Origin of the sequence: Planktothrix mougeotii LEGE 06226, from assembly GCF_015207485.1 — a bacterium.
Classification (GTDB): domain Bacteria; phylum Cyanobacteriota; class Cyanobacteriia; order Cyanobacteriales; family Microcoleaceae; genus Planktothrix.
The window spans coordinates 1-57,671 of sequence record NZ_JADEWU010000016.1; the positions used below are offsets into that span (position 1 = coordinate 1).

General features: G+C 39.2%; 54 protein-coding genes. 28 read left to right on the forward strand and 26 right to left on the reverse strand.

Annotated features, from left to right (window positions below; all coding sequences use genetic code 11):
- Positions 1-1,221 precede the first annotated feature (1,221 nt).
- Positions 1,222-1,644, forward strand: a complete 423-nt coding sequence (locus IQ236_RS09200) for a response regulator (RefSeq protein WP_228041508.1) — start codon at positions 1,222-1,224, stop codon at positions 1,642-1,644.
- 21 nt (positions 1,645-1,665) lie between these two features.
- Here the strand turns inward: IQ236_RS09200 and IQ236_RS09205 are convergent, their stop codons facing one another.
- Both IQ236_RS09205 and IQ236_RS09210 read right to left on the reverse strand, forming a co-directional pair.
- Complete coding sequence (locus IQ236_RS09205; RefSeq protein ID WP_193868990.1) at positions 1,666-4,557, reverse strand: response regulator; 2,892 nt, start codon at positions 4,555-4,557, stop codon at positions 1,666-1,668.
- Positions 4,558-5,005: 448 nt separating this feature from the next.
- Complete coding sequence (locus IQ236_RS09210) at positions 5,006-5,194, reverse strand: CsbD family protein (protein ID WP_190517813.1); 189 nt, start codon at positions 5,192-5,194, stop codon at positions 5,006-5,008.
- Positions 5,195-5,576: 382 nt separating this feature from the next.
- On the opposite strand from IQ236_RS09210, the gene IQ236_RS09215 reads away from it, so the two are divergent.
- The 4 genes from IQ236_RS09215 (at position 5,577) to IQ236_RS09230 (ending at position 9,457) form a co-directional block, all read left to right on the forward strand.
- Positions 5,577-6,122, forward strand: coding sequence for a Dps family protein (locus tag IQ236_RS09215; RefSeq protein WP_193868991.1), 546 nt, complete (start codon positions 5,577-5,579; stop codon positions 6,120-6,122).
- A gap of 179 nt (positions 6,123-6,301) precedes the next feature.
- The gene (locus IQ236_RS09220) at positions 6,302-7,027 is read left to right on the forward strand and encodes a rhomboid family intramembrane serine protease (RefSeq protein ID WP_193868992.1); all 726 of its coding nucleotides are present in this window, start codon (positions 6,302-6,304) and stop codon (positions 7,025-7,027) included.
- A gap of 186 nt (positions 7,028-7,213) precedes the next feature.
- Complete coding sequence (locus IQ236_RS09225; protein ID WP_193868993.1) at positions 7,214-8,386, forward strand: DUF262 domain-containing protein; 1,173 nt, start codon at positions 7,214-7,216, stop codon at positions 8,384-8,386.
- 6 nt (positions 8,387-8,392) lie between these two features.
- Positions 8,393-9,457, forward strand: a complete 1,065-nt coding sequence (locus IQ236_RS09230) for an MAE_28990/MAE_18760 family HEPN-like nuclease (protein WP_193868994.1) — start codon at positions 8,393-8,395, stop codon at positions 9,455-9,457.
- Here the strand turns inward: IQ236_RS09230 and IQ236_RS09235 are convergent.
- A complete protein-coding gene (locus tag IQ236_RS09235; RefSeq protein WP_193868995.1) occupies positions 9,450-11,423 on the reverse strand; it encodes an ABC transporter ATP-binding protein in 1,974 nt (657 codons plus the stop codon). The genes IQ236_RS09230 and IQ236_RS09235 overlap by 8 nt on opposite strands.
- Positions 11,424-11,571: 148 nt before the next feature.
- On the opposite strand from IQ236_RS09235, the gene IQ236_RS09240 reads away from it, so the two are divergent.
- The 3 genes from IQ236_RS09240 to IQ236_RS09250 are packed head-to-tail and all read left to right on the forward strand — an operon-like array spanning position 11,572 to position 12,272.
- Entirely contained in the window at positions 11,572-11,775 is a 204-nt protein-coding gene (locus IQ236_RS09240) for a type II toxin-antitoxin system HicB family antitoxin (RefSeq protein ID WP_193868996.1), read from the forward strand.
- A complete protein-coding gene (locus tag IQ236_RS09245) occupies positions 11,772-11,990 on the forward strand; it encodes a type II toxin-antitoxin system HicA family toxin (protein WP_193868997.1) in 219 nt (72 codons plus the stop codon). Before IQ236_RS09240 ends, IQ236_RS09245 begins: the two co-directional genes overlap by 4 nt.
- Positions 11,991-12,047: 57 nt before the next feature.
- Positions 12,048-12,272, forward strand: a complete 225-nt coding sequence (locus IQ236_RS09250) for a type II toxin-antitoxin system HicB family antitoxin (RefSeq protein ID WP_228041510.1) — start codon at positions 12,048-12,050, stop codon at positions 12,270-12,272.
- Positions 12,273-12,312: 40 nt separating this feature from the next.
- On the opposite strand, the gene IQ236_RS09255 is transcribed toward IQ236_RS09250, so the two are convergent.
- The gene (locus IQ236_RS09255) at positions 12,313-16,095 is read right to left on the reverse strand and encodes a class I SAM-dependent DNA methyltransferase (RefSeq protein WP_193868998.1); all 3,783 of its coding nucleotides are present in this window, start codon (positions 16,093-16,095) and stop codon (positions 12,313-12,315) included.
- A 262-nt stretch (positions 16,096-16,357) separates the two neighbouring features.
- Here IQ236_RS09255 and IQ236_RS09260 point away from each other — a divergent pair, with 262 nt between their 5' ends.
- From IQ236_RS09260 to IQ236_RS09290, 7 genes are all read left to right on the forward strand, one after another.
- Positions 16,358-16,708 carry a hypothetical protein gene (locus tag IQ236_RS09260; protein ID WP_193868999.1) on the forward strand — a complete coding sequence of 117 codons (351 nt, stop codon included), beginning with the start codon at positions 16,358-16,360 and terminating at the stop codon, positions 16,706-16,708.
- Between the two features lie 98 nt (positions 16,709-16,806).
- A complete protein-coding gene (ycf46, locus tag IQ236_RS09265; protein WP_193869000.1) occupies positions 16,807-18,327 on the forward strand; it encodes a stress-responsive protein Ycf46 in 1,521 nt (506 codons plus the stop codon).
- Between the two features lie 149 nt (positions 18,328-18,476).
- Positions 18,477-18,830 carry a DUF1257 domain-containing protein gene (locus tag IQ236_RS09270; protein ID WP_072718976.1) on the forward strand — a complete coding sequence of 118 codons (354 nt, stop codon included), beginning with the start codon at positions 18,477-18,479 and terminating at the stop codon, positions 18,828-18,830.
- A 152-nt stretch (positions 18,831-18,982) separates the two neighbouring features.
- The gene (locus IQ236_RS09275; protein WP_072718977.1) at positions 18,983-19,663 is read left to right on the forward strand and encodes a Crp/Fnr family transcriptional regulator; all 681 of its coding nucleotides are present in this window, start codon (positions 18,983-18,985) and stop codon (positions 19,661-19,663) included.
- Positions 19,664-19,911: 248 nt separating this feature from the next.
- Entirely contained in the window at positions 19,912-21,699 is a 1,788-nt protein-coding gene (locus IQ236_RS09280; RefSeq protein ID WP_193869001.1) for a M61 family metallopeptidase, read from the forward strand.
- Between the two features lie 33 nt (positions 21,700-21,732).
- The gene (locus tag IQ236_RS09285; RefSeq protein ID WP_193869002.1) at positions 21,733-22,212 is read left to right on the forward strand and encodes a tellurite resistance TerB family protein; all 480 of its coding nucleotides are present in this window, start codon (positions 21,733-21,735) and stop codon (positions 22,210-22,212) included.
- A gap of 213 nt (positions 22,213-22,425) precedes the next feature.
- Positions 22,426-23,265 carry a hypothetical protein gene (locus IQ236_RS09290; protein ID WP_228041512.1) on the forward strand — a complete coding sequence of 280 codons (840 nt, stop codon included), beginning with the start codon at positions 22,426-22,428 and terminating at the stop codon, positions 23,263-23,265.
- Between the two features lie 14 nt (positions 23,266-23,279).
- Here IQ236_RS09290 and IQ236_RS09295 read toward each other — a convergent pair whose 3' ends face one another.
- Together IQ236_RS09295 and IQ236_RS09300 are read right to left on the reverse strand one after the other, a co-directional pair.
- Positions 23,280-24,068 (reverse strand): metal ABC transporter ATP-binding protein, encoded by a 789-nt coding sequence (locus IQ236_RS09295; protein ID WP_193869003.1) that lies wholly within the window; start codon positions 24,066-24,068, stop codon positions 23,280-23,282.
- A gap of 17 nt (positions 24,069-24,085) precedes the next feature.
- Positions 24,086-25,036, reverse strand: coding sequence for a metal ABC transporter solute-binding protein, Zn/Mn family (locus IQ236_RS09300; protein WP_193869004.1), 951 nt, complete (start codon positions 25,034-25,036; stop codon positions 24,086-24,088).
- A 220-nt stretch (positions 25,037-25,256) separates the two neighbouring features.
- Here IQ236_RS09300 and IQ236_RS09305 point away from each other — a divergent pair, with 220 nt between their 5' ends.
- The gene (locus IQ236_RS09305; protein WP_193869005.1) at positions 25,257-27,185 is read left to right on the forward strand and encodes a heavy metal translocating P-type ATPase; all 1,929 of its coding nucleotides are present in this window, start codon (positions 25,257-25,259) and stop codon (positions 27,183-27,185) included.
- Positions 27,186-27,218: 33 nt separating this feature from the next.
- On the opposite strand, the gene IQ236_RS09310 is transcribed toward IQ236_RS09305, so the two are convergent.
- The 6 genes from IQ236_RS09310 to sufB all read right to left on the reverse strand — a co-directional run bounded on the left by IQ236_RS09310 (position 27,219) and on the right by sufB (position 34,028).
- On the reverse strand, positions 27,219-27,893 hold the full coding sequence (locus tag IQ236_RS09310) for a Uma2 family endonuclease (RefSeq protein WP_193869006.1): 675 nt from the start codon (positions 27,891-27,893) through the stop codon (positions 27,219-27,221).
- Between the two features lie 90 nt (positions 27,894-27,983).
- Positions 27,984-28,847, reverse strand: a complete 864-nt coding sequence (locus IQ236_RS09315; RefSeq protein ID WP_193869007.1) for a Tab2/Atab2 family RNA-binding protein — start codon at positions 28,845-28,847, stop codon at positions 27,984-27,986.
- Between the two features lie 136 nt (positions 28,848-28,983).
- Positions 28,984-30,246, reverse strand: coding sequence for a SufS family cysteine desulfurase (locus tag IQ236_RS09320; protein ID WP_322744108.1), 1,263 nt, complete (start codon positions 30,244-30,246; stop codon positions 28,984-28,986).
- 87 nt (positions 30,247-30,333) lie between these two features.
- On the reverse strand, positions 30,334-31,713 hold the full coding sequence (gene sufD / locus IQ236_RS09325) for a Fe-S cluster assembly protein SufD (RefSeq protein ID WP_193869009.1): 1,380 nt from the start codon (positions 31,711-31,713) through the stop codon (positions 30,334-30,336).
- On the reverse strand, positions 31,713-32,495 hold the full coding sequence (sufC, locus tag IQ236_RS09330; RefSeq protein WP_193869010.1) for a Fe-S cluster assembly ATPase SufC: 783 nt from the start codon (positions 32,493-32,495) through the stop codon (positions 31,713-31,715). The genes sufD and sufC overlap by 1 nt, the downstream gene beginning before the upstream one ends.
- 96 nt (positions 32,496-32,591) lie before the next feature.
- Positions 32,592-34,028, reverse strand: coding sequence for a Fe-S cluster assembly protein SufB (gene sufB, locus IQ236_RS09335; RefSeq protein WP_193869011.1), 1,437 nt, complete (start codon positions 34,026-34,028; stop codon positions 32,592-32,594).
- 154 nt (positions 34,029-34,182) lie between these two features.
- Here sufB and sufR point away from each other — a divergent pair, with 154 nt between their 5' ends.
- The 5 genes from sufR (at position 34,183) to IQ236_RS09360 (ending at position 36,834) form a co-directional block, all read left to right on the forward strand.
- The gene (sufR, locus tag IQ236_RS09340) at positions 34,183-34,896 is read left to right on the forward strand and encodes an iron-sulfur cluster biosynthesis transcriptional regulator SufR (protein WP_193869012.1); all 714 of its coding nucleotides are present in this window, start codon (positions 34,183-34,185) and stop codon (positions 34,894-34,896) included.
- 39 nt (positions 34,897-34,935) lie between these two features.
- Positions 34,936-35,307, forward strand: coding sequence for a hypothetical protein (locus IQ236_RS09345; protein WP_228041513.1), 372 nt, complete (start codon positions 34,936-34,938; stop codon positions 35,305-35,307).
- Between the two features lie 42 nt (positions 35,308-35,349).
- Entirely contained in the window at positions 35,350-35,592 is a 243-nt protein-coding gene (locus IQ236_RS09350) for a hypothetical protein (RefSeq protein WP_193869013.1), read from the forward strand.
- Positions 35,579-35,998, forward strand: coding sequence for a type II toxin-antitoxin system VapC family toxin (locus tag IQ236_RS09355; protein ID WP_193869014.1), 420 nt, complete (start codon positions 35,579-35,581; stop codon positions 35,996-35,998). The genes IQ236_RS09350 and IQ236_RS09355 overlap by 14 nt, the downstream gene beginning before the upstream one ends.
- A gap of 452 nt (positions 35,999-36,450) precedes the next feature.
- Positions 36,451-36,834: a Rossmann-fold NAD(P)-binding domain-containing protein gene (locus IQ236_RS09360; protein WP_193869015.1), complete on the forward strand. Its 384-nt coding sequence runs from the start codon at positions 36,451-36,453 to the stop codon at positions 36,832-36,834.
- Here IQ236_RS09360 and IQ236_RS09365 read toward each other — a convergent pair.
- Positions 36,831-37,034 carry a hypothetical protein gene (locus IQ236_RS09365; protein WP_193869016.1) on the reverse strand — a complete coding sequence of 68 codons (204 nt, stop codon included), beginning with the start codon at positions 37,032-37,034 and terminating at the stop codon, positions 36,831-36,833. The two genes, IQ236_RS09360 and IQ236_RS09365, sit on opposite strands and share 4 nt — an antisense overlap.
- A gap of 459 nt (positions 37,035-37,493) precedes the next feature.
- On the opposite strand from IQ236_RS09365, the gene IQ236_RS09370 reads away from it, so the two are divergent.
- Complete coding sequence (locus IQ236_RS09370) at positions 37,494-37,736, forward strand: hypothetical protein (RefSeq protein WP_193869017.1); 243 nt, start codon at positions 37,494-37,496, stop codon at positions 37,734-37,736.
- On the forward strand, positions 37,729-38,112 hold the full coding sequence (locus IQ236_RS09375; RefSeq protein ID WP_193869018.1) for a PIN domain-containing protein: 384 nt from the start codon (positions 37,729-37,731) through the stop codon (positions 38,110-38,112). The genes IQ236_RS09370 and IQ236_RS09375 overlap by 8 nt, the downstream gene beginning before the upstream one ends.
- A gap of 84 nt (positions 38,113-38,196) precedes the next feature.
- On the opposite strand, the gene IQ236_RS09380 is transcribed toward IQ236_RS09375, so the two are convergent.
- The 7 genes from IQ236_RS09380 to IQ236_RS09410 form a co-directional block, all read right to left on the reverse strand.
- The gene (locus IQ236_RS09380) at positions 38,197-40,056 is read right to left on the reverse strand and encodes an alpha-amylase family glycosyl hydrolase (RefSeq protein WP_193869019.1); all 1,860 of its coding nucleotides are present in this window, start codon (positions 40,054-40,056) and stop codon (positions 38,197-38,199) included.
- Between the two features lie 243 nt (positions 40,057-40,299).
- Complete coding sequence (locus tag IQ236_RS09385) at positions 40,300-41,631, reverse strand: ribulose bisphosphate carboxylase small subunit (RefSeq protein WP_193869020.1); 1,332 nt, start codon at positions 41,629-41,631, stop codon at positions 40,300-40,302.
- A gap of 239 nt (positions 41,632-41,870) precedes the next feature.
- Positions 41,871-42,020, reverse strand: coding sequence for a hypothetical protein (locus IQ236_RS09390; RefSeq protein ID WP_193869021.1), 150 nt, complete (start codon positions 42,018-42,020; stop codon positions 41,871-41,873).
- Positions 42,021-42,178: 158 nt separating this feature from the next.
- Positions 42,179-42,853 carry a MarC family protein gene (locus IQ236_RS09395; protein WP_193869022.1) on the reverse strand — a complete coding sequence of 225 codons (675 nt, stop codon included), beginning with the start codon at positions 42,851-42,853 and terminating at the stop codon, positions 42,179-42,181.
- A gap of 162 nt (positions 42,854-43,015) precedes the next feature.
- Positions 43,016-44,413: a sugar porter family MFS transporter gene (locus tag IQ236_RS09400; protein WP_193869023.1), complete on the reverse strand. Its 1,398-nt coding sequence runs from the start codon at positions 44,411-44,413 to the stop codon at positions 43,016-43,018.
- Positions 44,414-44,466: 53 nt separating this feature from the next.
- Positions 44,467-47,136 carry an MGH1-like glycoside hydrolase domain-containing protein gene (locus IQ236_RS09405; protein ID WP_193869024.1) on the reverse strand — a complete coding sequence of 890 codons (2,670 nt, stop codon included), beginning with the start codon at positions 47,134-47,136 and terminating at the stop codon, positions 44,467-44,469.
- Between the two features lie 116 nt (positions 47,137-47,252).
- Complete coding sequence (locus IQ236_RS09410) at positions 47,253-47,747, reverse strand: DUF1269 domain-containing protein (protein WP_193869025.1); 495 nt, start codon at positions 47,745-47,747, stop codon at positions 47,253-47,255.
- A gap of 340 nt (positions 47,748-48,087) precedes the next feature.
- Between IQ236_RS09410 and clcA the strand changes: the two genes are divergently transcribed.
- A complete protein-coding gene (gene clcA / locus IQ236_RS09415) occupies positions 48,088-49,434 on the forward strand; it encodes a H(+)/Cl(-) exchange transporter ClcA (protein ID WP_193869026.1) in 1,347 nt (448 codons plus the stop codon).
- Positions 49,435-49,521: 87 nt separating this feature from the next.
- Here clcA and IQ236_RS09420 read toward each other — a convergent pair whose 3' ends face one another.
- The 4 genes from IQ236_RS09420 to IQ236_RS09435 all read right to left on the reverse strand — a co-directional run bounded on the left by IQ236_RS09420 (position 49,522) and on the right by IQ236_RS09435 (position 52,251).
- A complete protein-coding gene (locus tag IQ236_RS09420; protein WP_228041515.1) occupies positions 49,522-49,920 on the reverse strand; it encodes a hypothetical protein in 399 nt (132 codons plus the stop codon).
- Between the two features lie 100 nt (positions 49,921-50,020).
- On the reverse strand, positions 50,021-50,350 hold the full coding sequence (locus IQ236_RS09425; protein WP_193869027.1) for a chaperone modulator CbpM: 330 nt from the start codon (positions 50,348-50,350) through the stop codon (positions 50,021-50,023).
- A complete protein-coding gene (locus IQ236_RS09430) occupies positions 50,347-51,357 on the reverse strand; it encodes a DnaJ C-terminal domain-containing protein (RefSeq protein WP_193869028.1) in 1,011 nt (336 codons plus the stop codon). The genes IQ236_RS09425 and IQ236_RS09430 overlap by 4 nt, the downstream gene beginning before the upstream one ends.
- Positions 51,358-51,504: 147 nt before the next feature.
- Positions 51,505-52,251 (reverse strand): hypothetical protein, encoded by a 747-nt coding sequence (locus IQ236_RS09435; protein ID WP_193869029.1) that lies wholly within the window; start codon positions 52,249-52,251, stop codon positions 51,505-51,507.
- A gap of 267 nt (positions 52,252-52,518) precedes the next feature.
- On the opposite strand from IQ236_RS09435, the gene IQ236_RS09440 reads away from it, so the two are divergent.
- Both IQ236_RS09440 and IQ236_RS09445 read left to right on the forward strand, forming a co-directional pair.
- Complete coding sequence (locus tag IQ236_RS09440; protein WP_193869030.1) at positions 52,519-52,737, forward strand: hypothetical protein; 219 nt, start codon at positions 52,519-52,521, stop codon at positions 52,735-52,737.
- A gap of 48 nt (positions 52,738-52,785) precedes the next feature.
- A complete protein-coding gene (locus IQ236_RS09445; RefSeq protein ID WP_193869031.1) occupies positions 52,786-54,264 on the forward strand; it encodes a response regulator in 1,479 nt (492 codons plus the stop codon).
- Positions 54,265-54,366: 102 nt separating this feature from the next.
- Here the strand turns inward: IQ236_RS09445 and IQ236_RS09450 are convergent, their stop codons facing one another.
- Positions 54,367-54,768, reverse strand: coding sequence for a type II toxin-antitoxin system VapC family toxin (locus IQ236_RS09450; protein ID WP_193869032.1), 402 nt, complete (start codon positions 54,766-54,768; stop codon positions 54,367-54,369).
- Positions 54,768-54,998, reverse strand: a complete 231-nt coding sequence (locus tag IQ236_RS09455) for a hypothetical protein (RefSeq protein WP_072719010.1) — start codon at positions 54,996-54,998, stop codon at positions 54,768-54,770. Before IQ236_RS09455 ends, IQ236_RS09450 begins: the two co-directional genes overlap by 1 nt.
- 211 nt (positions 54,999-55,209) lie before the next feature.
- Between IQ236_RS09455 and IQ236_RS09460 the strand changes: the two genes are divergently transcribed.
- Complete coding sequence (locus tag IQ236_RS09460; protein ID WP_193869033.1) at positions 55,210-57,267, forward strand: PAS domain S-box protein; 2,058 nt, start codon at positions 55,210-55,212, stop codon at positions 57,265-57,267.
- A complete protein-coding gene (locus IQ236_RS09465; RefSeq protein WP_193869034.1) occupies positions 57,239-57,619 on the forward strand; it encodes a response regulator in 381 nt (126 codons plus the stop codon). Before IQ236_RS09460 ends, IQ236_RS09465 begins: the two co-directional genes overlap by 29 nt.
- Positions 57,620-57,671 lie beyond the last annotated feature (52 nt).

Consider the following 57,671-nt stretch of genomic DNA (forward strand, 5'->3'; position numbering starts at 1 on the left):
TAAAATTACAGTAAAAAATAGAGACTGTATATTCGCCAAACCTTATAAAATTAACAGGGTGTAAATCCAGTCTAAAGTATTAGAAATATTTTTATTTTATGCCGATATTTAAAGACAAGATTAAAATCATCAAAAGCAGTAAAAATATTATTTAAATTATCCCTATTAAAAATTTATTGTTATCAATAAATTTGTGATTTTAACGAGTATAATTTTAAATTATAAAAAATTATGTAGATTAAATTAATTTAACTAATGCCATAAAAAGTATCAGCTTTAACAGGATTATATTGAGTATAATAATTGGGATTACAGGCAATAATTCTATAGAATAGAGTTTTCTAGTTGGGGGAGATATAAAAATAAAATTTTTATCCTTTGTTGAAAACAACCTTAAAATTTAAAAGCTTTAATATCAGTTAATTTTTACAAAAGTTAACTAATCAATGAACCTTAAATTTTGAGTTTAAATTCTAATATTCATAACAAAACTTACAACCTCCAACCTGTAAAACAGCAAGGTTGCTTAATTTAGATAGGTTAAGCCAATCAGCACTTCAACCCCAGATTTAAACCGAATGAAACTAAAATCCTGTTCCCTGTGTTCCGTATTTCCTGTTTCCGATTCCCTGAAGCTAAACAGAGAATTGGAAATATTGTTTAAATTTGGAGAGGGGGATTCTATCTTTCACTACAATTGAGGCAAGGGTATGCTCCCGCCTGCTTAATTCACCAGAGGTTAAAACGCAGTTAAACTTACAATTTCCAGGGTTAATCCAGAGAATAAGCGATCACGCTTTGTAGCTACCTCTACCGCAAGATACATTTAAGGGGAATGGCGGGGTAAACCGTTGACGACCTTGCGGGTAGCTATGTTACAATTGTTACAAAATAAATCCAGACTCAAAAGTAAAGTTGTTGACGTTAGCGAACTTAGGAATAAAGGATTAAATTCTATAAAAAATAGAAAAAACTGCACGTTGAAGTTTTTAAGGTTTAGTTTGTTAATCGTTTAAAAAACAACGTAGGATTTACATCATCAGACAGATAACGGTTATTCTGACTGGGGTTTACGATGTAACTTACAAGGGGGTTAACTTCCCCACGTTCTTAAAATGTACTAGAAATAGTATGTAAAAACAATCAATTCTGATCAGTCAAAACTTATTCAATTCATTAAAAAAATTTTTCATGTGTACATCGTGGTCAAATTTTAATTCATTGCCCGCAACAACAATTTTAGTCGTTGATGATTCCCCTGATATTTTATTTTTAGTAGAAGCTATTCTACAAGGGGCGGGCTATCATGTTAAATGTGCTGAAAATGGTTATATTGCTTTAGATCAAGTAAAAGACTCTCCTCCAGACCTGATTATTGTCGATGTGATGATGCCCGGTTTAAGTGGCTATGATGTCATTCAAGGAATTCGCCAAAATTCGGAGTTACCTTTTATTCCAATTTTAGTCATGACGGCTTGTAGTTTTTTTGAAGTTAAACAGGAATCGAAAGGAGAAGCTAATGGTGTGATTTATAAACCCATTGATATTGATGAACTACTGAATCAAGTCAATATGATGCTCAAAATCAAACAAAAAAAGACTGAACATCAAAGGTGTTCGACGTTCAGAGAAAAGTCTGCTTAATTAATTGAATCTAAATCAATGTTAGCTGGATCGGAATGAAATTTCCTCTTGCACAAACACTTGAACTCGACTTAAACACTGCTGCAATTTTTCAACTAATTCCGTTGCACCCTCTAAAGTTTGTTCTTGAGCGAGATCTTCAAGTTGTTTCGCGATTTCTGGCATTTCTAAGACTGCTGCACTCGCGCTTGAACCCTTCAACGCATGAGCCTGTTGTTTTATGCCGCTATAATCTTGATTCAGGATAGCTTGATGCAAATTCTGAATTCGGATTTGAGCTTGTTCGATGAACAAATTCAGCAGCCGGTGTTGCAGTTGAAGATTTCCTTTGAGTAAACGATTGAGACGTTCTAAATTGACAGGACTTTCGGCAAATGTCAAGGCACTCATAGGATTTGATTCTAAGGTAGAGGTTTCAAATGCAAAAGCAGGGTGTCGATCAGATGAATTCACCGACTGTAAAACCGAAAGGCTTTGATCTGGGTCTGAGAGTTTGCAAGAACTCCAGCGCTGTAAGATTTTTCCCAGAGCATTCAATTCTACAGGTTTACTAACATAATCATCCATTCCCGCTTCTATGCAACGTTCTCGATCCGAAGACATGGCACTCGCCGTGAGAGCGATTACGATAGGCTGTCGATGAATCAGGTCAGGATGCTGGCGTAAGCGTTGAGTGGCTTCATAGCCATCAATAATAGGCATCTGACAATCCATCAGAATCAGATCGTAATCTTTATAGGTTAATCGCTCTAAAACACTTTGTCCATTATTGACTAAATCGGCATCATAACCCAAAAGTTTTAGTTGACTCAAAATCACTTTTTGGTTAATCGGATCATCTTCTGCTAACAGAATTTTCAGAGTATGAGCTTGTAGGTTAAACCGTTGATCGCGATTTTGAAACGATTCTATACGATGGGTTTGATGTTGCCATTGATGTAGACGAGTTAAAATAGTTGGAGATTTAAGATTTAGGGTCAGAACCAAGGTTTGTAAAAAACGTAAAGGCGCGACGGGTTTTAATAAATAGCTATAATCTCCTAAATTAACGACTTGTTCGGCGCGATCGCGTTGATTGAGTTTACTCATTAAAATCATTTTGGTCGGGGATTTTTCATCGGAATGATGTAAAGCCCGAACTAATTTAACCCCTTCTCGATTTAATAAAGGTAAATCAATTAAAATAATGTCATAAGGATTACCTTGTTCCAGGGCTGTTTTCCAAACGGTTAAAGCCGTGTTTCCATCCTCGACTTCATCGATCTGAATTCCCCAAGTTTGAGCAAAGGAACAGATGGAATTACGAACTAAAGGATTACTATCTACAACTAATAATTTCACCTGTTCCAACTCTGGAAATCGTTTTGAAGCGATGGTTTCAGCCTTCGATAATTCTACATTAAACCAGAAGTTAGACCCTTCACCTAAAGCACTTTCAAACCCAATTTCACCCCCCATCAGATCGACTAAATGTCGGCAGATGGATAGTCCCAAACCTGTGCCTCCATATTGACGGTTGGTGTTAGAACTTGCCAAAGAAAAGGGTTGAAAAATTTGAGCTTGTAACTCTTGAGCAATTCCAATTCCTGTATCTTTAATCGCGAACTCAACTTTGATTTTATCAGAATAATCTGCCAATATTTTAATATTTAATATAATGTTACCTTTTTCTGTAAATTTAATCGCATTACTAATTAAATTGAGTAGAATTTGATGCAAACGTAAAGCATCACCCGTCAGTTGGCGAGGTAAATCGCTATCAATTTGGACAATTAACTCTAAGTTTTTTTCTTCGGCTTTGACCGTTAATAAATCAATCACCGTTTCCAGACAGCTATCTAAATCAAAATTGACCGTTTCTAAACGAGCTTCTCCCGCTTCTAGTTTAGAAAAATCCAAAATTTCATTAATAACCGTCAATAAATGTTGAGCGCTACAATAAATCGTTGAGGTATAGTCTCGTTGTTGGGGAGTTAGTTGAGTTTCTAAGAGTAATTCAACCATCCCTAAAACCCCATTCATGGGGGTACGAATTTCATGACTCATTTGAGCCAGAAAGTGAGATTTATGCCTAGCTGATTCTAAGGCAGCTTCCCTTTCTTCAATCAGTTGACTAATGGGTGTTGTTGCTAAAATTAAACCTCCGATTTTACTCGGCTTTTTATACCAAGGTTGAATCACCCAACTCTGTTGAAGCTGGGTTCCATCCTCTCGTTCCCAAGTATCTTCTCCTTGAGAAATTGTTTCCCCTTTGAGTGCTTGTTGATGAACTATTTTCCAGTCTAATTTGATATCGGGAAAGACTTCATAATGGCTTTTTCCAAGCAAGTTTTGATCTTCTAAGTTATATTGGGACAGCCAAATTTTAGAATAGGCTAAATAGCGCATTTGGGTATCAAAAATGGCGATGGCAATGGGAAATTGGAAAATCAGATCTCTAATCTCTACTATCCTCTGTTCCCAAACAAAGTTGGCATTTTCTACATAGCCATGCAGAAGTAAACCCTTAATTTTGCCTTGGGGGTTTAACGAAGGATTAATATTCCAGTGAATTAACCCTTCTTCTGCATTCGCCAGTGAAACTAACTGTTGAAACTGAACGGATTTTTTTGTAGTTAAAACATATTCATAATGAGTTATCACTTCTGTTCCCATCGAGGGCGGAACAAATAGCTTTAAGTAATTTTTACCCCAAACTTCATGACGTTGATACCCATAATGTTTTGCGGCACTAAGGTTCCATTCTTGAATGCAGTAATCAACAGATAAACCGATTACCATACAGTCAAGGTGTTCAATCATTGACTGTAATTCAGTTAAGCTCGCTTTCCAGCCCAAGGCTAGTTGTCTTTGTTGCCAAGCCCATCCTAAAGCAACTAAAACTAAACTGGTGAAAAAGAAGTATAAAATCACAACTGTAGGCTCACCGAATGAGTAAAAAAGGGGAAACAGGAGCTAACATACAGTTCAAGTCAATTGGGTATTTTTTGACCAAAGCTCCTCAAGTCTAGCCCAGGAAATTGTAGAATTGTTTGCCCGATTCAATTGGCTTCATAGACTGACTAAGATTAGGATTCTTAGAAATCTAAAAAATACCTTAACACAAATCAATAGAGTTTGGATGTACACGGTGTAACACGACTCAACTTCCAAAAACCTCGGATGGGAAATCCAGTTGAAATCAAACTAAACTCATGGATAGAGAGATTAAGAGTTGAAATCTGAGGGATGCTCTGCAATTCATGGAAATTCGTTTAAAGGAATTTAATCTATACACAACAGATCTAGGCAACTGAGTCAGTTACCTAGACAAAATTTATCAATTCGATTGTATAGGGCTTAACACCAATACAAAACCAAATTAATGTTTATCGATCTCTTCTTTGACCGAATCTTTAACATTTTCTACTGTATGTTGTGCAGCAGCTTCTGTTTGCTTCATTTTTCCTTCTGCTTTATCTTCAGGATCGCCCGTAATGTTTCCAGCCGCTTCTTGGACTTTTCCTTCTACGTTTTTTAAGGTGGCTTTTCCTTTTTGTTCAGTGCTCATGATTATTGGTTTCTCCAAAATTAAATTGCTTAACTGTCTTGAGAATAAAAATCCGATTCAAAACAGCATTTATTAACCTTCTAAACAGTAATCAATTTTTATTGTTGTTTCCATCTATCCTCGGAGGGATTAGTCCATTTCCTGGGCTTTATTTAGTGCTGTAGGGTTTAACGCTGGAGGTCGCTTAGATTGAAGTTTCCCGATTCTAATTTAGGATTAACTTGTTTTTGCAGTCTATCTTTCTTTAGGAAGATTTAAACCCAAAACAAGCAGATTCATAAGTTATAAATTCTCAGAGTTCTCTCACAAGGTAGATGTTTGGAATAAATAGACTCGTTTGAATAGGAAAGAGATGTGCAAATTCAAAAGGAGGTTTGAAAGTATGCCGAAGTTAAATATTGGTTTAACTGAAGAGCAAATGCAAGGGGTTATAGAATTATTAAATGCAGATATATCCAATATGTATCTGCTTTTAATCAAAACTAAAAAATACCATTGGGATGTGGTTGGGCCGCAATTCCGTACCCTACATCAACTCTGGGAAGAACATTATGAAGCCTTAACTGAAAATATTGATGCGACGGCGGAACGTGTTCGGACATTAGGGGGTTATCCGGTTGGGACGGCGGAAGGATTTTTAAAACTGGCTTCCATTGAAGAACACGCTGGGGATCTTCCCAACACAACCGAAATGGTTCAACGATTAGTGAATGATCATGAGCAAATTATTCGTAATCTTCGTGAACATATTGATCAATGTGCCGAAGACTTTCATGATGCAGGAACAGCCGATTTCCTAACCGGATTAATGGAACAACATGAACAAATGGCATGGATGTTGCGTTCCTTTATTGAAGGGGAAGGTGTAGAGTCTAATGGTAGACGCTCTAATGTGAGTAAAAAAGCGGTTGCTGCCAGTGTAATGTAAAAAAACTTGAATTCAAAGCGGTCTTTAAATAGTTGTCAGTCCGCAATAAATCGCAATTTATTATCAAATTTTGAGTGAATTATTGTCGCTCATTTAATACAATATAACATGAATTGTTAATTGTTGACTGATAACTATTTATCCTCAATCTTGCTCATTCAATCTCTAGGAAAAAATCAATGGTTCCTTTAAATGATGAAAATCCGATCCGAATTACACCGATTATTACTTATATATTAATCATCATTAATGTTCTGGTTTTTTTCTATGAACTGAGTTTAACTCCCCCTGAATTAGAAAAATTCTTTCAGTTGTATGCCGTCGTTCCTAACCAACTCAGCGCCAGTTTTGATGGGGTTTCTGTTGGTCAATCCGTCCCCGAACCTTTTACTTTAATTTCCTCTCAATTCCTTCATGCTGGAATTATGCACGTTGGTTTTAATCTGTTATTTTTATGGATTTTTGGAAACAATATTGAGCAGGAATTAGGACATATTAAATTTTTAATTTTTTATCTCGTTTGTGGAGTCTTAGCCGTCTTAACTCAGTGGTTTTTCTCTCCTGACTCTTCCGTTCCTTCTTTAGGTGCAAGTGGAGCGATCGCCGGAGTGATGGGAGCTTATATTCTTAAGTTTCCCCAAGCTAAAATATTAACCTTAATTCCATTAGGATTCTTTTTCTATACGATTCGAGTTCCTGCTATTTTCTTTCTAGGTTTTTGGTTTGTACAACAAGCCTTTAATGGTTTAATTTCATTAGGAGTTCCTGCTAATGTGGGAATGCAGCAAGGCGGTGTTGCCTATTGGGCACACGCTGGAGGATTCATTTTTGGGGCTATTCTGGGGCCGTTATTAGGCCTATTTTCCCGTCCTTCCCCTGGAAGATATAATGAATATTGGCAGTAAGGTTAAATGATTTACAGATTTTATAAAGTTTTTTCTATATTTTTTAAGATCTTTATTCAGCGAGTCTGGGTTGAGGTCTTTTATTGTATTCAAAATAAGTTTAACCCTCGAATGTGGTAATTTGTCATGTGAGCTTAGGAATGCTAAAATCACTCACAAGAATACTGTTGACGGAGAATAGAGAAAATGCTCTTTGCGCCAGTTGAAGAAAAAATGTGGGAGAAATCTTCCTCAAAACGTCAAAAAAAAATGTCGGATGGAGAAATTAATGATAAATACTCCTCCCAAGAAAACCGCATCCTAACTGAAATTAATCGTGAAAAGCTGCCTAGCTTTGCTGAGGCTTTAAAAAAAAACGGATATATGAATGTACAACCCGTTTACCAAAGAAGACCTCGATGGGATGACAAGATGAAGTCACGATTAATTGAGTCATTCCTAATTAATATCCCTGTTCCACCCATTATTCTGTTTGAAATAGATTACAACTCTTATGAAGTCATGGATGGTCAACAGAGAATTACAGCAATTAAAGAGTTCTATGAAAACAAACTTAAACTAACAGGACTCGAACTTTGGCCAGAAATCAATGGACGTACTTATGATCAACTTCCAATTAAAGTTAAAGCAGGAATTGATCGTCGATCCATCTCATCTATTGTTATTATTGCAGAATCAACTTCTGATCCTGAAACAGCTTTGTTCCTCAAACAGAAAAGTTTTGAACGTTTTAATACTGGAGGCGTAGATTTAAGTCAGCAGGAAGTACGGAATTGTTTGTATCATGGGAAGTTTAATTCATTATTACTAGAATTATCTCGTAATCCTATCTTTACTCAATCTTGGGGAATTCCTATCGATGAAAATGACCCTAATTTATTAAACAATAATCTTTATAAAAAAATGGAGGATGCAGAATTAGTGCTTCGTTTCTTTGCTTTAAGGAATGTAGACCATTTTCAACGAGGAATGGAAGGATTTCTTGATCTTTATATGATAAAAAGTTCAAATTTTTCAGATGAGGATATTTTAGTTCTAAAGGAAGTTTTTTTAGAAACAATTAGTCTAGCTTACGAAATTTATAACGATAATTTATTCAAACCTTTTGATCCAAAATCTAGAACTTGGAAGAAAGATTCCTATAAAGCTTATTATGATGCGGTCATGGTTGGATTTAATCGACATTTGGATAAAACTAAAATTTTAATTGATCAAAAAACAAAAATTATTGAAGAAACCCAGAAACTTTTTGAGCGGGAAGAATCACGTCTTTTAACAGGAGGTGGAAAAAGTAAAGCAGAAATTCAACAACGAATCCAAATCTTTGATGATATGCTATCGCAGGTTATTGGAGAATAGCTTGCAATGTTTGAGAATCTTTTAGAAACATCCAGTATAAAAATTGCAACTGTTCGTGCAATGCTCCAGACTAATGATAAACTTAGGGCAATTGTTTTTGGAAAACCAAGTTTAAATAAAGATCCATTGCCGGAAAATAATGATTTTCTGGAATTGGCTCAAGAATTTCCTGGAGAAATTGAATGGAAAATCTATGACCACTGTGCTACTGTAATGCGATTGTACGCCATTTATGAACGATTTGTTGAAGATTTAATCTCCGAATGGTTACAACTTTTACCTGAGTTAATTTCCAGTTATTCCGATTTAGATGAAACAATTCAAAATACCCATCGAGAGGGAATTGGACGATTATTAATATACCCGAAAAAGATACGATTTGAAGACCCTGAAAACCAAAATCTATCTATTTATTATAAAAAAGTGGTTCAAGGGTTTTTGGCTGCCATTAGTGATCATGAAAAATACGAGTTACTTCCTGAAATTTTTATATTCCATGAACAAAATTTAAGAAAGGATGCGTTAGTGGAATTATTCACTAAAGCGGGAATTGAAAAGGCTTGGGAATGGATTATTCACTATCGACAGATTAAATATTTTATAGAGCAAGTCCGAGGAAATCAAAATACCGCCGAAGCAGAACTTAAACAATTTATTCACTATCGGAATAAAGCAGCACATGGATCAATTAATGAAATTTTAGGAATTCAAGAATTGCTATATTTAGCAGATTTTGTCGAAGCATTATGCCAAGCTTTAGCTGAATTAGTAACTTATCAAATCCTTTTAAAAAAAGTATCCATTGGACAAGCTCAAAAAGTTGGACGAGTTACGGAGTGGTTTAAAAAGCAAAAAGCAGCCATCGTAATAGTAGAGAATATAACTTTATCTGTAGGAGATAAGTTATTTCTAGTAAATGAAGAATCCTCTTATTGTTCTTTGACGAGAATTGAGAGTATTCAAATAGACAGTCAACCTAGAAATGAAGTTAAAATATCTTCTCCTACAGAAGTGGGATTAAAGTTTAATATTGATACTCGAAAAGGATTTAGCCTGTATCTAATCAATTAAAGTTACTACTTCTAATATTTCCTGAAGGAATAGAAGCAATTAATTGACGAGTATAAGCTTGTTTGGGATGGCGATAAATTTCCTCGGCGGTTCCCATTTCTTCAATTTTTCCTTGATTCATTACAATCATGCGATCGCTCATAAATTTAACTACACTTAAATCATGGGAAATAAAAATATAAGTCAGATTAAATTCCCCTTGTAACTCTTTCAATAGGTTCAATACTTGCGCCTGTACCGACACATCTAACGCTGAAACAGATTCATCACAAATAATAAATTTAGGGTTCAATGCTAAGGCTCTGGCGATACAAATTCGTTGGCGTTGTCCCCCGGAAAATTCATGGGGATAACGTCGCATTAAATCAGGATTTAACCCAACTCTTTCTAATAAATAAGCCACGCGATCGCGTTTTTCTTGAAACGTTTGTCCGACTGAATGAATAATTAACGGTTCCATGACCGCATCCCCAATGCTGATTCTAGGGTCAAGGGAACTAAAAGGATCTTGAAAAATAATTTGCAGATTCCGTCTGACCCAACGCATTTTTTGATTAAATTGTTGTTGATTTTGGTAATTTTTAAACCCACTAAATATCGAGGTTTCTAACGGAGGAGCCGTAATATCCTGACCTTCAAAAAAGACTTGACCACTCAAGGGTCTAATCAGTTGTAAAATCGCTCTGGATAAGGTACTTTTTCCGCAGCCTGACTCTCCTACTAATCCTAATGTTTCCCCTGAATAAACATCAAAGGAAACATCATTAACCGCCATTAATAATCGTTTAGTTTTTCCTAATATTCCTGGAATTTTAAACGCAACTCTTAAATTTTTAACCGATAAAAGAGGTTGATCTGAGGGTAAACTAGATAAAAATGCCTTAGATTTTAAAGCAATATTATTATAAGTTTTAACAGGTTCTACTAAAGTTTTTTCTCGGATTTCTACCTCTCCATTATCCAGCGTAATAATTTCCATAAAATCAGCCACCGTTGGTAAACGTTCAGCCGGAGTATCTAACGTTGGACGACAAGCTAATAATCCTTTTGTATAGGGATTTTGAGGAGTTGTAAAAATTTGCTGAATTGTTCCAGATTCAACTATTTTCCCTTGGAACATCACCGCCACTTGATCGGCAATTTGAGCCACAATTCCTAAATCATGGGTAATAAAAATCATCGCCATTCCTCGGCGTTCTTGTAATTCTTGAAGTAAATCTAAAATAGTTGCTTGAACGGTAACATCTAACGCCGTTGTCGGTTCATCCGCAATTAATAACGTCGGGTTACAAGAAATCGCCATTGCAATCATCACCCGTTGCAATTGTCCCCCCGATAATTCATGGGGATATCGATCTAACATGGCTCGTTTTTGAGCATTAATTTGTTGAATCACTTCTCGTTTTCGACTGCGTTTATCTTGTAATTCCTGCGGAGAACGAGAGATTGATTGATGTTTTTGTGCTTCTAACGCTTGCTGCATTAATTCATCATCACTGGGGAGTAATTTCACTTCTTGTAATAATGATGCAGCTTTCCACATCGCCTGTTTTGGGGATAATTGTTCATGCTGCATAATGGCTTCTGTTAATTGAAACCCAATGGTAAAAACGGGGTTCAAAGAGGTCATGGGTTCCTGAAAAATCATGGAAATTTGACCGCCTCGATAGGTTTGTTTTTGAGTCGGTGAAAGTTGCAATAAATTAACGGGTTGAGAATAGGGACTATAATCTTCAGATTCAGGAATTTGAAACCCAATTTCTCCCTCTACTTTCGCGGTGGCGCTGGAAAGTAACCCCATAATAGCCAAGGCGGTCACGGATTTTCCTGAACCGGACTCTCCCACAATTCCCAAGGTTTCTCCCCGTCCAATCTGAAAGGAAATTCCATCAACGGCGGTAACAGTCCGTTCATCGGTGTCAAACTCAACCCGCAGATTATTTACATTCAGAACAACATATTGCATGGAAGTTACCGCCTCTATACATTTCTATATCTTGAATCAATTTAACAGATGATGGGGAAATAGGGGATACAATAGCGTCGCACGAACCGTAAAGGATTGCATTAATGTTAAAATGGGGAAATAGAAAAAATAGCCGCTTTACTTAATTATGAATATTAAAGCTATTATTCACGAGGCAGAAGAGGGAGGGTATTGGGCAGAAGTTCCTGCACTCCCTGGATGTGTTACCCAAGGAGAAACTTGGGAAGAAGTGATGGAAAATCTGCAAGAAGCGATACAAGGTTGGTTAGAGGTGGCAAATGAAAGTTTAAAGGAAAAAGAAACTGATCGGATTGTAGAAATTGCAGTATGAAATCCATTTCTGGGAAAAATTTTTGTAAAATATTGGACAGAAAAGGCTGGATTTTGAAAAGAATTAAAGGCAGTCATCATATTTATCAAAATCCTGAAAATAACAGGATTGTTTCTGTTCCAGTTCATCGGAATCAAGATTTAAAGCTCGGAACATTAAGTGTTCTGATGAAAACTGCAAATATATCTGAAGATGAGCTAAAAGGTTATATGTGATTTTGGATCGGTAATTATCCTGAAGTTGAGTTCAAGTCATTGTTAGGGGAAGTTTAAATGATGTTAACAGATTATATTTATGTAGCCATGAATCGAGCAAAATATGAGATGTTAGAGGATGGGATATTTTATGGAGAAATACCCGACTGTCAGGGTGTTTGGAGTAGTGGAAAAACCTTAGAAGAATGTCGAGAAAATTTACAAGATGCGTTAGAAGGATGGATTATTTTAGGGTTACGTTTGGGTCATCGATTACCGATTTTAGAAAATATCAAGATATGATTAAACGTTAAGCGATCGCTTTCTATTATATCTTAATTCCCTAATCTGTTATCCTCTCAACTATTTTGATTTCTTCTTCTGTTAATCCATATAATTGATAAACCAGTTGATCAATTTTTGTTTCAAAATTCTGAACATCTTCCTCTTGAGGATTAAGACATTTTTCAACAAGGTTTGTTATGGCTTGACACTCTGATTGGCTGGAGGTGGGAATAGGGAAATCTTTCATAAATATTGAGCTTGGTTCGTAGAAATCCCCCTGTAATTTTGATAGTAAATGCTGAAACAAAAACCCCACTACCCTAGAGTTAAGAACTGCGAGTAGAAATTTATCAGGGGTAGGAATAATAAATGCCTTCTGATTTGTGTAATAGCCTAATTCATCCCAAGCAAATTCATTAATCTTACAAATATTTGGATAAATAATTTTAGATTCTTCAAATTCTTTCCAGTAAATACAAGATCGCAATTCCCAAAAGAATTTACCTTTATCACATCTTTTAATTAAGGCTTCCTTAAATTGATTAAAATATTGAAAAATCCCAGGATATGTGTTATAAAAAATATTTTCTGCTTCTTTTTCTGGTTGATCAGACCAAGGATGTTTTTTATTTTCAGAAGACTCAATTTTGATCAAATATTGATCAGCAAAATCTACTCGCCATTTTTTAACATCACGACCACGCAGCAAAGGTTTAATAACTTCCGCAGACGAAGAATGTTCAGCGATTAATTTATCTCTTGTTTGGCGATCAATGATAAAAGCCTCGTTAAATCCTGTTTTAATACCATAATAAAATCTACCATTTACATATTCTCCTAACGGTGTACCAGTATTTCGCAGTTTCGCCAGCAAGTCCAAGACCTGAGAAGATTCTAGTCGCCAACCATCAGATTTTAAGTTTCTCTGAGGAATTATCAAACTATCCTGCTCTAAAACTGTCACAAATTGTGAAATATTTTGTTTTTTTGTTAGATCCCATGATAAAGCCTTTAATTCATTCGCGTCAGATTTAAATTTACTTAAAGAGATAATGCTAGGATAAGCGATCGCTTCTTCAAAAACCGGAAAATCACCGAAATCGATTAAATTATAAATCGTTGTTTTATCTGTCAAAAGTTGACGTAACTTTTCACCATAACCTGCTCTCAAATATTTATTAGAAGAGATATAAATTAAATTACCTTTTGGTTTTAATATGTGCAACCCTAGCTCATAAAAGTAAACAAATATATCACTAATACCTGTATAACATTGATAATTTTTATGTAAAATTGCCTTAAATTCCTTAATCTCTTCTTGTCTAATATAAGGCGGATTACCTATCACAACATCAAACCCAATAAACTTTCCTGTATCATCCAACACTTCAGGAAACTCAAACCGCCATTCAAACGCATTTTCATAAATTTTACCGCTTTCAATTTCCTCAATTTCCACCCTTAACTTATCAATCTCATTATTTAACTTAGCAATTTTCCTTTCCCTGGCTTTTTGTTCTGCTTTCGTTTCCTCAAATAATAAAAGTTGATTTTCTAAACTATAAACTTCTCCCTCTAACTGTCTTAACTTGGTTTTCTTGGGGTCAGTTCCTTGAAGTGTGGTTTTAAAATTACCTTTAATGGTATTCATTAACTTTTCCATCTCTCGCTTTTGCTGTTTATTCTCAGCATGACGATAGGTTTCAACCGCCTTTTGATAAGTTTCAATCTCAATTTTATTTTTCTTTAACGCTGGTTTTAAATCTGCATCCAAAGGAAAACGACTAATTAAAGAATTCCCGCACTTGATATTAATATCAATATTCGGTAAAGTTTCCAATTCCGTATAATTCGTATCCGCTTTATAATAGGCATTTTTTAACAATTCTATCCATAACCGTAACCGACAAATTTTAACCGAATTCGGGTTAATATCCACCCCAAACAAACAATTTTCAATAATCGTTTGCTTTTCATGAAATAAAGTTTCTTGGATGCGTTGACTTTCTCGGTTTTGAGGAGTATAGATAAACGGTTGATTTTCTTCATCGGTGATGATTAATTCATCATTTTCTACCATTATTTGATATTCTTTTAATCGTCTCCCATTAGAATCTTGTAAAATCTTCAGATCATGTTTAATAGCGATTATTTCATTTAACGCCGATACTAAAAAATGTCCTGAACCCACCGCCGGATCACAAATTTTCAGACGGTTAATAATTTGATTCGCTTCTGTTCTATCTTCAATTTTATCATACAAATCATCTAAGGTTTCACAATTCCAACCCTTAATTTCATTAAATTTATGAACAACGGCTTTCCGCAAAGTTTCTCGACACATATACATCGTAATAAACCCTGGGGTAAAATATGACCCATCTTTATAACCGTTGATTTTCTCGAAAATTAATCCTAAAACCGAAGCATTAATTAAGGTTTTTTGTTCCTCTTGAATTCCTTCTAACCCTTCGCTACTAAAATCATAAGCATCCAGAAACTCAAATAAATAGTGTAGGGTGTTGAGTTCTCCCGTGCGTTTATTTCCGTTAGCATCTTTTAAAACCGTTGACGGAAAAATAGGAAGTTTTTCTTCTCTAAGGTTACTAATGACAATAGTTTGATGTTCAAGTTCAGTGGGTTCAAAGAGGGAACTATTCAAATAAGGAACCTGAGCAAATATTCCTTTTAAATCCGGTTTACGTTCACTGGATTTAACCGCTAAGACTTGGAAAAATAACCGATCTAAATCACCCAAATCATGAATTTTATTTGTATTTAAAAAAGCAAAATCAGAATTTCCTTTATGATAAGTGATTAATTGTGATTCTAATAATTTTAAGAATAAAATCCGGTTGACCCAAGTAATCGATAATTCTAACGCAATATTAAAAAGTTGTTCCGGTTCCGTTTCGCCAAATTGTTCGGGGTTTTCTAGTCGAGAAATTTTATCTAAACTATCGAGTTGTAAAATAGCATTTTCAATCAATGAACCTGGATTTTGTTTATCTTTGGGTAGACGTTGGATTAGTTTTTTATTCTTTTCTTTGGTTTCCGTTAAACCAATAATATACAGTAATTCACTATAAAACCCTTTATCTAAAGTATTACTATCATTCGCAATGGGTAATTTTAATAAATGTTGAGGAGACAGTAACTTAAATAAAGCGATTAGTTTTTCATCATCTTCAGGGTTATTATTTCTAACCAATTGTTCATAATCTCGAATATCAAAATAAGTAAATATTATTTCATCTTTAATAGCTTCAATGGCAGGTTTAGCAATTTCCTTATAGAAAAAATCCGTTGTTTTACCTGTTAAGCGTCCGGCTTCAAACTCTTCAAATTGTTTGATTAAGTTCCTATTTTCAAAAAAACATTTTTCAAAAGTCTGAGCATCAAAAATAAACCATTCATAAATATTAGTAACAATTAAATATTTGATTTCTAGGTTTTTATTGTTAATCCGTTCTCTTAAAAAATATAAAACCAACTCTTGTAAAGCTTTAACATTAAGGTTTTCACGCTTAACCATTTCAGCTTTATTTTTAGGTTTCTTAACTTCTAAAATAATACCGACACTGCTTTTAGACTCTTTTTGATTATGAATAACTAAATCGTTTCGTTCTTTGGTATTAATAAAATAGTTGGGACTATAATAGGTATTTTTAAGAAAATCAGCCATGAGATTTTTATGAAATTCTTCTGACTCCTTGTCATTAATGTGATCAAGGAGATGAAGCAAATTAGCCTTAAATTCTTCAATATCGCTCCTGCTGACTTTAACTTTCAGAAACGCTTTATTTAAAGATTCTCTGGGTTGTCTGGGGTGATTGTTCATGATCCGAACCAAAGTCACTCAACTCCTTATATATATCACTATCCCTATAGTACGGATGAAATATTCTGTAGGGGTGATGTCCCTCCTAACCCTCTTTGTACCTGGGTTTGGGGACCAAACCCCTACAATAAAATATTAATCGCCCACCCCAAAATGTAACGAAATATTACAATAATGCCGTCATAGAGGTATAGCGTCTTGACATCTGAGAAACGGTTCGTTATCTTGAAATACATACCCGGGTACACAAGTTCACTGTCCTATGCAAAATAAGCAAAAGGTAACTCTCTATCTTCCGCCTGAACTGCACCGCAAATTAAAAATTAAAGCGGCAGTTGAATCAGAACCGATGTCATCCATTGCCGAACGAGCCATTGTTTTCTACCTGACTAATCCCGAATTGGTAGACGAAGTGGAGACATCCTACGGACAAACCCATCGGGTTTACTCCTGTCCAGATTGTTCCAGTTCCATCGTCATGAAGGAAGGGGAATTGACCTCATTAAGAGAGCAACCCAGTATCCTATCCGATGATGAACTCCCCGTCCAATCCGTCAGAGATGTTGAATCGACAACGGCCCAATCGGGAGAAGAAGAACTGGTTCCCTGCTAAATCCCTGGCTTCGATGCTGGCGCGAGTTGTGTTCAGAATCGGACGTTAGGAATCAAAAATCCTGTAAACGTTACACCGTCTCTATTGGATCGAGGACTATGCAAGAAGAACTTAGTATCTTAATTGAAGCCCGATATCCTCTGATCTACCTCGTCACCTCTGAGGAAGAGCGGTCTGAGCAGGCTATCGCCAAAATCGCGCAAGCCAAACGCCAGAGAGAGGTATATGTGTGGACAGTCACTCGTGGCTTAGTCAAATATGATCAAGCGCGAACAGCAGTTCAGTCCAACACCGTTTCCCCTCAAGCGGCGATTGAATGGGTGATTCGACATAGAGAGCCTAACGTAAGCGGAGGTATCTATATTTTTAAAGATTTGCATCCCTTCAAAGATTCTCCTGAAGTGACCCGGTGTTTACGGGATGCGATCGCAAGCTTCAAAGGCACAAACAAGACGATCATCTTGATGTCGCCAATTCAATCTATTCCCATCGAGCTAGAGAAAGAAGTTGTGGTTCTGGACTTCGCTCTGCCCGATATGAAGGAACTTAACCAAGTCTTAACCGCCCAACTGGAACAAGCCCGGTCTCGACGTTTAACCACTGAAGGACGAGAAAAACTGCTCAAAGCAGCATTAGGCTTAACCCGGGATGAAGCTGAAAAGGTGTACCGGAAAGCCCAAGTTACCGCCGGACGTCTGACTGAAGAAGAAGTTGATGTTGTTCTCACCGAGAAAAAGCAACTGATTCGACGCAATGGAATTTTAGAATACATTGATGTCGATGAAACAATCGATTCAGTGGGGGGTTTAGAAGAACTGAAGCGGTGGCTGCACCAACGTTCCAACGCCTTTACCGAAAGAGCCAGAGAATATGGCTTACCCCAACCCAAGGGAATGTTAATCTTAGGGATACCCGGATGCGGAAAGTCCCTGATTGCCAAAACCACTTCTCGGTTATGGGGATTACCCCTACTCCGATTAGATATGGGTCGGGTGTATGATGGTTCAATGGTGGGACGTTCCGAAGCCAACCTGAGAAACGCTTTAAAAACGGCTGAATCTATTTCTCCGGTGATTCTATTTATCGATGAATTAGATAAATCCTTCGCCGGAAGTGCCGGAAGTGCTGACTCAGATGGTGGAACCTCTAGCCGGATCTTTGGATCATTCCTCACCTGGATGCAGGAAAAAAGCTCTCCTGTATTCGTGATGGCAACGGCCAACCGCGTTGAACGTTTACCCGGAGAATTCCTCAGAAAAGGGCGATTTGATGAAATCTTCTTTGTAGATCTACCAACCAAAGAAGAACGCCAAGATATTTTCAGAATTCATCTGTCCAAACGCCGTCGGGAAATCGAGCGCTTCGATTTAGAACAACTGTCTACGGTTTCCGAAGGCTTTTCTGGAGCAGAAATTGAGCAAGCCGTAATCGCTTCGATGTACGAGGCTTTTGCTCAAGACCGCGAGTTTACGCAGCTTGATATCATTGCCGCGATTAAGTCCACTTTGCCCTTGTCCAAGACCATGAACGAACAGGTCACCGCACTACGAGATTGGGCAAGACAGCGTGCACGTCCGGCTGCGTCCTCCGTCGCTGAATATCAGCGCATGGAGTTCTAAAAGCTTACTCCTAGTCCAAATAGGAGATAAGGCTAGTTACCGATAAGGTCTAGCAGTTCCCAAAAAAAAAGCCGTCCAATCATTAAAGGCGGCATTGATTCTAACCAAACCGTTGTTGTTTCGTTTTCAGTTCCACGGAGGATACCTAAATGTCTCACTTTAGCACACTGCGTACCAAAATCACCGATTCCGAAATCCTGAAAGCTTCTCTGCGTGATCTGGGCATTAGCACCAAAACCAGCGCAGATGTCCGGGGTTACAATGGCCAACGGGTTCGCGCCGACTTGGTTGCAGTTCTTGAAGGCGAATATGACCTCGGTTGGTCTCGCAACAGCGATGGTACCTACGATTTAATTGCTGATCTGTGGGGTGTTGCTAAAAAACACAACCAGACCGAACTGATCAACTCCATTAATCAAAAGTACGCCGTTAACAAGACCTTAGCTGATGTCAAACAGCGCGGTCTGCAAAATGCCAACGTGAAATTGGTCGTCCAAAAATAGTTGGTCAAAGCGTTCCCAAGCTTGCGGGTTAACCGAATTTAGACGGGTTAACCCGTTTTTCTATTTGCCAGTCGATCAATTTATGAGATATCTTAGTAATATTCAATAGAGTGGATCGATAATCTACTCCTTAATAAGCGTAGCAAATTCTCATGCAAACTGAAGCTTTTAGCGAGCTTTTTCCACTATTCAAGGGGGCCAATCCTGAAACATTAGAATGGCTGCTATCCGTTGCTGTCAAACATGAATATCCCGCCGATCGGGCCGTTGTCATGGAAGATGCTTGGGGGAATGCCGTTTATTTTGTCGTTTCTGGGTGGGTAAAAGTCCGACGCTTATCTGGGGATGAAGTGGTAACATTAGCCATTTTAGGACACGGCGATTTCTTTGGAGAAATGGCGATTTTAGATGAATCTCCCCGTGCTAATGATGTTATCGCCTTATCGTCAGTCCGATTAATTAGTGTTTCTGCCCAACGCTTTATCCAGACGTTGTTTAAAGATCCGCAACTTCATCATCGAATGTTGCAATTGATGGTGCGTCGTTTGCGCCAAACCAACCAACGCTATCAAATTCGTCACCGACCTCCAGCCGTAAAACTCGCCAATACCCTCGTAGAATTAGCTGAAAATTACGGTCAGCCCACTGAAAAAGGGGCAGATATTTTTAATATTCCCTTCCAAGATTTAGCGGATGTTACAGATATTTCTTTGGAAGAAACAAGCAAAATAATGGATAAAATTATGAGTAAAGGCTGGATGACGATTGATGAAGAACGGCAAGTGATTCATTTGCTCAATCTCAAACATTTAAACCATCTTGCCAGTCAATAAAGCCGAAACTATTTTAATAGATAGGGAATAGGGAATAGGGAATAGGGAAAATAGAATGAACTCCCTGTTTTCTATTCCCTATTTCTTGAGAAAAGTTATTGTTGATCTGAAATACCTAAATGTTAGCTACATATTTCCCCTTGTAGAGACGTTCCATGGAACGTCTCTACAAGGGGATAAGGGAGGATCACGTTTCTTCATCTATAATTAGATTTCAGATTAGGAACTATTTTTTAAGGATAAAAATTATGACTGAAGCAACTCAAACTCGTCCTGATTCTTTGACTGAGGTTACTCCTGTTTTACAATATTGGGTGGGAATGCCTCAACCCGAATCCCATTTATTTGAAATTAGGTTACAGATTCGAGGAGATATTCTTTCATCTTCCCCCTTAGTGTTAAAAATGCCCGTTTGGACTCCAGGGTCTTATTTAGTGCGGGAATATTCCCGACATTTACAAGATTGGGGCGTTTGTGATCAGGACGGAAACCCCTTAAAATGGAGAAAAGTTAGTAAAAATCATTGGCAAATACAATCAAAATCTGCAACGGAAATTAGAGTTTCCTACCGCATTTTTGCTAATGAATTAAGTGTTAGAACCAATCATTTAGATTCGTCTCATGGTTATTTTAATGGGGCGGCTTTATTTCTGTATGTACCGGGATATGAAAAACACCCGATTCAAGTTACTATAGAAACGCCTAAAAATTGGATAGTTACCACAATTTTACCAACGGTTTCTCATCAAATTAATACGTTTTATGCGGCTGATTTTGATACGTTAGTCGATAGTCCCTTTGAAATTGGAACCCATCGGTTATATGAATTTCAAGTTGAAGGAAAATCCCATCAATTAGCAATTTGGGGGGAAGGAAATCTTAATCCTGAACGGTTACTCACGGATTTTCAAAAAATTATAACCGCCGAATCTGAATTATTTGGTGGCTTACCCTACAAACGCTATTTATTTTTATTGCATCTTTATAATCAAGGGTTTGGCGGGTTAGAACATAAAGAGTCTTGTTCGTTAATTTATTCTCGTTTTGGGTTTCGCAATACTGATAAATATAATCGGTTTATGCAGTTAGTCGCCCATGAATTTTTCCATTTATGGAATGTGAAACGAATTCGCCCCAAAGCTTTAGAAGTATTTGATTATGAACAGGAAAATTATACTTCTTCGTTGTGGTTTTCGGAAGGAACAACCAGCTATTATGATATGGTGATTCCCTATCGAGCGGGAATTTTTGATGTCAAAGGCTTTTTGAATGCGATCGCTAAAGATATTACTCGGTTACAAACTATTCCAGGGCGGTTAGTTCAACCCTTAAGTGAGTCAAGTTGGGATACTTGGATTAAACTTTATCGCCGCGAACCCCATAGTGATAATAATCAAATCTCTTATTATTTAAAAGGAGAATTGGTATCATTTTTACTGGATTTATTAATTAGAGAAAAACAGGGAAATCAGCGATCGCTCGATGATGTTATGCGTCAAATGTGGTCAGAATTTGGTCAACCGGAAATTGGTTTTACTCCCGAACAATTAGAACAGGTAATTGAATCTATTGCTGAAATCTCGTTAAGCGATTTCTTCCAAAACTATTTGTATGGACTGGATGAACTTCCCTACAATCAATATTTAGAACCCTTTGGGTTACAATTAATTGCTGAAACAACCGATGAAACTCCCTATTTAGGCTGCAAACTTGCATCCGAAAAAGGTAGAGAAATTATTAAGTTTGTGGAAACCGGAAGTCCGGCTGAAGCCGCAGGATTAGATATTCAGGATGAACTTTTAGCCATTAATGGATTTAAAGTCACCTCTGACCAATTCCAGGAACGGTTAAAAGATTGCAAACCGGGCGATACAGTAGAATTAACCTTTTTTCATCAAGATTTGTTGCGAACTTGTCAAGCCACGTTGACATCTCCCCGTCCTAATTATTACAAAATTGTTTCTGTTAGCCAACCAACCCCGCAACAAAAACGAAATTTTGAAGGCTGGTTAGGGTGTCCTTATCACAATTTATGAGATGATAGGGGGAAATATTTCAGAGGTTCAGCGATGGAAGTCCCTCCCCCTCCTTCAATTACACCCCGTCAAATGAATCTATTGCGGGTTGTAACCTCGATGGCTTGGTCTGATGGAGAATTAGCAACAGAAGAAGTTGACGTGATGTTGAATCAGTTTAGCCGTTTGTTCGCCAAACAGGAACAACAACAGCAACAACTTCAACAGGAATTAAGGGATTATTTAATGCAGAATATTCCCTTAGACGAGTTAATTCCCAAACTCGAAACTCAAGCCGAACGCGAACTGGTACTTGTTTTAGGGTATGAAGTGATTAACTCCAGTGCTCGTACCCCCGATGAACCTAAAATCAACCCGGAAGAAGCAGCGGCTTATCAGAAATTATTGCAATTACTGAATCTTCCTCCAGAAGTGGTTCAACGTTTGGAAACCCAGATGGATAGTCCCAGTCATTCTAAAACAGAATTAATTGAAACCATCACCCGTAAATTAGGAGAGTTTATTCAAAAATAATCTCTCATCAGTCATCAGTCATCCGTTTTTAGTTCTTACCTAACAACTATTAATATAAACTGTTAAATCTTCCCCTGATAACTGATAACTGGTACAGACGCGCCATGGCACGTCTCTACACTGATAACTGATAACTGGTACAGACGCGCCATGGCACGTCTCTACACTGATAACTGATAACTGATAACTGATAACTGATAACTGATAACTGCTATGAATGACATTGCTAAACAAGCCCATAATGGTCGTGTTGCAGCCATCATTCAAGTAATTAATGAACAAATGACTGATTTAGGGGTAAGAACTCGTGCTGTTTTTACCCATGATGTTTTGCAACTGCTTTGTGAGGCGAAAAATCCTGAATCTTTAGAAAAAACAACCATTGTCACTAAAATTCGTGAAATTTTGGAGTCTATTTCTCCGCGTAATATTCGCCGAGTCCGAATTAATAGTCGCATCTTGAAAGAACAGCAATTACTTTGGTTAGAAACCATTAGCCAAGATCCAGAAGAGCAGTTACTCTGGTCAGAAGATATTATTCTCAAAAAACCCAATCTTTTTAACCGGTGGTTTAACACCATTCCCTCTCAAAGTTCTCCCCCTAATCAACCCATTGTCAACAATTTATCCTCAAATTCTAAGCCTGAAAAACGTCAATTTTCACTGAGTTTAATTTTAGGTATTGGGGTAAGTTTACTATTAGGATTAATAGGATTGTGGCTCTACAGCGAGTTACAATTTCAATTATTCAACGCCTTACAATCTCACCGAAAATACAAGGTTGAAGTGTCTCCTTCCCCTCAACAACCTTTATCTTCAGCAGAACAGTTTAGCCAAGCCGTAAAACTTGCCATGGAAGCCGTCGCCGAAGGACAAGTTGCGGATACCCGTCAAGAATGGTTAGAAATTGCTCAAAAATGGCAACAAGCTGCTGATTTAATGGCGGAAGTCTCTCCTGATTTTGAACGTTATAAAATAGCCCAAGATCGCGCCATATTATATCGTAAAAATCAAGAACAAGCCCAACAAAAAGCGGATGAATTAAATAATTAATAGAAGTATTATCCCTATTCCCTATTCCCTCTATTTTGATAAGTTTGTTCTAACATTTTCGGGGTAATCTGTTGTTCTCCATGATAGTGTAAACGTCGATTTAAACAGCCAATAGTTTTAACATAGGAAGACATGGTATTAATATCATGAGTAATCATTACAATTGTCATATATTCATTCAGTTTAAGTAATAATTCATAAATACTGCTGCACATTTTAGGGTCAACACTAGCCGTAGGTTCATCTAAGAGTAAAATTTGCGGTTCACTGGCTAAGGCTCTGGCAATATAAACCCGTTGTCGTTGTCCTCCCGATAATTCCCCAATGGGGCGATTTCTTAAGTTTAACATTTCTACTTTTTCTAAAGCCTGAATCACGATTTCTTCATCTTTTTTTGTATAGGGTTGGAATAAAGAACGCTTTCCTAACCGTCCCATTCTTACCACTTCATCCACCCGGACGGGAAAATTGCGATCAAACTCTAAAATTTGAGGAACATACCCTAAATAACGCCGACCTTGGATTACGGAACGACCCATAATTTTAACCTCTCCTTTTAACGGTTTAAGTAACCCTAAAAGCACTTTAATTAAGGTGGTTTTCCCGCCTCCATTAGGGCCAATTAATCCTAAAAAATCTAATTCATGAACCGTTAAATTAATCTCTTCTAAAATAGGTTCATGGGGATCATAACCCGCCCAAACTTGGTTTAAACGGATGACTTCGTTTTTTGGATAAGGGTTTGGGGGTAAATCTTGAGAATTTGACACGGGTACAAAGGTAAATTTAGGAAGTAAAATCATGGCTAACTTTAAAATGATTAGGGGTTTGAACTTTGAGATAAGGTTTCAGAAACTTTTAATAAATTATCAGACCAATTTTCATCTAAATCACTAATAAAAATAACCTTCCCCCCGATTTCTTTCGCTAAGGTTTCCGCAGAACGCGGACTAAATTCAGGTTGGGTAAAAATAATTTTAATATTGTCTTGTTTAGCCTCAGAAATTAAATCTGCTAACTCCGCAGCACTGGGTTCTTGTCCCCCAACTTCAATGGCTTCCTGTTCCAAGTTATAATCTGCGGCAAAATAACCCCAAGCTGGATGAAATACCATAAATTTACGATTTTTGAGGGGGGTTAATTTTTGGCTAATTTGTTGATCGAGTTGGTCAACTTCTGTGATAAACTGATTTAAGTTAGCTTGATATTCAGCTTGACGATTGGGATCAATTTTAACTAAGCCATTATAAATATTTTGAGCTTGAATTTTAACTAATTTAGGAGATAACCAAATATGAGGATCTAAAGTTTCTTCAACCCCGTGACTTTCTCCTTCTTCATGGTGATGTTCCACCATTGGAATCCTCTCAATTCCTTGAGTTGAATCCACGATTAACATGGTTTGATTCGCGGCTTTAATTCGATCCATCCAAGCGGTTTCAAAGGCAACACCAACGGTAATATAAGCTTCGGCATCATTTAAGGCTTGTAATTGTTGAGGTTTGGGTTCATAATTATGTAAATCAACCCCTGGGGGAATCATCACATTAACTCGAACATTCTTACCCCCAATTTTTTCTACAAAATATTTTTGTGGCATAATACTAACCGTAATATCTATTACAGAATTAGCAGTTTCCGTTGATGTTTTTGTTGCGGGTGAGGGGTTATTTTCAGCCAAATTTTTAGGTGTAGAAACGGTGTTACACCCACTGATTAAACCGATCCCCAATAATAGCATTACCATTGGGGGATAAACGCACAACCTCATGTTGATGTCCTCAATGTACCTTCTTGCTCACTTTACCAAGCACCCGCCACGAACTAGCACCCTTGGCATGGGACTTGACTTAACTATAATGATAATCGTTTTCATTTTTTTTGGGAAGGGGGTTTCCCCTATCTTCAGGAGTAACCTGCACTCAAAAATCTAAAATTCAAAATTCCTGGTCACGGTTTATCCTAAGAACAGCAGTCTTTATTCTCCGGTGATGAATCAACGTTCTAATTCCCTAGTCTCTGTGCGGGACTTTTTCCAGCACTATCCTGAAGCAATTGCAGCAATAGTTTGTGCCATTTTGGTCTTAATGGGTTGGGTTTGCTTACAATTCGGCTGGGTCGGATTCGCATTTTTAGTATTACCCATTGCTTATGTGATTGGGGGTTATGAAAGTGCCAAAGATGGGTTAAGCACACTTCTTAAAGAGAAACAATTTGATGTCGATTTATTAATGATTGTTGCGGCTTTAGGAGCCGCTATTTTAGGGGTTTGGAAACAAGATTATTTTTTAATGATTGATGGCGGAATTTTAATTTTAATTTTTGCCATTAGTGGTGCCTTAGAAAGTATTGCCATGCAGCAAACAGAACGCAATATCCATAAATTAATGGAATTAACCCCTGATACGGCTACTGTTATTAAGGATCAACAAGAACAAAAAATTCCGATTCATCAATTAAAAATTGGAGATATTATTTTAGTCAAACCGGGCGAACGGATTCCCACTGATGCTGTTATTATATCTGGGAATAGTACCCTGAATCAAGCTCCCATTACCGGAGAATCCATTCCCGTTGATAAAACCGTTGGAGATGAGGTTTTTGCGGGAACTTTAAATGGAAATGGGGCACTGCAATTAAAAGTTCATCAACCTCCTGAAAGTAGTTTAATTCAACGGGTGATTCATTTAGTAGAACAAGCCCAAACCGATGCTCCTCCCTCTCAGCAATGGATGGAAAAATTTGAACGAAGTTATGCTCAAGTCATTGTTTTAATGGGTCTAGCATTAGGAATTTTACCGCCTTTATTCCTGGGATGGGATTGGGAAACTACGATTTATCGGGCCTTAATTTTTTTAGTCGTGGCTTCTCCCTGTGCGTTAATGGCTTCTATTATGCCCGCATTATTATCAGGAATTGCTACGGGGGCAAGACATGGAATTTTATTTAAAAATGGGGCGCAATTAGAAAAAATTGGACGCATAAAAGCCATCGCCTTTGATAAAACGGGAACCTTAACAACCGGAAAATTAACAGTTGTCGATATTATTCCATCGGCTGGGGTTTTAGAAAGTGAATTATTACAATTAGCGGTCGCAGTAGAATCCGTTTCAGAACATCCCATCGGACAAGCTATTGCTAAATTTGCTGTGGAAAAAAATATTCCTCGAATTACCGCCGTTAATGTCGCTACTCAAATCGGGGAAGGGATTATTGGAAAAGTGGATGACGACCAGATTTTTATCGGCAAATTAGAATGGATTGAGCAACATCAGATTCAGGTTAATCCTGAGTTAATAGAAATTAGTGATCATTTAGAAACCGATGGAAAAACAGTGGTTTGGATTGCTAAAAATCAGCAAACTTTAGGGTTAATTGCGGTAGCCGATACCGTGCGGTTAGAGGCAAAAACCTTAATTAAAAATTTGAAAAAGTTTGGCATTGAACAAGTTGTTATGCTGACGGGAGATCATCAAAGAACCGCAGATAGTGTGGCAAAACAGTTGAATATTGATTTGGTTTATGCTAACTTATTACCAGAGGATAAATTAACCATTGTTCGACAATTAAAAACCCGTTATCAAGGGGTGGCAATGGTAGGGGATGGCATTAATGACGCTCCCGCTTTAGCCTTAGCAGATGTGGGCATTGCCATGGGGGGTGCGGGAAATGATGTGGCGTTAGAAACGGCTGATATTGTGTTAATGACGGATCAATTGGGTAAGATATTAAAAGCGATTAAACTGGGTCGTCGGGCTAATCGCATTATTAAACAAAATATTGCCTTTGCGCTTTCATTTATTGTAATTTTATTAATTTCTAACTTTTTCGGTTCTATTAATATGCCGATTGGGGTGATTGGACATGAAGGATCAACGGTATTAGTCACCTTAAGTGGTTTACGGTTATTAAAAAGTTAGTCAGAAACCCGGTTTCTTGAAGAAACCGGGTTTCTAAGAGGGATTTTGTAAATCAACAATTTGTTGAGAAAACCAAAATGCAGCGTTAAAATTATTGGTTTTTTCTAATTGTTCTAAGGTTAATTCTAATAACGCCATCGGTAAACCCTTTAAAGCAACAGATGTGTTAATTTCCTGGTATTTACCATTGTCTTGTAAGCGAAAAGCGATCGCCCGTTTTCCTCGAATATCAATCACCCAATATTCAGAAATTCCTAATGCGGCATAAAGTTGTTTTTTCTCATCTAAATCCATCGCTAAAGTCGTATCAGAAATTTCCCCAACTAAATCAGGAACTCGCCATTGTTCTAAATTAATTCGGCGCGGTTCGCCTTCTTGCCATTTGGGAGAATTTTCACCAATATATAACACTTTATCCGGTGAAGCCGCCCGTTGGTTGGGTTTTTCGATCACACAACCACTAAAGGAATTTGCTAATACCCCAGGTTGCCGCGAAAACCAAACATAAAATAAAAAACTCAATAAATCGTTCACATTAGAGTGATTAATGCCTTCATTTCCCATATCAATCCACAAATATCCTTGATCAAAAGTAATATTAACGGTTTCTAAAGAACGATTATTAACATAACCTAAATAATCTTCCCAAGTGGCAGGTTGCCATTGAGGGGTTTGAGTCAATTCAGGAATAGAAACTAGAGTTGTCATGGTTTCATCCTAATTTTAAGAGAAATTATATTTTATTTTAACATTAAATTGGGGGGATGGTGCGGGCACTAGGCTGACGCACCCTACAGATTAGAATTTTAGTTCTTGTAATAGCCAAAATCCGGCGAAGGATTCCGAATTGGGATTAGATTGAACCGCTAAAAAATGTACATTTTTTGCCTTTTCTTTACTGAGTTCAAAATTTTTAGCTTCCTCTTGGGTTTTGGCATTGGGTAAATTAGCTAAAATCCAGCTTTCACTTTCCCCCGTTTCTAATATTAAACTCGGACGAGAACCGCTATCTAATCGTAAATACGCTAATTCTAATCCTGACATCCAAGCGGCTAAAGGAGTCGCCCTAGAGGAGTAAATAATAAACCCTGGAATCAAGGTTTCTGGCGCTAAACCGACCATTGATAATCCGAAGGCTTCCCCAAAACTAATATCCCATTCTGACATATCAGAAAAAGCACTGGCTTCTAAGGTTACAAACGCCCATTTATCCCCCTGCAAGGCATCAGGAAGGGGTTGAGGTTGAGAGGGAACAAATTGAACAGAAGGATTAGTACCTTCTTGATAATTTTCTAAGGTCGGATACACGGTTTCCAGGCGTTCCTGTAACCATTGATAAAGGGCATAGGTACGCCGACTCGCATAGGCAGGAATGGCTAATTCTTTACAAGATTTGAAAATCATATTCGCCATGGGACGGCGAAAAAAGCGAATCCGCGAGGGTGAAGTCGGAGCATGAGCGATCGCCGTTTCAATCGCCTCTTTTAACCAAATTGAGTTAACTTGGTTACTGGGACAAAATTGGGTGTAGCGAAACAGGGTTTCAGCGCGATCTTCAATATTGACCGGGGTTTCACAGATTAAGACTTCCCAAACTTTTTTACCTTCTTCGTCCCGCAGGGGGCGACTATAAAAATCGAGTTCCCAAATAGTTGATTTCATTGATGCTTAGATTCTTTTGGATTAAGTTTACCGAAAATGTCGCCAAAATGCCGCCGTCACATTTTTCGACACGATACTCACTAAAATGGACGGGGATGAAGGGCGACTAATATATTAACCGCAAAGCACGATTGTTTTAATTCATCATTTGTTTAAAAAATGCGATCGCATCTTTTAAGGCTACAATAAATACATCAATTTCTGCTTTTGTATTGTAGAAATACAAACTGGCTCTGGCCGTAGCATTAACCTCTAAATAACGATGTAAAGGTTGGGTGCAATGATGTCCTGAACGAATAGCAACTCCCCCATCATCTAACATCGTTGATAAATCATTGGCATGAATTCCATCCACACTAAAAGACGCTAAGGCGGCTCTTCCTTCGCCTTTGGCATTAGGCTGGGGGCCATAAAGTTTTAATTCAGGAATTTCTCGCAATCTTTCATACAAATAAGCGGTTAATTCATGTTCATAATCAGCGATTTTATCCATGCCAATTGACATTAAATAATCGACGGCGGCCCCTAATGCAATCGCTTCTCCAATAGCAGGAGTTCCCGCTTCAAATTTATGGGGTAATTCCCCGACAGTAAAGTGATCTAAATACACCTCAGCAATCATTTCTCCACCGCCAAAAAAGGGTGGCATGGCTTCTAATACTTCTAATTTGCCATATAAAAAGCCTATCCCCGTTGGAGCACACATTTTATGACCGGATGCCACTAACCAATCACAATCTATTTTCTGCACATCTAAGGGGGTATGGGGCGCACTTTGGCAACCATCAATTAATACTTTTGCACCGTATTTATGGGCAATTTGAGTAATTTCTTCAATGGGATTAATGCAACCCAAAGTATTAGAAATATGCACAACAGCCACTAATTTTGTTCGGTCTGAGATCAAGGTTTTAAACTGTTCTAAATCAAATTCTTGAGTTTCTGTTAATTCCACAAACTTAATCACAGCCCCGGTTTTTTGGGCAACCATTTGCCAAGGAACTAAATTACTATGATGTTCCATGACACTGAGAATAATTTCATCCCCGGCTTTTAAAGTATTTAAACCCCAAGAATAGGCAACTAAATTAATGGCTTCACTGGCATTGCGGGTATAGACAATTTCTTGATAGGATTTAGCATTAATAAATTGAGCAACTTTGACCCGTGCGGCTTCATAGGCATCCGTTGCTTTTGCACTTAAGGCATGAACCCCCCGATGCACATTAGAATTATATTGTTGATAATAATCTTGAATGGCATTTAAGACCGCTAAGGGTTTCTGAGACGTGGCGGCATTATCTAAATAAACTAACGGTTGACCGTTGATGTCTTGGTGTAAAATCGGGAAATCTTGACGGACGGTTTCAGCGAGTGTTTTTTCTTGAGTTAGCATTATTTTAAATATCCTTAAATTTAATTTTGGGCTAATATAGAAACCGGGTGTCTGACGTAAATTTTTTCATGAGAAACCCGGTTTCTGGGGTTAACTAAACTCGGTGCGACAGGAAACACAACGAGATAAAACCTGTTGTAACGTTTCTGAGGGCAATTTGCCTAGAATTTCTGCCGCGAAAGCATCAATTAACAGGTGACGACTCAGGGTTTCACTTAACCCCCGACTCCGTAAATAGAAGACTTCATCTTCTTCTAATTGACTGACGGTGACACCATGAGAACATTTAACATTATCCGCCACAATTTCTAACTGAGGTTTGGTGTCTATTCTTCCTTTTGAAGATAGCAATAAATTTCGACTCAGTTGGTTCGCATTGGTAAACTGTGCAGTTTGGGGTACAAAAACTTTACCATTAAAAACGCCATGAGCCTTGTGATCGATAATACATTTATGGATGTGATTAAATGTCCCATGTTGATGATTAAACATCATGGCGCTGTGGGTATCGGCTAACTGTTCACTACCAATTAATGTTAATCCGTTGAGGGTGGTTTCTGTTCCTTCTCCCCGTTGATAAATGTCTAAATTGTGCCGAGATAGTTTAGCACCTAAACTTACGGCATGGCAAGTATATCGACTATTTCGACATTGGAAAACAACATTTTTACCAATATGAAATGCTGTGCCTGCTCCCCGTTGTAGCCTTGTATGGTTGACTTCGGCATTTTCTTCTAAGAAAATTTCGGTGACGGCATTCGTAAAATAGGGTTGCACTTTTGCTCGGTCAGAACATCCGAATACTTCGGCGGTTGCATAATGTTCAATAACAGTGGATGAACTGCCGGCTTCTGCTACAATTAATCCTCTGGGTTGATTCATCACCGGACGGTTATCGGGTAAGCCAATAAATAATAAATGAATCGGGGTTTCCAGGGTTTTATTCTTTTCAACCCAAACAACAGCAACATCATTAAACCCGGCGGTATTTAGGGTGGCAAAAACGTCTTGATTTCCTGAATTTTGACTGAGATAGTGGGGAAGACGTTCCTGTAATTTTTCAGGAAGTTGTGCTAAATTTCCAATAAAAACCCCGTCGGGAATGTCCTTCAAATCGGAAAGATGGGGAGCATAAATCCCATTAATAAACACAATCCGTTTGTGTTCAGCTTCCGGTACAATTAAAGAGGCGATCGCTTCCGGTTGTAATTGAACAAAAGGAGCGACTTGAAATTGATATTCTAATAACGGGGATAAATCAGTAAACCGCCATTCTTCATCTTGTTTTGTGGGGATTTCTAATTCTTTGACCCAAGTTAAGGCATGATCTCGAATATTTTGCAATTGAAGGGTGACTTCAGATGCAAAAGAAGTTTGAGAAGACGGTTGAGAAAGTCCGCTTTGAATTTGTTCTAACAGATGGTTTAAATAGGACACTTCCCGTTTTTGTTGGATTGCAATATTGTTCATTAAACCCCCACCATTGCCGAAGCAACAACATCATCATAGCCTTTGTCTTCTAGTTCTAAGGCGAGTTCTTTTGTCCCGGTTTTAATAATACGTCCATCGGACACAACATGAACATAATCCGGCACAATATAATCGAGTAACCGTTGATAATGGGTAATCACTAATAAAGCGTTATTCTCATTGGTTAAGTGATTAACTCCACTGGCAACAATTCGCAACGCATCAATATCTAAACCCGAATCTGTTTCATCTAAAACGGCTAATTTCGGTTCTAATAATGCCATTTGTAAAATTTCATTGCGTTTTTTCTCTCCCCCGGAAAACCCTTCGTTAACACTGCGTTCTAAAAATTCATCGCGCATTTTCACGATGTCTAATTTTTCCCGCACTAATTCATCAAAATCAAAAGCATCTAATTCTTCTAATCCTTTATGTTTTTGATGAGCATTATAGGCAACTCTCAAAAAGTCTAAGTTACTCACCCCCGGAATTTCAATGGGATATTGAAAGGCTAAGAAAATCCCAGCTAAGGCGCGTTCTTCCGGTTCTAATTCTAATAAATTTTGACCTAAAAAGGTAATTTCTCCTCCGGTGACTTCGTAGCTCGGATGTCCGCTTAAAACCTTAGAAAAAGTGCTTTTCCCCGAACCATTTAAACCCATAATGGCATGGATTTCTCCGGCTTTAATTTCTAAATTAAACCCCTTAAGGATTTGTTTATCGTCAATATTAGCCGTTAAATTCTTAACGGATAGAATAATTTCGCTGTTTTCTTTAATCATGGTTGTGAGTTGTGAGATTTACGCAGTCTGGGTTTTATTTTTTGCACTGATAACGGGGATGGGCGAGGGAACCTCGCCCCTACAATTGATCACAGATTAACCTACAGAACCTTCTAATTTCAAGCTCAATAATTTATCAGCTTCGACGGCAAATTCCATCGGTAATTTATTGAACACATCTTTGCAGAAACCGCTAATCATCATCGAGACAGCATCTTCAGCAGAAATACCCCGTTGTGCAAAATAGAAAAGTTGGTCTTCTCCTATTTTAGAAGTAGAGGCTTCATGTTCAACTTTAGCGCTATTATTTTCCACTTGAATATAGGGAAAAGTATTCGCCTGAGCTCGATCTCCTATTAACATAGAATCACATTGAGAATAATTTCTTGCACCTGCGGCTTTCGGCCCCATTTTGACTAACCCGCGATAACTATTGGCGGATTTTCCAGCAGAAATTCCTTTAGAAATAATCGTGCTGCGGGTATTTTTGCCAATATGGATCATTTTGGTTCCCGTGTCCGCCTGTTGTTTATTATTCGTCAGCGCAACGGAATAAAATTCACCGACTGAATTATCTCCAACTAACACACAACTGGGATATTTCCAGGTAATAGCAGACCCGGTTTCTACCTGTGTCCAAGAAATCTTAGAATTCACTCCTTTGCATAATCCCCGTTTGGTGACAAAGTTGTAAATTCCGCCTTTGCCTTCTTCATCTCCGGCGTACCAATTTTGCACCGTAGAATATTTAATTTCCGCATTATCTAACGCGACTAATTCCACAACGGCGGCGTGCAGTTGATTGGTATCAAACATGGGAGCAGTACAGCCTTCTAAATAGGTAACAGAACTGGCTTCTTCTGCAATAATTAAAGTGCGTTCAAACTGTCCCGAATCGCCGTTATTAATCCGAAAATAGGTAGACAAATCCATCGGACATTGTACACCTTTGGGAATATAAACAAATGAACCATCACTAAAAACGGCAGAATTCAACGCGGCGAAGAAATTATCGCTCACGGGAACTACACTTCCTAAATATTTTTCCACCAGTTCAGGATGTTCCTTAACGGCTTCAGAAATGGAACAGAAAATTACCCCGTCTTCGGCTAATTTTTCTTTAAAAGTTGTCGCAATAGAAACGCTATCAAAAACCGCATCAACGGCTACATTAGAAAGACGCTTCTGTTCGCTTAAAGGAATGCCTAATTTCTCAAAGGTTTCTAATAAAGTCGGGTCAACTTCTTCTAAACTTGCTTTTTTGTTTTCAACTTTGGGAGCGGAATAGTAGATAATGGATTGATAGTCAATGGGCGGATAGTTGACATGGGGCCAGGTGGGTTCTACCATCTTCAGCCATTGTCGATAGGCTCGTAGACGGAAGTTGAGCATAAATTCCGGCTCATTTTTTTTAGCCGAAATCAGGCGGACAACATCCTCACTGAGTCCACGGGGGATGGTGTCCGACTCAATATCGGTGACGAAACCGTATTTATACGGCTGGTTGACTAGGGTTTTAACGGAAGCACTCATAGCTTTAAATTTAGTGTTCGATGGTTCTCAAAGGATGACAGACGGGTGGTAGGCTATAGACTTAAGCAACAAGTTTGTTACTTAAGTCTATTTTAAGCTACATTAACAACAAGTGCATTGTCAAAGTCCAAATTTATAAATTTTTGTTAAGACGATGGCCACCACTCAGCAGCAGTCCACAAAACACGATATTCTGCAACTCCTTCTCAAGCAGGGACAGGCGACGGCCCAGGAGTTAGCGGAAACCCTTGAGATTAGTCCCCAAGCCATTCGTCGCCATCTCAAAGATTTGGAACTGGAGGGGTTAATTGCCTATAACTCGGTTCAGGTGGGGATGGGGCGACCTCAGCACGTTTATGAATTGACGACTCAAGGACGGGAACGCTTTCCGAACCGTTATGATGAGTTTGCGATTTCCTTTCTGGATACTTTAGCGCAAACCGTCGGACATGAACAGGTTAGTCAAATTTTACAGAAACAATGGCAGCGTAAAGCTATCGAATATCGACAAAAAGTGGGGAAGGGCTCGCTGAAAGAACGGGTAGAAAAATTAGTAGAATTGCGGAAAACAGAAGGGTATATGGCTGAGTGGTATTTAGTGGAATCAGAACAACGGGATACTCCGCGAGAACGTTATATTTTAACGGAACATAATTGTGCCATTTCTAATGTAGCGGAATCATTTCCGAGTGTCTGTGGTCATGAGTTAGAAATGTTTGGGGCAATTTTAGAAGATTGTACCGTAGAAAGAACCCATTGGATTGTGAATGGGGAACATCGGTGTGGGTATTTAATTATAGGAGGGAACACCGAACACCGAACACCGAACAGGGAAGAAAAGGTTTCATCATCTGGTTTATTACATTAGTATTTGTCCTAACTGTTATATTAAATAATCGAGAAAACTATGGAATTTTTAACTCAGGATGAAGCCATTCAGGTCGATGCTGCCTTATTATCCTCTAAGGAAAAGTTTTCAACGCGGTTAGCGATTTATGCGTTACGGTGTTTAAAGGAAATTTCTCAAACCGAAGACATTATTATTGAAAATATTAAACCCGAACAAGTCCAGAATTGGGTTAGAAATGATTCTAGTTTTCAAGAAAATATTGAATTTGATGCTAATTTCGATAGTTTTTTTACTCAGTTATTAATGGCATCCTTAAATCCTTTAAAACAAGCTGCTAAAGCCGAAAATATTCCGATTCAAGATTTAACGGTTAAACAGTTAATTCATTGGTTTGAACAGGAATCTAAGAAGAATTTAGAGCAAGATTGAAAACTATATGATACAACCAATAATAAGATAAAATTAACAAATATGATCAACCTAGATACCATCCAGCAAGACATAGCATCTCTTCCCCCCGATGCACAAAAAGTTATCTTTGAACTTGTCTGTGTCCTCAAAAAAAGTTACTTCCCAAACCAGCAAGAAATTCCAGAAAGCACAACCCAAGACTGGTCAGACTTCATCGGTTGTATAGAAGCAGAACCCGACTTATCGAGAAATTATAAAACCTATTTGAGTCGTGAACTGGAAGAAAAATATGATCATCGTTGACACAGGCTTCTGGCTGACTCTTGCTAATAAAAATGATTCAGCCCATCCAGCAGCAAAAACCATATTTCAGAAATTAGAAAACGAGAAATTTATCACAACTTGGTGTGTAGTTACAGAAACCTGTTATCTACTACAAAAAAGAGTAGGTATAAATGCTCCAAAACTTTTTATTCGCAAAATTCATACAGGAATATTGCAAGTATTTGACCTCAAGCAAAGTCATTGTTTGCGGATCGAACAACTAATGCAGAAATATAGAGATTTACCAATGGATTTAGCCGATGCTTCCTTAGTCATTCTTGCTGAAGAACTTGGTCACGGTCGGATTCTTTCTGTTGACTATCGAGACTTCAATACCTATCGCTGGAAGAATACAGAACCATTCCAAAACCTATTTCAGCAGTAGGGTGCTATTTGCCCATTTCCTATTCCCCATTCCCTTGAAAAAATACAGTTAATTCAGGCTCTACTCAATAAATAGTGTAAAATGTAGTTTAAGCTTCGTTTTACCCTCCGGCTGAATATTGTTTAAGTAAAATAATATAGCAATTTCCTTGTTTTTCGATTAAACAGCGTCGCAATAAAGATTGTAGAGCATTCAGTAAATCGGCTGAAATAATTTTGCTATTTTAAGACTTCCTTAAGGTTCATAGAGTAGAGTAAAGTCAGAGTTATGGGTATTGTATCAAATATTTCCCAACATTTTCCAACATTTCCCAACATTTCCCGATTTTTGAGGGGTTTGTCACTGGGAAAAATCCCTCTTTTGACAAGGTTTTTAGTCATTGATTAAATAAAAAATTATTGTTATTCTGAATAAATATAAAGCTTTTTATTCTACAACTATCAGGTGATTTTATGCAACCTAAACAACTTCTTAGTTTAGTTGTACTGCCCTTGTTTTATCTAGGCTTAACTTGTTTCTTGCCCAAAAAAGCAACGGCTGAGATTATACAAACGGCTATCGGCAATATACCCATTGCCTGTGATACTGATACCCAACAATGTTACACTCCCCAAAATGGGGGTTGGGCTTATGTTGGAAGTATTGATGATGTATCTGAGCATCAATATAGGGCAGAAACTTGTATGAACGCTTACTTAGGAAATAGTTTCTCAGCAGGTATAGCAAGATATATGGATTGTAGCATTTATGGAATTCCTACAAACCAAGCAGCCGAAGAACAATGGCAAAGAATTGATCAAGAGATATTAGAACTTCATAGGATGGGGGTTAATTAAGTAGTAAAGAGGGCAAAGAGCGATCGCACTTTCTGATAATAATTAAAAAAAGTGAACCAGAAACCGGGTTTCTCAGACAGTTTTTGTATCTCAACCGATATTGTTGTTAAGAAACCCGGTTTCTCAGCGTGATCATTGTAGGGAGAGCGATGCCGACAGGCGGCGGCTACGCCATCGCAGTCGGAAAAAAGAGCGATCACACTTTCTTAATAATAATTAGAAAAAGTGAACCAGAAACCGGGTTTCTCAGACAGTTTTTGTATCTCAACCGATATTGTTGTTAAGAAACCCGGTTTCTCAGCGTGATCATTGTAGGAAGAGCGATGCCGACAGGTGGCGGCTACGCCATCGCAGTCTTAAAAAAAGAGCGATCGCACTTTCTTAATAATAAGATCGCACTTTCTTAATAATAATTAGAAAAAGTGAACCAGAAACCGGGTTTCTCAGACAGTTTTTGTATCTCAACCGAAATTGTTGTTAAGAAATCCGGTTTCTCAGCGTGATCATTGTAGGGAGAGCGATGCCGACAGGCGGCGGCTACGCCATCGCAGTCTGAAAAGGAAGGGTGATCTCATCGAGCTTGCTTTTCATTGAAATTGTGAGTCATTCATTTAACTATTAATTATAATTAATAGTTAAATGAATCAGTAGAGTTAACGATGCGAACTATCGGATTAAAAGTAACGATAACAAGCAATGGCAAGTTGTTAGTCGATTCTCCTGTAGATATACCAGTAGGTCAGTATAATGCTGTTCTCGTTATAGAAGATCAACCGATTCCAGATCAGACCCAAACTTCTGTCCAAAAGGCTCAGGCTCTTTTCCGGCAATATATTCCTGCTAGTAGAAAACTTTCCGAAGAGTTGATTCAGGAGCGACTCTTGGAGGCGACAGGTGAGTGAAGTTGTTTTAGATGCCTCTGCTGTCTTAGCTTTACTAAATCAAGAAACAGGTAGCGAAGAAATTTCGCGGTTTATTGGCAATGCTGCCATCAGTACCGTCAACTTGTCTGAAGTGATAGCAAAGTTAGCAGAAGCGGGAATAAATGAAAACGTTATTCAGCAGATTCTATCCCATCTAAATCTTGAGGTTGTAGCTTTTGATCAAGAACAAGCATTACAGTCGGGAATGCTGCGACCAAAAACTAAATCAATTGGGCTTTCATTTGGTGATCGCGCTTGTCTAGCGTTAGGAATTTCTCTTAATCAACCTGTTCTGACAACTGATAGATTATGGAGCAATCTTAGCCTTGGAATTGAAGTCCGAGTGGTGCGTTAGATTGAAGCGAATTAATTAGAATATTCAGTATTAGCCCACGCTTACTCGTAGAGAAGCGTGGGTAGTTCACTAAGGTTGATAAGATTACGCTAGAATTACCATTCCCGCCGGGGGTAAGTTCACATGAATGGCGGTTCGATTTTGATACAGTTCAACAGTTAGGGTTTCAGAGGTGGGAGGATGACGCAGTTGATCATCATTCCAAGCACTATTGTAGAGAACGGTAATTTGAGAACCCGCAGGATGAAGGTTTGGATCAACTCCAATGTAAGCACTTTGGCTTTCTACGCCATTGGTATTTAAAGCCATGACCACTTCCTGAGTAAACAAAATCCGTGACCAACCCACCACTTGACCGGACGTAGGCCAGAAAAAGGAACCGCTATCAACGCTAATTTCGCGTAAATATTGTCGCCCGCGTCGCAGGGCTAAACCAACAGGGGATTTTTGATCTCGAAGACGAGCGATCGCAGCAATTCGTAAATAGGTGGGATGATTGGGATCGAAGAAATGGCAGGAACTGGTTTCAAACGCCCCAAATAAGCCTCCAAACATCACCTCCCGAATATAACGATCCATGAACTCCGTCCCAGGTTCTATGCTGGAATTATGGCGGTTTTGTGTACCGTCAAAGGCTTGTTCTGTACCGTAATAAATGCAGGGAATGCCTAATGTTGTTAATTGAACGCCGACGGTGTGGGCAGTTTGTTCATAACAAGCAGGAATATTATTATTAGCAGAAACGCGATATTTACCATCCCGTCCCACCATGTCATGATCATCTAAAATTGAGACGTGATATTGTCCAGCAAGTCGATGACTTCCTAACTCATCAACGCCACCATATTGATTAAAAAAGTCTTGAGGATTTCTAAACCCTTTAACCAATTCCATTAATTTTTTCGGCGGTTCACCAATATCTAAAATGGCATCTAAATTTAAGCCAAAAATATCGAGGTAAGTTTTGGCTGTTGTTGCACCACCCGTTACTTCTCCCAACAGTAAAAAGTTTTCTTTACCAATAGATTCAGTATATTCCCGAATTGCTCCACAAAAACTACGGGACGCTTCCCAAGGTAAATGTTTAACCGTATCAATGCGGAATCCATCACAATCACTTAAGACAATCCAATATTGATAAACCTTAATAACTGCTGATAAAACTTCATTGTTTGATAGGTCAAGATCTTTTAACTCAAAAAAGTCACCCCGACGGAATTCAACATCTGGGTGCATGGGATTTTCCCAAGGCTCTGCGTCCCAATGTTCAATTTTTCCGGCGCGAGTATACCACTCCCAATTTTGAAACTCTTGCGGCCAAACACCATCTTCAATAGACTCAGGATTAGCAATACACTCTCCAGTTTGAGAACGCCATCCTGCAACCGGATGAGCCGGAGAATAGCGATAGGAAAGGGTATCTATGGGTTGACCGTTTTCGTCTTGATAAAACCAGTTATTTCCGGTGTGATTATAAATAATATCGAGTAAAACATACATTCCCCGTTCATGGGCTGCATCAACTAAATCTCTTAAATCTTGACGGGTTCCAAACCGAGGATCTATTTCTAAAAAGTTTTGAATTCCATAGCCGTGATAGGTTTGTAAATCACATCTTTGTTTCCAAATGGGGCCGACCCACAGGGTGGTTACACCGAGTTCTTTTAAGTAATCTAATTTACTTTCAATTCCTTTTAATGTTCCCCCTGAAAACTTGGTTCCAGCTTTCATCCAGGCTGCTTTATCTAGGGTTTTCCAGTCTTCAGGATGATTGCGATCAAACAGAGGACGTTTGGATTCTTCCCCATCACTGAAGCGATCTGGTAACATAAAATACAAGATTTGATCGCGCCAGTCGTTAGGACTGGGATGAACATTACCACGAGGTTTTAAATTAACTTCTGATAAGTTTGTTGGGGCTGAAAATTCTAGTGGTGTTGTCATTATGAGTCCCTTGATCGTAATAAATTCTGCTCAAAAAGTAGAAAGGAAAATAACAACTTAGAGAATATTCCCTCAAGAGGAGTTTCACCCCTAAGCTGTGATTTCTTTTCTTTGATTCAAGGGGCTTTATACCCATTCAGAACAAAATACTAAATTGCACTCATAAGACTTGACACCCCAGCCGCATAGTCTGTTTTTAACTAATGATAATTCCCACTTTGAGCTAAAACCTGATTCCCTAATTTATTGCGGTTTTTGAATAATCATTTCTACAACTCGCCGTTTAGCAATGGGGTCAATTCCTAATAAACGAATATAATCTTGGGGGTGTTCCATTAAACAGGTTTCAATTCCTTGAATAATATCCCCTTCTGATTGATTACCATTTAACCCGCAGCTATTCCAAGATCCGGTTTTAAATCGACGTTTATCGGCGTATTCTAAGCCAATTCGATAACCACTGGATATAATCTGATCAATTTGTTCTAAGACTTCTATTCCTAATGTTGTACTAACGAATTTTCCGCCACTGACTAATGTACTGCCACTGGCATCTCCTTGCATTACGGTTGCCCCTGTACTATTAATACTATGGGGAGGCATAATAGGATTATAGGGACTATGGGGAATGGGATTTAACCATTGTTGACGATTTTCTTGAGGAATGGGGGAAGCTCCAAATTGACTATTAAACGTGCGAAATTGATTATATTCTTCCACTAATCGCATTTCTTGAATCCGTTTTTGTTCCACCACCATCAGTTGACCCATTTCGATTAAATGGGGTAATTTAAAGTTGGGTTTCTGGAATTCAGGAGCTTTTTCCGCACTATTCACAATCCGTTTAGAAATACGTTCAACTCCCTGTTTATGAATAAAATCTCGAATTTGTTCATCATAAATTCGCGATCGCACCGCACTAAAAAAGTCAATGGATTGTTCAGGGAAAGTATCAACTAATTGACTAATATCTTGTTGGGATAATTCATCGGTTTGGAAAATACCTCGTAACACACCAATGCGTTCTTCTCTGGTCGGTTCCCAATAGAATTTTTCCATGCGTCCATCTCGAATTAAGGGCGCGTATAACGTTGAAAAATCATTTCCGGTGACAATAATGGGAATCCGATTTAACGGTGTTTCATCATAACTTCCGGGTAATTGAACATTAGTCGGATTATCCGCAATATTCATTAATGTGGCGTTGACTAATTGGGTATTAACAGTATATTGAGTTCCCGAATCAAACCGTCCAGCACCCGCATCTAAATCATTAATAAATAAAGCACACATTTGTCCCCGAACTTTCACTTGTTCGGAGGCTTCCCGATATCTTAATCGAATTAATCGCGCTGGATCTCCCGCATCAGGACTTTCTAATTCCCCGCCGGATATCATCACGGGTTCAAATCCCATTTTCTCAAAGACTAATTCACATTGAAAGGTTTTTCCTTCTCCCTTGCGTCCGTGAATTCCTAATATTAGAGGAACCCGGACACCAGGTAATTGTAAGAAATTTTTGGTGATATGAACAGCCAGTTTATCCAGAAAGCGAGGTGAAATATAATAAGACATATTGAAAATGACACAACAGTTTAAATTCGGTTCCCTAGTTTAATCTTACGATGAAAGGAACCTAAAATTAACCGGTGTTGTTCAAGTCAGTGATTAGAATTTCTGAAGTTTTTAATTAGGACTATTACACTTCTAGGGAGAAAAGAGATTTTTTGGAATTAATTTTCAATTATTAACATCTATCTTTAGAAATAGATTTCATAAAAAAGTGGAACAGGCATCTTGCCTGTTAACAGGGTTTAGCGGGTCAGTTCATTAGACTTTTTTTCGGGGGTTTCTTGCCTATCTAACCAATCTAATAAGCGTTTTGACACTTTCAATTGATTATTGAGAATTTCATCTGTCGCTACAATTACACCTAAGAGTATGGTTAAAGAAATAATATCCATGAGTAAACCCTCACGCTAATTAACTAGACCGTATAGTCTTCTCCTAAAATTAGGATAGACTGTACCGTCTAGTTTTGTCAAGTCTTGAAATATAGCTTAACTTCAAGTATACTACATTATAGAAGAAATTCGGGAATTTTGGGAGATGTGTATTAATGTCATAGTCGCAGTTGGGGGGCGATTTGATGAATAAGAATGCTAGTTAATCCACTCGTAATAAATTGCACCCCAATAGAAGCAACCAGTAAGCCTAAAATACGAGTCGCAATACTTAACCCCACGTTACCTAATATTCGTTGTAACCATTGCCCTGAAAGCAAAATGGCGCAGACAATGGATGAAATAAAGACACAAACAGCAGCCAATTCAATAATCTGCAATCCATCTTTATTAGCCTGAACTTCATTAGCATAAAGAATCACATTAGCGATTACACCTGGCCCCACCAGCAGAGGCATGGCCAAGGGAATCACAATATGACGATAAACAGACTTCGCTTCCTCCAAATCACTTTGATTGTCCTGTTCAGTAACATCTTGTACCTGACCTTTCGTACTCCCTGTCACCAGGTTAATCCCAATGAGTAACAGCAAAATCCCCCCAGCAATTCGGAATGAATCTAAAGTAATGCCAAAGAACCGAAGGAGAGACGATCCCGTCAATAAAAATAGCAGAAGCAAGCCTAATACAGTCAGTGAAAGTAAGATCGCAAGCCATTTTTGTACAGCTTTGTTTTCTTTGGCAGTGTAACTGATAAAAAGGGGCAAAATCCCCAAAGGATTGAGCAGTGCAAATAAACTAGCTGCAAATGTACTAAGAAGTTGCGTATCCATTAAGAGTATGTTATGAAAAACAATAATTAATCTGAAGTTTAAGATTAATATCCTTGAAAAAATGATTATATAATCCAATTTTTTGTTGTTGAGCTTTAGTAATCAAGCTTAGGACTAAAACCCAACAACATTTTAAATAGAGGTTCAGAATCGGCTATTTGATTAGTGAAGATGATGGGTTTTCAGTTCTTCTTGAATTTGCTCCAGCGTCCGACCTTTGGTTTCTGGTACTAGGAAATAGGTAAAGACCACCGAACCAAGGGTAAGTACAGCATAGAGCCAGAAGGCACCCGGACGCCCCAAGGCGTTGACAATAGAGAGGAACGTAATCGCCACGATTAGGTTTGCGCCCCAGTTGGCAACCGTCGCCACGCTCATAGCTTTGGAGCGAATATTAAGGGGATAAATCTCAGAAATTAACAGCCAGAACACAGGGCCTAAGCCAATGGCAAAGGATGCCACATACAGCATGAGAATCACAACAACCGCAACACCCAGAGACGAAGCCAGTTGAGGCAATTGAAAGGAAACTGCCAATAAACCTAGAGAAATTGCCATCCCGATCAGACTGGTTAAAAGTAAGGGTCGCCGTCCGGCTCGATCAACAAACCAAGAGCCAACAATGGTAAACAGCACGTTAATCACCCCGACCCCCGTTGTTGCTAGAATTGAAGCCCCAGCCGATTTCAAACCCGAAAATTCCATAATCGTCGGTGCATAGTAAATTACGGTATTAATTCCGGTAACTTGCTGGAAGATCGCCAACCCAATACCAATCATCAACGGTAATCGTAATGCAGGTTTAAGCAAATCAGACCATTGCGATGACCCTTCCGTTGCCAAGCTATTGTGAATCTCTTCCAGTTCAGCATCAACATTTTGAGTACCGCGAATCTGATGTAACACCTTGCGCGCCTGTCCGCCGCGATTTCGCATGATTAACCAACGAGGACTATCAGGCATTTTTGCCATTCCCAAAGCCAGTGCTAAAGCGGGAACAATTGCCAACCCTAGCATCAGACGCCAACCCCCCGGCATATTAGTAAACAGGTAATCGACCCAATAAGACAGCAAAATTCCCAGGGTTAACGCTAATTGATTCAGGAAAACCAGCGTACCGCGAATACTTTTGGGTGCAACTTCCGAAATGTACATCGGAGAGATAAAAGACGCGATCCCAATCCCAACCCCAACAATAATCCGTCCGATCACTAAAATGGTTAGGTTAGGGGTAAAAGCCGTTAACAACGCACCCACACCAAAAATGGCACCTGCGAGAATAATCATGTGTCGCCGTCCAAAGCGATCGCCCAGTAGTCCACCTAAAGCCGCTCCGGTCACTGAACCCACCAGCACCGAACTGACGACAAATTCCTGCATGGTGGAATCTAAGCGAAATTGCTCTTTAATGAACAAAATCGCTCCTGAGATGACCCCTGTATCGTAGCCAAACAGGAGTCCGCCAATTGCTGCGATCGCTGAAACAATGATCACAAACCGAGAGACCTGATGATGGGCTCCAGAAGGAACAGGTTGAGAGGTTGATGATGTTTGCGCCATAATGACAATCCTGATAATTGTGCGATTTCAAGGGTTAATCTGCTGAAAATTGACTAAAACAAAAGCATTTGCCCAAGCTGGTCATAAAAGGCTTTATCATTCACCTCCTGAATCAACTTGGCGACCAGTGCCGTCCATCCCGCTTGTTGACTGGCTCCCAATCCGATGCCATTGTCGCCCTGAAAATATTCATGAAACCGAAGTAAATCTCGCCAGTGGGGATCGTGTTGGAATTGGGGGATGTCACCGTATATCGGACGACCTTCTGCCCCCTTCCGAAACAAGTTAATCAGCCGTTGCGATAGTTCTTCGGCGACTTCCTTCAACGTCATCAGATTGCCTGATCCCGTCGGGCATTCCACGCGAAAATCATCCCCCAGATAGCGGTAATATCGCTGCATGGATTCAATCAGTAAATAATTCATCGGAAACCAGATCGGGCCACGCCAGTTAGAATTTCCTCCAAATTCCCCTGTGGTGGATTCGGCAGGTTCATAGTCGATTACATAGTCATGTCCCTGGTTATTTAAGTGATAGGGATGCTGTCGGTGATATTGTGATACTGATCGAATCCCATAGGGAGACAGAAACTCCGATTCATCCAGTAAATGTTTGAGGATGCGTTTGAGTTCTTCCGGTGTGGCAATGGCAGCCAACCGTCGTTCCGACTTGCCTTTGAGCTTCAGGGAAGCAATATGTTGGATTAAATCGGGACGACGTTGGATCAATTTTTCCATCCCCGCTTGAAAGTCGGGGAATTGTTCGAGAACTTCCGGTTCCAGGGTACAAACGGCCAGTAATGGGGCTAACCCGACTAGGGAATAGATTTTGAGCGAAATTTCTTGCCCATCCGGTAGCGTTAATGCACTAAAGAAAAAGCCTGCGGTTTCGTCCCAGAGGCTGAGATGATGATCGCCTCCGACCCGATCCATGGCTTGGGCAATATTGAGGAAGTGGCGCAAAAAACTCAAGGCTGTCTGGCGATAAACGGGATCGCTATGGCCTAACTCCAGGGCAATGATCATCATGTTGAGAGAAAACATCCCCATCCAGGCAGTCCCATCGGACTGTTGCAGATAACCTCCTGTGGGTAACGCGGCACTGCGGTTAAAGATGGTGATGTTATCTAACCCTAGGAAGCCACCTTGAAATAGATTTTTTTGATCTTTGTCTTCCCGATTTAGCCACCAATAGTAATTGGCTTGCAACATCTGAAACATCTGTTCAAGAAAGTTGCGATCGCCTTGTCCAGTTTTCTGTTTTTCATATTGATAAACCTTCCAAGCTGCCCAGGCTTGTACAGGAGGATTGACATCACTAAAACACCATTCATAAGCTGGAATTTGCCCCTGTAAACTGATAAATTGATCACTGCATAACAAGAGTAATTGTTGTTTAGCAAACCCAGGATCAATTAAGGCAAAGACAACGCAGTGAAACGACCAATCCCAAGCGGCAAACCAAGGATATTCCCATTTATCGGGCATCGAAATCACCGCTTTACTATAGAACGTTTGCCATTCTTTGTTTCGTCCCGTCAAGCGTTCGGCTGGAGGAGAAGGTTCTCCAGAATCACCCTGTAGCCAGGTATGGACGTCATAGTTATAAAACTGCTTACTCCACAACAATGCTGCAAACGCTTGTCGCTGAATGGTGCGATCATCCTCAGTTAACCCAGAAAATAAGTTCGTATAAAACTGATCGGCTTCCTGTTGCCGTTGGCTAAACGTGGCTGTAAATTCAGAGCCGAAAGCTGTTTCAAGAAGTTGATGGGTAAATCGCAGTTGCAGCGTCACTTGCTCTCCGCCTGTCAGGGTGAGATGATAGTGGGCTGCGGATTTGGTACCCATTTGGTCAGGGTTCACGGCTTCGGGTTGACCCTGAATTAGATAGGTGTGAAAGGCATCTTTGACATAAGCCGTTGGATTTTCGCCCCCAAATAAGCGTTTAAAATTCGTCTCATTTTCGGTAAATAAAAGCGAGGGACTCTTCCCGGAAATGCGATCGCAATATAGCCAATAGTCCCCATAGTTGGGATGATAAAGTTTAATACCCCCATTCGTTGCTGTTAGTTTTTGAGTCGGTTTAGAGGCTGTCCATGACCAAGTATTGCGAAACCAAAGGGTCGGTAAAACATCAATTTCGGCAGTTTCTTTGCCTCGATTCACAATATGAATTCGGATACAAATATCGTCTGGAGTCGCTTTCGCATATTCTGCGGTAATGTCGAAATAGCGATCATCATTAAAGATGCCTGTATCGATTAATTCATATTCCCCTTCTTGTCGGGTTCGGGCTGCATTAACATTAACTAATTCGGTATAAGGATAAGCTTGTTGTGGATATTTATACACCCAGCGCATATAAGAATGACTGGGAGTATTGTCTACATAAAAGTAATATTCTTTAACATCTTCGCCATGATTGCCTTGAGCATTCGTCAGCCCGAACAACCGTTCTTTTAAAATAGAATCCTGCCCATTCCAGAATGCCAAGGCAAAGCAGATTTCACCCGCAGCGTCGCAAAATCCCCCTAACCCGTCTTCACCCCAACGGTAAACCCTAGAGCGAGCATGGTCATGGGGAAAGTAATCCCAGGCATTACCATCAGGTGAATAATCTTCTCGTACCGTTCCCCACTGGCGCTCGCTTAAATAAGGGCCCCATTGACTCCAGACTTGTGATTCACTATTTTCTTGAACTCGCTTTTGTTCAGCGTTCATATCGTTAAATATTCGTTAAAACAGAAACCGGGTTTCTGACGAAAAAATCTCGATTGTATTGACAAAATCTGAACTCGAAACCCGGTTTTTTTGGTATAAAAACTAGCCTGCCCGAACTATTCCTCCACACCAAAGTCTGCCCGGAGTTTTGCTTCCTGCTCGTGGGTCAGGTTAGATTGAATTAATTCGCCTCGTTCTTCAGGCGTAAAAGCGTCTTCGACCTTATCAATTGTGACTTGACCCGTCAGCAAGAAAAGGGCGGAAGTTCCTTCTGTAACTTTGCTTTTGACATCGTTGATAAAGTCGTCATTAATTCCATAGTCTGTAAAATGACCTGAAAGCGCACCGATGGCGGCTCCCATTGCCATTCCCAGAAAAGGCATAAAGAAGATGAGTCCAAACAGCATTCCCCAGAATGCTCCCCCTAATGCTCCTGCTCCTGTTGTGTCCATCGCCTGATAGGTTTTAGGACGTTTGCGACCCTCTGGCCAAGAGACAATCGCCGCATCAAGAACCTGAATCAGTTCTTGTTTTTGCAGGTCTTCTAATTTACTGAGGGCATTATCTGCACCATCAGCCGTATTAAATTTCCAGACCGTCAATGCTGCCATAATTTAAGTTTTCCTTTGTTGAACGTTGAGACAAAACTGATATTTTGAATGATTTAGACATATCTTCTAAAAGCACTTGCAACTCTAACAAAGAAAAGTGACAAACTCAGGTCAATTTCACCCCTAAGTCAATTTTTTTCAAGAACTGCCTACCTTATACTTAACGCCACACTATCTAATTTTCATAACTTCAGCCACGACATCTTTTTCTTGCACGAGTTTGACACTTTTGTTGTGTAAACTTTTCCGGGGTTGTCCATTAATTGTTTAGCAAAATTGATTCCATTGGAACCCATTCCCATTTACCCTTGAACGGATCATTAAAGTCATTCCTGCGGCTATGGAATCTAAACCTAATCCTCAAAATATCAACCCACTGAACTCGATTTTCTTATCCAGACCTTTCAAAGCTATCCTAGGAAAACTTAACCCCATTCTATTTTGGGCGGCTCTAGCTGGATTAATGACCGGATTGATTGGGGGTAGCTTTCGGTTTCTGGTCTCCGTAATCCTAGACAACCGGGTGCGTTGGATTCATTCTTTAGATCAGATGCCTGGAAAGGGAGCGATGATCTCGATTGTTGTATCAGGGGTCATGGTCTATCTGGGGTTTGGCTTGATGCGACGCTTTTCGACCGACACCTCTGGTAGTGGTATTCCCCAAATTGAAGGGATGCTATCGGGGCATTTACCCCTAGTTTGGCAACGGGTATTGCCGATTAAGTTTGCTACGGGTCTTCTCATCCTGGGTAGTGGCATGGTGATGGGACGGGAAGGGCCAACGATTCAGATGGGCGGTAGTATCGGCAAGATGGTCAGCACTTGGTTTCCGGCTTCCCACGAACAAATGAGAGTGTTGGTTGCGGCTAACGCGGGAGCGGGACTAGCAACAGCTTTCAACGCGCCTTTGGCGGGAATTCTGTTTGTGTTTGAAGAAATTAAACCCGTGTTTGAGGATCAAGTTCATGCGTATCGAGCCATAACATTATCGTGTATTACCGCAACGATTGGACAGCAACTCATCTTGGGGACTGGGCCTGTTTTAAAACTGACTCAATTTGAAACGCCACCCCTCGCCTCCTTGTGGATTTTTGCCCTTTTAGGAGTTGCCTTTGGGATAATTGGGTATTATTTTAATGCGTTCTTAGTTAAAAGTTTAGATTTTTTTTCAAGTTTGCGGGGCATTCCCTATCAACTAACGGGGCTATTTGTGGGGGGTTTTATTGGGTTAATGAGTTGGCTTTATGCCCCAACAACTGGCGGTGGGGAAGAGATGATCATCTGGTCGTTTAATAATGTAGAACCTCCTGATTTTCTTTTATTATTATTTATGGTTCGATTTGCAATGACTATTCTGTGCTATGGGTCAGGCGCTCCAGGTGGAATTTTTGCGCCCATGCTTTCCATTGCAACTTTATTTTCTTTAGGGGTTGGTAAACAAATTTATCTTTGGTTTCCGACGATTTTACCTGATCATCAAGTCTTAACCATTACTGGGATGGGAGCGTTGGTTTCCGCCACCGTCCGCGCACCTCTAACGGCAATTTTATTGACCTTAGAAATGACCGCTAATTATCAGTTAATTTTGCCGATTTTAGTGAGTTGCTTTATGGCTAGTGCTACGGCTGAGGGATTGGGAGGAAGACCGATTTACTCAGTGCTTTTGGAACGAAGATTAAAGAAATGAAGTTGAATGATCATCCTAATGATAAATTTCACAAAGATCATCATTCAAATTATTTAGCCTATTATTAATCAGTAATTCATCCTAATATTAGTGACAAATTCCAGTAAAAGTTTGACCACTATGCTGAATCTGAATTACACTATAGTTACCCAATAAACTAAAACTAATGGGACTTCCAGCTTGAGATTTTCCACTAAAAGTATCGTTCCCTTGATAGGCTGTGGAGGCTAATCCAGCCGGCTGCATTTCTCCATTCATAGATTCATTGATGGTGACTGAAACAGGTTGTTTCTTCTGCATCGTATTGTCATCGATGACAGAGGTATAAAAGTAAATTTTATGACCTTGATTCGTCATGCCTTTGGCAACACAAATAATTCCATCTCCCAAACTGGGAGAGGCTGACGCGATTTGAATGGGAAGGCTAGGAAAAAGTAACACTGTTCCTATCGCTACAAAACTCAATTTGTTAAAAAAATTAAACATGATTTTGCTAGTCCATTCGATAGATAGACAAAATTAGGAGAATCATCACCATAATTGACTGGAGTTTATGGCAAAAAAGTGACAAAACCGTGCAAAATCATCATTTCTCAAAATTGTTACGGGTACTGTGGGATTCATAGGCTTGTAACAGTGCCTTGAGGCGAGCTATTTCCTGACTCATATCTAGCACCATCCTCGCCCCAATCCAATTAACGCTCAGATCTCGCCGCAGTCGTAAAATTTGGGTCAGGCGAGTAATTTCTCTGGCAGGTAACTGATCCTGTTCCGCCTCAATCACATTCAGAGCCACTAACCGACGTACCAACGTCACAGAAACTGCCGTCATAGTGGCTACCTGTTCAACGGTATAGCAACGCTCCTCCCCAGTAGCAGATTCGGAGGAAACTAAATCAATCATGTCTTCGTTCATAGCGTAATATTCTCCAGATTGGCATGGGGATTAAACGTTCGATGAGCGCGAATCGTTTCATAGCTGGTGCGCTCAATCTCACTTAAATCATTTTCCTTGGGAGCCACAATCATCAGTTTGACCAGTTGATCGGTACGCTCCCCTTTAAGTAATTTCCATCCCTTACCCCGCAACCTTAAGACCTGTCCTGATTTTACACCGGGGGGAATTTTCATCGTCACCAGTCCATCGGGTGTCGGAACCTGAAGGTCAGTTCCTAATACCGCTTCATCAGGGGCGAGATTAATTTCACAGGTAATATTCGTTTGGTCGTCCAGCTTAAAGAAGGGATGGGGAGCCAGATCAATCGTCACATATAGATCGCCGTGTTCTTTGGTAAAGGGATTCATTCGCCCTTTTCCTTTAATCCGAATCCGGCTACCTGGTTTGGCTCCAGGGGGAACCCGGACTTTAAATGAGGGTTCTCCTTCGAGTTGCAACTGTTTAACCACACCTTCAAAGGCTTCCGCTAGGGTTAGAACAATTGCCGCTTCAACGTCAGGTTGGGGCGCATAGCTATGATAGGGGGAACGATACCCCGGATCAAATTCGTCTGTCTCTTCTGGGTAGCCATCGCTGGTGTAATAACGATAAGCCCGACGACCTTGGCGATCGCCCTGACCATAACGATTCAACAGTTCATTAATAAAGTCATTAAAATCCCCATATTGTCCAAAGTCCGTATCCTCGTACTGGGTCGCGCCTGTCCCTGTCGGTGGCATTCCCTCCTGGGCATATTTCCAGTATTGTCCATACTGGTCATATTTCTTGCGGTTTTCTTCATTGGACAGAACTTCGTAGGCTTCGTTAATTTCCTTAAACCGTTCTTCTGCCTTTTTATCATTGGGATTGAGATCAGGATGATACTGACGAGCCAGTTTCCGATAGGCTTTCTTAATAGCGTCCTGATCGGCTGTTTTATCAACCCCTAAGATGACGTAATAATCTTTGAAATCTTGAGCAGCCATAATCAGTTATCAGTTGTAGGGGCGGGGTTTTCCCGCCCGTATTTATTTATCAAAGGAGACAGGAGGTTTTTACCAGTTACCTATCACCCATTATTAGTTAGAAGACCAGCAAAAATTGTCTGCGCCCCCTGCGCCCCCTGTTTCTAACTAGAGCATTCTTCCCCGTTTAAATTGAGCAATACCATTGTTTAAAGCACTTTCTAAGGGGGAAATTAAAGTGGCGATTAGCTGTTCTGACTGATTAAAGGTTGGGTTTTCCTCAATTAAGGAATTGAGGGCGGTTTTAAGAGCATCGTTCTGATTTTGTAGTGTTTCATAGATTGCCTTACATTCATCAAATTCCAGGGTAAAACCATCTATATTATCCCAGGTGAGATCCCCCAATACTTCACATCCGGGGAACGACTTTAACGTTGCTGCTAGATCCAACAAAAACGATGCTGACCCTAAATCCTGATAATGGGTTACGGGTGTTCCTTCTGTATTGGTCTGCACGCCGTAATAGGGGCCAGTGGTGGTATAAACCACATTCCACGCCCAGACTTCTCCAGGGGGAAGTTGAAAATGCTGTTCAAAATCCTGCTGGGTGGGTTGGTTATGATGGATGTAGAGATTGGGCGTTAAGGGTTGAATTTGCTGATATCCCCACAATTCGATCGCAGTCTCCCTAGGCGCAATATCATGGGGAATGCGGCTGCGTAATAGCTTTTCGGTTTCGTTGCAAAGGAAGTTGACGTGATCCTGTAGGGCTAAATGTTCATCATCCGTTAACTCCTGCTGCAATTGACTACGGATGGCATGAACCACTCCATCTTCGGCATTCCCTTGATGCCAAACCTGGCGAACGGTCTGTTCAATAAAGTGAAATCGCAGTTGTTCAAAGGCATAAGGCATAACAAAATCCTCGTAGTAATTCTAATGTTATTGTCATCTTCTTGTGCATTATTGATTTCTATTGTGCCAGTAATCTTGTATCTTGTTGATCAGCTAAACTCAAAGAAAATACCTCTTGAATTGTCACCACTTTGTTACTTTTGCCTGATAGAATATAAGACTTGCTTACAGATTAGTTGAAAAAAGTGAATTTCCTAGAGGAAAATTTACTATTTAGACGCTGATTTGAAGAAAAGATCTATCTAAAATTCATGAGGTTATAAGCTAATGTCTACTTCTAATCATCCTCAACCCAATGTAGATCCCAATACAGAGCCTTATAGCAATCCCCATCCTGAAGAAGTCGAAGATCCAAATATCGATCCCTATACCAATCCTGATCCCAATTTTAAGGCAGACCCTAACTTAGAACCCTATACCAATCCTCATCCTGAACCCGTTAAAGACCCCAATATTGATCCCTATACCAATCCCGAATCTGAATAGGAAATTTTTATTAATTCCTATTTAATAAAAGTGAAGCTTCGGGATAATATGCGAATTCTACTGGTTGAAGATGACCATAATTTAGCTCAAGCCTTGAGTGCCGTTCTCAGTAAACACAATTATATTTTGGATGTTTCAACTGACGGTGAAATGGGTTGGGAGATGATGAATATCATTTCTTATGATTTAGTTCTACTAGATATTATATTGCCGAAGTTGGATGGGATTAGTTTATGTCGTCGCTTACGAGAACAGAATCTACAAGTTCCGGTTATGCTGATGACAGCAAAGGATTCCATGACCGATAAACTAATTGGATTGGATAGCGGAGCCGATGATTACTTAATAAAACCCTTTGATATCCAAGAGTTGCTGGCTCGAATTCGAGTATTTTCTCGTCGATTAACAGAACAATCAACAATCATTTTTTCCTGTGGAGATATTCGTCTCAATCCTGAAATGCGACAAATTACTTATCAGGGGCAAGTTTTACCCTTTAGTCGCAAAGAATATTTATTAATAGAATTATTTATACGCCATCCTTGTCGTGTTTTTAGCCGAATGGATATTGTTGATCATCTTTGGTCATTGGATAAACTGCCTACGGAAGATACTGTAAAATCCCATATTCGTCGCATTCGCAATAAATTAAAAGCTGTGGGAGCAGAAGATTTAATTGAAACTTTGTATGGACATGGTTATCGAATTAATCCCAGTTTTTTACAGGATTCGTCCTCTCGTTCTGCTTTGTCTGCGGAGCAAGGAAAAGAATTAGAAGATGCGATCGCTCAAATTTGGCAAAATATTCGAGAAGGAGTGTTTAATCACCTTCAAACATTAGAACAAACTGTAACCAGTTTGCAATCTCAAATCCTCGATCAAAATCAACTACAAACCGCCCAAAAAAGTGCTCATCAGCTTGCAGGTACAGTTGCTACCTTTGGTTTTGAAGCCGCTTCTTATATCGCTAAGGCAATCGAAATCCTATTAGAGAATCATACTCTAAATCTAAAAAATACCTATTCCCTAACTCAATTAGTCACAACTTTACGGCTAGAGTTAGAACAACAACCCATTAATTGTGTTCATGAAGAAAATACTTTTACTCAACTCAATTCTTCCCAGGATTTGCTTTTAGATACTCAGCCGATCCGGATCATGGCAGTTGATGATGATGCCACAATTCTCATCTTAGTTAAACAAATTCTTGAAAATGAGGGAATTCAAGTTACTACCTTAGAAAAACCAACAAAAATTTGGGAAACCTTAGAAAAGGTTCAGCCCAATTTGTTAATTTTAGATATTAATATGCCTGAGATCAATGGATTAGAGATCTGCCAACTTATTCGAGAAACAGCACAATGGAGTTGGTTACCCATTCTAATTCTGACCGTTCAAACGGATCGCCAGACCGTACAACAGGTGTTTGCCTGTGGTGCAGATGACTATTTAGCCAAGCCCATTGTACCAGAAGAACTCTCAACTCAAGTTTGCAATCGTATTCGACGTAGCCAAAGACTGAAGTAGTAATCAGTCATGTTATTGCTATTACATATTTCTTGTAAGAGTTGAATTGCAACAAACCATAACGTTTGGTGAGTGTGCTGTTCGCTTACTCATCCTACCAGCTTACCAAATTGTTACTAAACTAGAAGATTTTATTTTACTATCTCGGCTAATAATGGGGATGTTATAGTAAAGCGCAGTAGCAGCAATTAGCCGATCTGGTAAATCAGGAATTTCATCTCGACTAACTTGTGCTAAAATTAGAGCAATATTTTGATCAAGAACAATAGGATTTAATACAGAAGTATCTTTATTAATTTCGGTTAATAGTTTATTTAAGGTTTCATTCGGTATTCTTTGCTTCTCTATCAAATAAATAATTTCAACAATAGTAATCATAGAAAATCCTACCCAATCACCATTAGCCGCAAGATTATCAATTGTTGAGCGCGCTGTTTGTGAAAGACGAGAATCAGCGAAAATATACCAAATAATAGTATGAGTATCAGCGATCGCCTTTAACATTATATATCCTCTCTCTCAAAGCCTAACCCTATCTCCTGACGAACTTGATCAATATCTTCTGCTGAGGGAGCTTGTCCTAAATCAGCACAAATTCCCCATAAAGAACGGCGAGGTTTAATTTCAGTTGGAATTAATTCTTTTTCAACATCGGGTGCGATCGCTTGAATTAAACGCATTTTTTCCAAAGCGGAAAGTTGTTTTGCTTGTTGAATTACTTGTTCTAAAGTCATGCCTAATATTTGATTACCTCAAATAGCTTATTTTAAGGTTATAACTCCCTCTATTATATCGTTTTAGGGGAGTAAGCGCAAACGCAAGCATTTAAAATAGTTTTGAGAATATGAACAAACAGCTAACCCTGTTCTAATTGTTAGACTGGATCAGATTGGTATCAGTCCTAAACCCCTTAAAATTGATAGGGGTATGAAGGAGAACGTCAGGATGGACGATGATGCCAAGACCAAAACCGAATTAATTGAAGAGTTGCAAGCCCTGAGAGCCGAGGTAGCTATGCTGAAGCAAAAGTCCGGGGTCTTGCAGTCATCTGAACTACCCCATCAAGAACTGATCCAATCAGAGCAATTGTTTGCAGGCTTTTTTAATGCGGCAACTCAGTCTAACGTGGGATTATTCATCGTTGACAAAAACTTACGATTCCTCCATATTAATCAAGTCTTAGCAGACATCAACGGGTATTCTATTCCGGATCATTTGGGTCAATTATTACCCGATTTGTTACCCGAACTTGCCCCGACCCTAACACCTTTACTGCAAACTCTCATTGAAACAAAACAGCCGATCTCAAATTTAGAAATATCGGGTTATGTACCCAGTCAACCGGGGGTTTTACGACATTGCATCAACTCTTTTTTTCCGATTTCCAGCACTGCGGGTGATGTGATTGCGGTGGGTGGTATTGTCCTAGAAATCACTGAGTATAAACAAGTCATTGAGGCATTGCGGCAGAGTGAATTTAATCTGCGGACTGCCCAGAGAATTGCCCATGTGGGCAGTTGGCAATGGCAGCAAGACGATGAAAAGATTATCTGGTCTGAGGAAATCTATCGCATTCACGGACTTGATCCCAACAGTGCTGTACCGGATGCCCAAAAGCGAGATAAATATATCCATCCTGATGATTTAGACATTTATCAAGCCATGCTTAACGCATCAGTCAGAGGGGAGCCTTATGAATTTGATTTGCGAATTATTCGTCCAGATGGAGAGATACGCTACATCGAAGCGAGGGGAGAACCTGGGATTTTTAATGAGCGAGGGGAACCGATTTTGTTATTTGGCACGGTACTGGATGTAACTGATCGCAAACGAGTAGAAGCCACCTTGCAAGAATCGAATCGAAGATGGCGAAGTCTGTTAGATCAGGTACAACTGATGGTGGTGGGATTGGATGCTCAAGGGGTGGTGGAGTATGTCAACCCTTTTTTCTTGCAAGTTACAGGTTACAAAGAGTCAGAAGTTATCGGTCAAGAGTGGTTTAAAACCTTTGTGGTTCCTGAAGAATGGCAAGTATCACGAGCCCATTTTGTTGATTTACTGGAGCAGCGCGTTCCTTATTCCCATTATCAGAATAGAATTATCACCAAATCTGGGGAAGAACGAATCATTGTCTGGGATAATACCGTTCTGCAAGATACAACTGGAAATCCAATAAGTTCTTACTTAAATACCAGAGTAATTGGTATTATTGGGATTGGTAAAGATATTACCGAACAGCATAAATTGGAGCGACTCAAAAGTGAGTTTGTCTCTATTGTTAGTCATGAACTGCGGACTCCCCTAACTTCTATGCAAGTTGCTTTGAGTTTACTCGATCAACAATGGGTTGATCCGACATCGGAAGACGGACAAGGGATGATTCATGTAACGGCCGAAGGAGTTGATCGCTTGGTGCGTTTGGTGAATGATATCCTCGATTTAGAACGGCTTGAATCCGGTAAGGTTCACATTGAAAAACAGTCTTGTTACCCTAGGGATCTGATTCAGACTGCCATCAACCAAATGAAGGACTTGGCAAATCAATCCGATATTCAGTTTGAGGTGTCTGTGGTCTCCTATCCAATTCAGGCTGATCCGGATCGTCTTATCCAAGTTCTAACTAATTTACTGAGTAATGCGATTCGTTTCTCTCCTTGCGATTCGATTATTAAAATTCAGGTAGAGAGGTTTTCTTCTATGTCTGTGGATGATTTATCTCCTGTCACCTGTTTACAGTTTATGATTCAGGATCAAGGGTGTGGCATTCCCAGTCATCAGTTAGAAAGTATTTTTGAACGATTTCAGCAATTGGATGCTTCTGATTCGCGCTCAAAAGGCGGAACAGGTTTAGGATTAGCAATTTGCCGGAGTATTATTGAACAACATGGAGGACGAATCTGGGCAGAAAGCAACTTAGAAATCGGAAAAGGGAGTTGTTTTTATTTCACTTTACCCATTTTAGAGGGTGATCAAGATGGTAAAGAAACGGATTTTATTGATTGATGATGAACCTGGAATTCGTCAAGTCCTCCCGGTTGCATTTCGAGTGATTGCTTCCTGGGAAACAGTCGTTGCAGAGTCTTGTCAAGCTGGTATTGCTCTGGCTGAAACTGAACCCCTAGATGCGATTTTGCTGGATGTGATGATACCTGAAATGGATGGGATTACTGCTTTTAATCAAATGCAATCTAATCCTATCATTCGGTCAATTCCTACTATTTTGCTGACGGCTAAAGCACAAGCAAGTGATCGGAATCAGTTTGCTCAATTAGCGATCGCTGGAATTATTACTAAACCTTTTAAAGCACCAGATGTAGTCAGTCAAATTCGATTCATTTTGAACTGGCATGATTAATTAATATGAAATCTTTAAATGTTTGCTACGCATCTGTCCCCTGTAGAGACGC

Bases quoted from the DNA above. Each gene is read 5' to 3' on its own strand.
- IQ236_RS09210 (WP_190517813.1), bottom strand. From the start codon at position 5,194: ATGAGCACTGAACAAAAAGGAAAAGCCACCTTAAAAAACGTAGAAGGA.
- IQ236_RS09215 (WP_193868991.1), top strand. From the start codon at position 5,577: ATGCCGAAGTTAAATATTGGTTTAACTGAAGAGCAAATGCAAGGGGTT.
- IQ236_RS09220 (WP_193868992.1), top strand. From the start codon at position 6,302: ATGGTTCCTTTAAATGATGAAAATCCGATCCGAATTACACCGATTATT.
- IQ236_RS09225 (WP_193868993.1), top strand. From the start codon at position 7,214: ATGCTCTTTGCGCCAGTTGAAGAAAAAATGTGGGAGAAATCTTCCTCA.
- IQ236_RS09230 (WP_193868994.1), top strand. From the start codon at position 8,393: ATGTTTGAGAATCTTTTAGAAACATCCAGTATAAAAATTGCAACTGTT.
- IQ236_RS09235 (WP_193868995.1), bottom strand. From the start codon at position 11,423: ATGCAATATGTTGTTCTGAATGTAAATAATCTGCGGGTTGAGTTTGAC.
- IQ236_RS09240 (WP_193868996.1), top strand. From the start codon at position 11,572: ATGAATATTAAAGCTATTATTCACGAGGCAGAAGAGGGAGGGTATTGG.
- IQ236_RS09245 (WP_193868997.1), top strand. From the start codon at position 11,772: ATGAAATCCATTTCTGGGAAAAATTTTTGTAAAATATTGGACAGAAAA.
- IQ236_RS09250 (WP_228041510.1), top strand. From the start codon at position 12,048: ATGATGTTAACAGATTATATTTATGTAGCCATGAATCGAGCAAAATAT.
- IQ236_RS09255 (WP_193868998.1), bottom strand. From the start codon at position 16,095: ATGAACAATCACCCCAGACAACCCAGAGAATCTTTAAATAAAGCGTTT.
- IQ236_RS09260 (WP_193868999.1), top strand. From the start codon at position 16,358: ATGCAAAATAAGCAAAAGGTAACTCTCTATCTTCCGCCTGAACTGCAC.
- ycf46 (WP_193869000.1), top strand. From the start codon at position 16,807: ATGCAAGAAGAACTTAGTATCTTAATTGAAGCCCGATATCCTCTGATC.
- IQ236_RS09270 (WP_072718976.1), top strand. From the start codon at position 18,477: ATGTCTCACTTTAGCACACTGCGTACCAAAATCACCGATTCCGAAATC.
- IQ236_RS09275 (WP_072718977.1), top strand. From the start codon at position 18,983: ATGCAAACTGAAGCTTTTAGCGAGCTTTTTCCACTATTCAAGGGGGCC.
- IQ236_RS09280 (WP_193869001.1), top strand. From the start codon at position 19,912: ATGACTGAAGCAACTCAAACTCGTCCTGATTCTTTGACTGAGGTTACT.
- IQ236_RS09285 (WP_193869002.1), top strand. From the start codon at position 21,733: ATGGAAGTCCCTCCCCCTCCTTCAATTACACCCCGTCAAATGAATCTA.
- IQ236_RS09290 (WP_228041512.1), top strand. From the start codon at position 22,426: ATGAATGACATTGCTAAACAAGCCCATAATGGTCGTGTTGCAGCCATC.
- IQ236_RS09295 (WP_193869003.1), bottom strand. From the start codon at position 24,068: ATGATTTTACTTCCTAAATTTACCTTTGTACCCGTGTCAAATTCTCAA.
- IQ236_RS09300 (WP_193869004.1), bottom strand. From the start codon at position 25,036: ATGAGGTTGTGCGTTTATCCCCCAATGGTAATGCTATTATTGGGGATC.
- IQ236_RS09305 (WP_193869005.1), top strand. From the start codon at position 25,257: ATGAATCAACGTTCTAATTCCCTAGTCTCTGTGCGGGACTTTTTCCAG.
- IQ236_RS09310 (WP_193869006.1), bottom strand. From the start codon at position 27,893: ATGACAACTCTAGTTTCTATTCCTGAATTGACTCAAACCCCTCAATGG.
- IQ236_RS09315 (WP_193869007.1), bottom strand. From the start codon at position 28,847: ATGAAATCAACTATTTGGGAACTCGATTTTTATAGTCGCCCCCTGCGG.
- sufD (WP_193869009.1), bottom strand. From the start codon at position 31,713: ATGAACAATATTGCAATCCAACAAAAACGGGAAGTGTCCTATTTAAAC.
- sufC (WP_193869010.1), bottom strand. From the start codon at position 32,495: ATGATTAAAGAAAACAGCGAAATTATTCTATCCGTTAAGAATTTAACG.
- sufB (WP_193869011.1), bottom strand. From the start codon at position 34,028: ATGAGTGCTTCCGTTAAAACCCTAGTCAACCAGCCGTATAAATACGGT.
- sufR (WP_193869012.1), top strand. From the start codon at position 34,183: ATGGCCACCACTCAGCAGCAGTCCACAAAACACGATATTCTGCAACTC.
- IQ236_RS09345 (WP_228041513.1), top strand. From the start codon at position 34,936: ATGGAATTTTTAACTCAGGATGAAGCCATTCAGGTCGATGCTGCCTTA.
- IQ236_RS09350 (WP_193869013.1), top strand. From the start codon at position 35,350: ATGATCAACCTAGATACCATCCAGCAAGACATAGCATCTCTTCCCCCC.
- IQ236_RS09355 (WP_193869014.1), top strand. From the start codon at position 35,579: ATGATCATCGTTGACACAGGCTTCTGGCTGACTCTTGCTAATAAAAAT.
- IQ236_RS09360 (WP_193869015.1), top strand. From the start codon at position 36,451: ATGCAACCTAAACAACTTCTTAGTTTAGTTGTACTGCCCTTGTTTTAT.
- IQ236_RS09370 (WP_193869017.1), top strand. From the start codon at position 37,494: ATGCGAACTATCGGATTAAAAGTAACGATAACAAGCAATGGCAAGTTG.
- IQ236_RS09380 (WP_193869019.1), bottom strand. From the start codon at position 40,056: ATGACAACACCACTAGAATTTTCAGCCCCAACAAACTTATCAGAAGTT.
- IQ236_RS09385 (WP_193869020.1), bottom strand. From the start codon at position 41,631: ATGTCTTATTATATTTCACCTCGCTTTCTGGATAAACTGGCTGTTCAT.
- IQ236_RS09390 (WP_193869021.1), bottom strand. From the start codon at position 42,020: ATGGATATTATTTCTTTAACCATACTCTTAGGTGTAATTGTAGCGACA.
- IQ236_RS09395 (WP_193869022.1), bottom strand. From the start codon at position 42,853: ATGGATACGCAACTTCTTAGTACATTTGCAGCTAGTTTATTTGCACTG.
- IQ236_RS09400 (WP_193869023.1), bottom strand. From the start codon at position 44,413: ATGGCGCAAACATCATCAACCTCTCAACCTGTTCCTTCTGGAGCCCAT.
- IQ236_RS09405 (WP_193869024.1), bottom strand. From the start codon at position 47,136: ATGAACGCTGAACAAAAGCGAGTTCAAGAAAATAGTGAATCACAAGTC.
- IQ236_RS09410 (WP_193869025.1), bottom strand. From the start codon at position 47,747: ATGGCAGCATTGACGGTCTGGAAATTTAATACGGCTGATGGTGCAGAT.
- clcA (WP_193869026.1), top strand. From the start codon at position 48,088: ATGGAATCTAAACCTAATCCTCAAAATATCAACCCACTGAACTCGATT.
- IQ236_RS09420 (WP_228041515.1), bottom strand. From the start codon at position 49,920: ATGTTTAATTTTTTTAACAAATTGAGTTTTGTAGCGATAGGAACAGTG.
- IQ236_RS09425 (WP_193869027.1), bottom strand. From the start codon at position 50,350: ATGAACGAAGACATGATTGATTTAGTTTCCTCCGAATCTGCTACTGGG.
- IQ236_RS09430 (WP_193869028.1), bottom strand. From the start codon at position 51,357: ATGGCTGCTCAAGATTTCAAAGATTATTACGTCATCTTAGGGGTTGAT.
- IQ236_RS09435 (WP_193869029.1), bottom strand. From the start codon at position 52,251: ATGCCTTATGCCTTTGAACAACTGCGATTTCACTTTATTGAACAGACC.
- IQ236_RS09440 (WP_193869030.1), top strand. From the start codon at position 52,519: ATGTCTACTTCTAATCATCCTCAACCCAATGTAGATCCCAATACAGAG.
- IQ236_RS09445 (WP_193869031.1), top strand. From the start codon at position 52,786: ATGCGAATTCTACTGGTTGAAGATGACCATAATTTAGCTCAAGCCTTG.
- IQ236_RS09450 (WP_193869032.1), bottom strand. From the start codon at position 54,768: ATGTTAAAGGCGATCGCTGATACTCATACTATTATTTGGTATATTTTC.
- IQ236_RS09455 (WP_072719010.1), bottom strand. From the start codon at position 54,998: ATGACTTTAGAACAAGTAATTCAACAAGCAAAACAACTTTCCGCTTTG.
- IQ236_RS09460 (WP_193869033.1), top strand. From the start codon at position 55,210: ATGGACGATGATGCCAAGACCAAAACCGAATTAATTGAAGAGTTGCAA.
- IQ236_RS09465 (WP_193869034.1), top strand. From the start codon at position 57,239: ATGGTAAAGAAACGGATTTTATTGATTGATGATGAACCTGGAATTCGT.